53 protein-coding genes and 1 tRNA gene (2 of these 54 only partly in view) are annotated in these 56547 nt (G+C 66.0%); 30 read left to right on the top strand and 24 right to left on the bottom strand.

Features of this window, described 5'->3' with window-relative positions; translation table 11 throughout:
• From sufD to AUR65_RS00575, 5 genes are all read left to right on the top strand, one after another.
• Positions 1 to 1201: the 3' portion of a Fe-S cluster assembly protein SufD gene (gene sufD, locus AUR65_RS00555; protein ID WP_058565871.1), read on the top strand. Its footprint begins 8 nt before the window's first position; 1201 of the gene's 1209 nt are visible here — the last part of the coding sequence; its start codon lies off the left edge, out of view; it ends in the stop codon at positions 1199 to 1201.
• Between the two features lie 145 nt (positions 1202 to 1346).
• On the top strand, positions 1347 to 1838 hold the full coding sequence (locus AUR65_RS00560) for a rubrerythrin (protein WP_058565872.1): 492 nt from the start codon (positions 1347 to 1349) through the stop codon (positions 1836 to 1838).
• Between the two features lie 4 nt (positions 1839 to 1842).
• Positions 1843 to 2295 carry a metal-dependent transcriptional regulator gene (locus AUR65_RS00565; RefSeq protein ID WP_004044074.1) on the top strand — a complete coding sequence of 151 codons (453 nt, stop codon included), beginning with the start codon at positions 1843 to 1845 and terminating at the stop codon, positions 2293 to 2295.
• A gap of 65 nt (positions 2296 to 2360) precedes the next feature.
• Positions 2361 to 2464 (top strand) — tRNA-Gln (locus AUR65_RS00570).
• Positions 2465 to 2619: 155 nt separating this feature from the next.
• Positions 2620 to 3378: an FkbM family methyltransferase gene (locus tag AUR65_RS00575; protein WP_058565873.1), complete on the top strand. Its 759-nt coding sequence runs from the start codon at positions 2620 to 2622 to the stop codon at positions 3376 to 3378.
• A gap of 27 nt (positions 3379 to 3405) precedes the next feature.
• Here the strand turns inward: AUR65_RS00575 and AUR65_RS00580 are convergent, their stop codons facing one another.
• Positions 3406 to 4125, bottom strand: a complete 720-nt coding sequence (locus AUR65_RS00580) for an alanyl-tRNA editing protein (RefSeq protein ID WP_058565874.1) — start codon at positions 4123 to 4125, stop codon at positions 3406 to 3408.
• 195 nt (positions 4126 to 4320) lie between these two features.
• Between AUR65_RS00580 and AUR65_RS00585 the strand changes: the two genes are divergently transcribed.
• Positions 4321 to 5010, top strand: coding sequence for an HD domain-containing protein (locus tag AUR65_RS00585; protein WP_058565875.1), 690 nt, complete (start codon positions 4321 to 4323; stop codon positions 5008 to 5010).
• A 132-nt stretch (positions 5011 to 5142) separates the two neighbouring features.
• Here the strand turns inward: AUR65_RS00585 and AUR65_RS00590 are convergent, their stop codons facing one another.
• From AUR65_RS00590 to proS, 3 genes are all read right to left on the bottom strand, one after another.
• Positions 5143 to 6132, bottom strand: coding sequence for an NAD-dependent epimerase/dehydratase family protein (locus AUR65_RS00590; RefSeq protein WP_058565876.1), 990 nt, complete (start codon positions 6130 to 6132; stop codon positions 5143 to 5145).
• 87 nt (positions 6133 to 6219) lie between these two features.
• The gene (gltB, locus tag AUR65_RS00595) at positions 6220 to 10755 is read right to left on the bottom strand and encodes a glutamate synthase large subunit (protein ID WP_058565877.1); all 4536 of its coding nucleotides are present in this window, start codon (positions 10753 to 10755) and stop codon (positions 6220 to 6222) included.
• 160 nt (positions 10756 to 10915) lie between these two features.
• Complete coding sequence (gene proS, locus AUR65_RS00600; RefSeq protein ID WP_058565878.1) at positions 10916 to 12382, bottom strand: proline--tRNA ligase; 1467 nt, start codon at positions 12380 to 12382, stop codon at positions 10916 to 10918.
• A gap of 163 nt (positions 12383 to 12545) precedes the next feature.
• Between proS and AUR65_RS00605 the strand changes: the two genes are divergently transcribed.
• Positions 12546 to 13037, top strand: coding sequence for an HTH domain-containing protein (locus tag AUR65_RS00605; protein WP_058565879.1), 492 nt, complete (start codon positions 12546 to 12548; stop codon positions 13035 to 13037).
• Between the two features lie 39 nt (positions 13038 to 13076).
• Here the strand turns inward: AUR65_RS00605 and AUR65_RS00610 are convergent, their stop codons facing one another.
• Positions 13077 to 13556 carry a hypothetical protein gene (locus tag AUR65_RS00610; protein WP_058565880.1) on the bottom strand — a complete coding sequence of 160 codons (480 nt, stop codon included), beginning with the start codon at positions 13554 to 13556 and terminating at the stop codon, positions 13077 to 13079.
• Between the two features lie 248 nt (positions 13557 to 13804).
• On the opposite strand from AUR65_RS00610, the gene AUR65_RS00615 reads away from it, so the two are divergent.
• The 3 genes from AUR65_RS00615 (at position 13805) to AUR65_RS00625 (ending at position 16791) form a co-directional block, all read left to right on the top strand.
• Positions 13805 to 15727, top strand: a complete 1923-nt coding sequence (locus tag AUR65_RS00615; RefSeq protein ID WP_058565881.1) for a beta-CASP ribonuclease aCPSF1 — start codon at positions 13805 to 13807, stop codon at positions 15725 to 15727.
• A 112-nt stretch (positions 15728 to 15839) separates the two neighbouring features.
• On the top strand, positions 15840 to 16223 hold the full coding sequence (locus AUR65_RS00620) for a methylglyoxal synthase (RefSeq protein WP_004972550.1): 384 nt from the start codon (positions 15840 to 15842) through the stop codon (positions 16221 to 16223).
• Positions 16224 to 16359: 136 nt separating this feature from the next.
• Complete coding sequence (locus AUR65_RS00625; protein WP_058565882.1) at positions 16360 to 16791, top strand: DUF7332 family protein; 432 nt, start codon at positions 16360 to 16362, stop codon at positions 16789 to 16791.
• Here the strand turns inward: AUR65_RS00625 and AUR65_RS00630 are convergent, their stop codons facing one another.
• Positions 16792 to 17598, bottom strand: a complete 807-nt coding sequence (locus AUR65_RS00630) for an endonuclease III domain-containing protein (protein WP_058565883.1) — start codon at positions 17596 to 17598, stop codon at positions 16792 to 16794.
• Between the two features lie 69 nt (positions 17599 to 17667).
• Entirely contained in the window at positions 17668 to 18093 is a 426-nt protein-coding gene (locus tag AUR65_RS00635; protein WP_058565884.1) for a DUF371 domain-containing protein, read from the bottom strand.
• 299 nt (positions 18094 to 18392) lie between these two features.
• On the opposite strand from AUR65_RS00635, the gene AUR65_RS00640 reads away from it, so the two are divergent.
• From AUR65_RS00640 to AUR65_RS00650, 3 genes are all read left to right on the top strand, one after another.
• On the top strand, positions 18393 to 19316 hold the full coding sequence (locus AUR65_RS00640) for a coiled-coil protein (RefSeq protein ID WP_004972546.1): 924 nt from the start codon (positions 18393 to 18395) through the stop codon (positions 19314 to 19316).
• Positions 19317 to 19406: 90 nt separating this feature from the next.
• Positions 19407 to 20408: a signal peptide peptidase SppA gene (gene sppA, locus AUR65_RS00645; protein ID WP_058565885.1), complete on the top strand. Its 1002-nt coding sequence runs from the start codon at positions 19407 to 19409 to the stop codon at positions 20406 to 20408.
• 43 nt (positions 20409 to 20451) lie between these two features.
• Positions 20452 to 21588 carry a DUF373 family protein gene (locus AUR65_RS00650; protein WP_058565886.1) on the top strand — a complete coding sequence of 379 codons (1137 nt, stop codon included), beginning with the start codon at positions 20452 to 20454 and terminating at the stop codon, positions 21586 to 21588.
• A gap of 37 nt (positions 21589 to 21625) precedes the next feature.
• Here the strand turns inward: AUR65_RS00650 and AUR65_RS00655 are convergent, their stop codons facing one another.
• Both AUR65_RS00655 and AUR65_RS00660 read right to left on the bottom strand, forming a co-directional pair.
• On the bottom strand, positions 21626 to 21817 hold the full coding sequence (locus AUR65_RS00655) for a DUF7333 family protein (protein ID WP_004971131.1): 192 nt from the start codon (positions 21815 to 21817) through the stop codon (positions 21626 to 21628).
• Between the two features lie 89 nt (positions 21818 to 21906).
• Positions 21907 to 22689 carry an aldo/keto reductase gene (locus tag AUR65_RS00660; RefSeq protein WP_058565887.1) on the bottom strand — a complete coding sequence of 261 codons (783 nt, stop codon included), beginning with the start codon at positions 22687 to 22689 and terminating at the stop codon, positions 21907 to 21909.
• A gap of 236 nt (positions 22690 to 22925) precedes the next feature.
• Here AUR65_RS00660 and AUR65_RS00665 point away from each other — a divergent pair, with 236 nt between their 5' ends.
• Together AUR65_RS00665 and AUR65_RS00670 are read left to right on the top strand one after the other, a co-directional pair.
• Positions 22926 to 23123 carry a hypothetical protein gene (locus tag AUR65_RS00665; RefSeq protein ID WP_013035477.1) on the top strand — a complete coding sequence of 66 codons (198 nt, stop codon included), beginning with the start codon at positions 22926 to 22928 and terminating at the stop codon, positions 23121 to 23123.
• A 102-nt stretch (positions 23124 to 23225) separates the two neighbouring features.
• Complete coding sequence (locus AUR65_RS00670) at positions 23226 to 23936, top strand: DUF6517 family protein (RefSeq protein ID WP_058565888.1); 711 nt, start codon at positions 23226 to 23228, stop codon at positions 23934 to 23936.
• 36 nt (positions 23937 to 23972) lie between these two features.
• On the opposite strand, the gene AUR65_RS00675 is transcribed toward AUR65_RS00670, so the two are convergent.
• Together AUR65_RS00675 and AUR65_RS00680 are read right to left on the bottom strand one after the other, a co-directional pair.
• Positions 23973 to 24836, bottom strand: coding sequence for a 2-oxoacid:ferredoxin oxidoreductase subunit beta (locus AUR65_RS00675; protein WP_058565889.1), 864 nt, complete (start codon positions 24834 to 24836; stop codon positions 23973 to 23975).
• On the bottom strand, positions 24833 to 26593 hold the full coding sequence (locus AUR65_RS00680) for a 2-oxoacid:acceptor oxidoreductase subunit alpha (RefSeq protein ID WP_008573371.1): 1761 nt from the start codon (positions 26591 to 26593) through the stop codon (positions 24833 to 24835). The genes AUR65_RS00675 and AUR65_RS00680 overlap by 4 nt, the downstream gene beginning before the upstream one ends.
• A 306-nt stretch (positions 26594 to 26899) precedes the next feature.
• On the opposite strand from AUR65_RS00680, the gene AUR65_RS00685 reads away from it, so the two are divergent.
• Entirely contained in the window at positions 26900 to 27544 is a 645-nt protein-coding gene (locus AUR65_RS00685) for an FAD-dependent oxidoreductase (RefSeq protein ID WP_058565890.1), read from the top strand.
• Between the two features lie 60 nt (positions 27545 to 27604).
• Here AUR65_RS00685 and AUR65_RS00690 read toward each other — a convergent pair whose 3' ends face one another.
• From AUR65_RS00690 to AUR65_RS00700, 3 genes are read right to left on the bottom strand one after another with little or no spacing between them, the layout of a single operon-like run.
• Complete coding sequence (locus tag AUR65_RS00690; protein WP_058565891.1) at positions 27605 to 28426, bottom strand: ABC transporter permease; 822 nt, start codon at positions 28424 to 28426, stop codon at positions 27605 to 27607.
• Entirely contained in the window at positions 28423 to 29229 is an 807-nt protein-coding gene (locus AUR65_RS00695) for an ABC transporter ATP-binding protein (RefSeq protein WP_058565892.1), read from the bottom strand. The genes AUR65_RS00690 and AUR65_RS00695 overlap by 4 nt, the downstream gene beginning before the upstream one ends.
• Positions 29222 to 31147 (bottom strand): NosD domain-containing protein, encoded by a 1926-nt coding sequence (locus AUR65_RS00700; RefSeq protein WP_058565893.1) that lies wholly within the window; start codon positions 31145 to 31147, stop codon positions 29222 to 29224. The genes AUR65_RS00695 and AUR65_RS00700 overlap by 8 nt, the downstream gene beginning before the upstream one ends.
• 222 nt (positions 31148 to 31369) lie before the next feature.
• Between AUR65_RS00700 and AUR65_RS00705 the strand changes: the two genes are divergently transcribed.
• Together AUR65_RS00705 and acs are read left to right on the top strand one after the other, a co-directional pair.
• Complete coding sequence (locus AUR65_RS00705) at positions 31370 to 33070, top strand: acyl-CoA mutase large subunit family protein (RefSeq protein ID WP_058565894.1); 1701 nt, start codon at positions 31370 to 31372, stop codon at positions 33068 to 33070.
• A 186-nt stretch (positions 33071 to 33256) separates the two neighbouring features.
• Entirely contained in the window at positions 33257 to 35245 is a 1989-nt protein-coding gene (acs, locus tag AUR65_RS00710) for an acetate--CoA ligase (protein WP_058565895.1), read from the top strand.
• A gap of 35 nt (positions 35246 to 35280) precedes the next feature.
• Here acs and AUR65_RS00715 read toward each other — a convergent pair whose 3' ends face one another.
• Positions 35281 to 35526 carry a hypothetical protein gene (locus tag AUR65_RS00715; protein WP_058565896.1) on the bottom strand — a complete coding sequence of 82 codons (246 nt, stop codon included), beginning with the start codon at positions 35524 to 35526 and terminating at the stop codon, positions 35281 to 35283.
• A 176-nt stretch (positions 35527 to 35702) separates the two neighbouring features.
• Between AUR65_RS00715 and AUR65_RS00720 the strand changes: the two genes are divergently transcribed.
• Entirely contained in the window at positions 35703 to 37325 is a 1623-nt protein-coding gene (locus AUR65_RS00720; RefSeq protein ID WP_058565897.1) for a long-chain-fatty-acid--CoA ligase, read from the top strand.
• Positions 37326 to 37409: 84 nt separating this feature from the next.
• On the opposite strand, the gene AUR65_RS00725 is transcribed toward AUR65_RS00720, so the two are convergent.
• Complete coding sequence (locus tag AUR65_RS00725) at positions 37410 to 37973, bottom strand: hypothetical protein (RefSeq protein ID WP_058565898.1); 564 nt, start codon at positions 37971 to 37973, stop codon at positions 37410 to 37412.
• Positions 37974 to 38539: 566 nt separating this feature from the next.
• Here AUR65_RS00725 and AUR65_RS00730 point away from each other — a divergent pair.
• From AUR65_RS00730 to AUR65_RS00755, 6 genes are all read left to right on the top strand, one after another.
• Entirely contained in the window at positions 38540 to 39838 is a 1299-nt protein-coding gene (locus AUR65_RS00730) for a substrate-binding protein (protein ID WP_233194305.1), read from the top strand.
• Between the two features lie 123 nt (positions 39839 to 39961).
• Entirely contained in the window at positions 39962 to 40930 is a 969-nt protein-coding gene (locus tag AUR65_RS00735) for a branched-chain amino acid ABC transporter permease (protein WP_058565899.1), read from the top strand.
• Entirely contained in the window at positions 40927 to 42102 is a 1176-nt protein-coding gene (locus AUR65_RS00740; RefSeq protein ID WP_058565900.1) for a branched-chain amino acid ABC transporter permease, read from the top strand. Before AUR65_RS00735 ends, AUR65_RS00740 begins: the two co-directional genes overlap by 4 nt.
• Positions 42102 to 42860, top strand: a complete 759-nt coding sequence (locus AUR65_RS00745) for an ABC transporter ATP-binding protein (protein WP_058565901.1) — start codon at positions 42102 to 42104, stop codon at positions 42858 to 42860. Before AUR65_RS00740 ends, AUR65_RS00745 begins: the two co-directional genes overlap by 1 nt.
• On the top strand, positions 42857 to 43600 hold the full coding sequence (locus AUR65_RS00750) for an ABC transporter ATP-binding protein (protein WP_058565902.1): 744 nt from the start codon (positions 42857 to 42859) through the stop codon (positions 43598 to 43600). The genes AUR65_RS00745 and AUR65_RS00750 overlap by 4 nt, the downstream gene beginning before the upstream one ends.
• A gap of 2 nt (positions 43601 to 43602) precedes the next feature.
• Entirely contained in the window at positions 43603 to 44283 is a 681-nt protein-coding gene (locus tag AUR65_RS00755) for a thioredoxin family protein (protein WP_058565903.1), read from the top strand.
• Here AUR65_RS00755 and AUR65_RS00760 read toward each other — a convergent pair.
• The 6 genes from AUR65_RS00760 to AUR65_RS00785 form a co-directional block, all read right to left on the bottom strand.
• Positions 44280 to 44684 carry a universal stress protein gene (locus tag AUR65_RS00760; RefSeq protein WP_058565904.1) on the bottom strand — a complete coding sequence of 135 codons (405 nt, stop codon included), beginning with the start codon at positions 44682 to 44684 and terminating at the stop codon, positions 44280 to 44282. The two genes, AUR65_RS00755 and AUR65_RS00760, sit on opposite strands and share 4 nt — an antisense overlap.
• A 54-nt stretch (positions 44685 to 44738) precedes the next feature.
• Complete coding sequence (locus tag AUR65_RS00765) at positions 44739 to 44993, bottom strand: DUF7520 family protein (RefSeq protein WP_058565905.1); 255 nt, start codon at positions 44991 to 44993, stop codon at positions 44739 to 44741.
• 417 nt (positions 44994 to 45410) lie between these two features.
• Positions 45411 to 47174, bottom strand: coding sequence for a cbb3-type cytochrome c oxidase subunit I (locus AUR65_RS00770; RefSeq protein WP_058565906.1), 1764 nt, complete (start codon positions 47172 to 47174; stop codon positions 45411 to 45413).
• Between the two features lie 98 nt (positions 47175 to 47272).
• The gene (locus AUR65_RS00775) at positions 47273 to 47632 is read right to left on the bottom strand and encodes a DUF6684 family protein (RefSeq protein ID WP_058565907.1); all 360 of its coding nucleotides are present in this window, start codon (positions 47630 to 47632) and stop codon (positions 47273 to 47275) included.
• Positions 47633 to 47735: 103 nt separating this feature from the next.
• Entirely contained in the window at positions 47736 to 48101 is a 366-nt protein-coding gene (locus AUR65_RS00780; protein ID WP_058565908.1) for a DUF7541 family protein, read from the bottom strand.
• Between the two features lie 45 nt (positions 48102 to 48146).
• Positions 48147 to 48350, bottom strand: coding sequence for a VNG_1110C family protein (locus AUR65_RS00785; protein ID WP_058565909.1), 204 nt, complete (start codon positions 48348 to 48350; stop codon positions 48147 to 48149).
• A gap of 157 nt (positions 48351 to 48507) precedes the next feature.
• Here AUR65_RS00785 and AUR65_RS00790 point away from each other — a divergent pair, with 157 nt between their 5' ends.
• Together AUR65_RS00790 and AUR65_RS00795 are read left to right on the top strand one after the other, a co-directional pair.
• Positions 48508 to 49617 (top strand): OBG GTPase family GTP-binding protein, encoded by a 1110-nt coding sequence (locus AUR65_RS00790; protein ID WP_004064256.1) that lies wholly within the window; start codon positions 48508 to 48510, stop codon positions 49615 to 49617.
• Complete coding sequence (locus AUR65_RS00795; protein ID WP_058565910.1) at positions 49614 to 50102, top strand: TIGR04206 family protein; 489 nt, start codon at positions 49614 to 49616, stop codon at positions 50100 to 50102. The genes AUR65_RS00790 and AUR65_RS00795 overlap by 4 nt, the downstream gene beginning before the upstream one ends.
• Before the next feature lie 59 nt (positions 50103 to 50161).
• On the opposite strand, the gene AUR65_RS00800 is transcribed toward AUR65_RS00795, so the two are convergent.
• Positions 50162 to 51604, bottom strand: coding sequence for an MATE family efflux transporter (locus AUR65_RS00800; protein ID WP_058565911.1), 1443 nt, complete (start codon positions 51602 to 51604; stop codon positions 50162 to 50164).
• A 135-nt stretch (positions 51605 to 51739) separates the two neighbouring features.
• Here AUR65_RS00800 and AUR65_RS00805 point away from each other — a divergent pair, with 135 nt between their 5' ends.
• The 3 genes from AUR65_RS00805 to artA all read left to right on the top strand — a co-directional run bounded on the left by AUR65_RS00805 (position 51740) and on the right by artA (position 56396).
• The gene (locus tag AUR65_RS00805) at positions 51740 to 52519 is read left to right on the top strand and encodes a VOC family protein (RefSeq protein WP_058565912.1); all 780 of its coding nucleotides are present in this window, start codon (positions 51740 to 51742) and stop codon (positions 52517 to 52519) included.
• A 226-nt stretch (positions 52520 to 52745) separates the two neighbouring features.
• Positions 52746 to 55310 carry an ArtA-dependent S-layer glycoprotein gene (locus tag AUR65_RS00810; RefSeq protein ID WP_058565913.1) on the top strand — a complete coding sequence of 855 codons (2565 nt, stop codon included), beginning with the start codon at positions 52746 to 52748 and terminating at the stop codon, positions 55308 to 55310.
• A 165-nt stretch (positions 55311 to 55475) separates the two neighbouring features.
• Complete coding sequence (gene artA / locus AUR65_RS00815; protein WP_058565914.1) at positions 55476 to 56396, top strand: archaeosortase A; 921 nt, start codon at positions 55476 to 55478, stop codon at positions 56394 to 56396.
• Between the two features lie 56 nt (positions 56397 to 56452).
• Here the strand turns inward: artA and dph5 are convergent, their stop codons facing one another.
• Positions 56453 to 56547: the 3' end of a diphthine synthase gene (dph5, locus tag AUR65_RS00820; RefSeq protein ID WP_058565915.1), read on the bottom strand. The gene runs 712 nt beyond the window's last position; 95 of the gene's 807 nt are visible here — the last part of the coding sequence; the start codon falls outside the window, past its right edge; the stop codon is at positions 56453 to 56455.

Below are 56547 nucleotides of genomic sequence, written 5' to 3' on the forward strand. Positions count from 1 at the left end.
GCAACTTCCCGCAAACCTGTCCGCAGAGACGGTACGAGAGATTTCGGACGCACGGGACGAGCCGGAGTGGCTCCTCGAGGCCCGCCTCGAAGCCCTCGAAGCACTCGACGAGCTCGAACTGCCGGACGTCATCCAGACGCCCGGTCGCCGCTGGACGAACCTCGAAGCGCTCGACTTCGAGTCGCTCGTCGACCCGCTGAACCAGGCCGACGAGACGACCCGCGAGTCGCCCGAGGGCGTCGTCGTCCTCCCCTTCACGGAGGCGCTCTCCGAGTACGGCGACCTCATCGAGGAGCGCTTCGGCTCCGTCGTCGACCCCGAGTCGAACTACCTCACCGCCCTCTCGGCGGCGCTGTTCACGACGGGCACGTTCATCTACGTCCCCGAGGGCGTCGACGCCGAGGACGTGAAGATTCGCGCCGAGATGAACTCTCGGTCGCTGTTCAGCCACACGCTCGTGGTCACCGAGGAGTCCTCGTCGGTCACCATCCTCGAGGCCATCGAGTCCGGTGACAGCGTCGACGACGCGCGGTACTTCTCGAACCTCGTCGAAATCGACGCGGGCGAGAACTCGTACGTCCAGTACGGCTCCCTGCAGAACCTCGACGAGGAGACGTACACGTACTCGCTCAAGCGCGCCGACGCCGACACCTACTCGACCGTCAACTGGATCGAGGGGAACCTCGGCTCGCGGCTCACCCGCAGCGACGTCGAGACCGAACTCAACGGCGAGGCGTCGGAGACGAAAATCGTCGGCGCGTTCTTCGGTCACGACGACCAGCACCTCGACGTGAACGCCCGCGTCTGGCACAAAGCCGAGAACACGACGGCCGACCTCGTGACCCGCGGCGTCCTCGACGACGAGGCACGCTCGGTGTACGAGGGTGTCCAGGACGTCGGCCGCGACGCGTGGAGCACGAACTCCTACCAGCGCGAGAACACGCTGATGCTCTCGGACCAGTCCGAGGCAGACGCGTCGCCGAAGCTCATCATCAACAACCACGACACCGAGGCGTCGCACGCCGCCTCCGTCGGGCAGGTCGACGCCGAGGACCTCTTCTACATGGTCTCTCGGTCCATCCCGGAAGAACAGGCCCGTAACATGCTCGTGGAGGGCTTCTTCGTGCCCGTCCTCGAAGAGATTGCAGTCGACGAGTTCCGCGACGACCTCGAGGAACTCATCGCGGCCCGCCTGCGGTAGTCCGACCGCTCCGCGGCGCGGCTTCGCCCGCCGTTTTTTCGCAGTCTCGCCGACCCGCGAGGGAACCGCTTAAGTCAGTTACTCTCGGAGAAGTGTGTATGTACGCCGCGGGACCGTGTCTTCGAACGTTGAGGGGGACGAGCCCATGAGCGTCGGGTACCAGGTCAGTTCGGACCACCAACTCGCCCGACTCCTCCAGATCGGTATCGTCCTCGAAGAGGTCGTGGAGGCGCGCGCCTACCACCACCACGAGGAACTCGACGAAGACGCGCTCGACGAGGAGATTCGAGCCCTGCTTTCGCACGCCGCCGAGGAGTCCGCGGACCACCGCGAACGCCTCGAAGCCGTCATCGACAGACTGGAGGTCGACAGCGTCCCCTTCGAGGAGATCGAGGCGCTCGTCGAGGCTCAGTACGGCCAGACGAAACCCGAGGACTTCGACGGCGTTCTCTACGATCAACTCTGTAACGAGGAGACCGCCTACAAGTTCTACGACGACGTCATCGAGGCTATCGAGGCGAGCGACGCACAGTTCTCTATCGACCGCGAAGAACTCGTCGCGACGCTGTCGGCGATTCGCGATGAGGAAGCCGAGGGCGTAGAAGAAGTGACGCGAATCATGGAAGAACGCGAGTGAAACGATGAACACGGCAGACCAATACGTCAAGGCGATTTACCTGCTGCAGGAGATGGAGAACGGCCCGGCGGCCACCGGCGCGCTCGCGGACATGATGGAGGTGAGCCCCGCGAGTGCGAACGAGATGATCGGCAAACTCGAATCCCGCGGCCTCGCCGAACACGAGAAGTACAAGGGCGTCACGCTCACGGACGATGGCATCGTCCGCGCCCGCGACGCGCTCCAGACCTACTGCATCATCGAGCGCTTCCTCTCGAACGTCCTCGACGTCGAGGAGTTCCGCGCGGAGGCCCGCGAACTCGAACCCGTCATCGACGGGATGATCGCGGAGCGACTGGACACCATCATCGACCGTAACTCCGAGTGTCCCGACTGTTTCGACCCCGAGACGGACGCCTGCGAATATCTCGACGTCTGCGGCGCAGAACCCGAGACGGAGACGGAAGCCGCCGATTAATCGCCGACACCGCCCGACCGGAACCGAAGCGTTTTCATTTACCAGCGGACAACCGACGAGTGCGCAGTCCCGTGGTGTAGTGGCCAATCATAGCGGCCTTTGGATTGGCACGGTTCAATGCGTGCCGAGAAGACAGCCGCTGACGGCGGTTCGAATCCGCCCGGGACTACTCAAACTTCTCCGACAAACGACCCGAAGAGCGCGTGGTGTAGCCACAATTCGACGCTCGAAGCGTCGGTCAGACGACACGCCGAGTCGCGTCCCCGCCGAGCGTTTTTTAGTACCGGACAATGACAGTATACTAACGTGTCTTTGCTGCACCCGGTGTCGGCCGCTCGTCACCTCGCGTACTCCCTCCACTACGCGCTCGTTCGGGCGAACTACGAGCGACGACTCGTCGCCACGAAGAAACACGTCGGGCGGACGAGTTTCAGGAGCTACGAACTGTACAATCGCCACGGCAACGACGTGCTCCTACAGGCGCTGTTGCTCGGTCTCGACGACGGCGACGTGGTGGTCGACGTGGGCGCGAACACGGGGACTTACTCCCTCGCGGTCGCAGCCAGCGAACCCTCCGCGCGGGTGGTCGCCGTCGAACCGCACCCCGGGGTCGTCGACCAGTTGCGGGCGAACGTCGAGGTCAACGACTTCGACAACCGGGTGGACCTGCTCGACTGCGGCCTCGGTGACGCCGACGAATCCCGGGAGTTCCACCTGTCGAGCTACGACGAACTGGGCTCGTTCTCGCGGGACCACGCGAGCGCGTGGGAGGCGCGGGTCGTCGACACGGCGTCGGTGTCGATGCGGCGGCTGGACTCGCTCGTCGATTCCGGGACGGTCCCACCGCCGGACCACCTGAAGGTAGACGTCGAGGGGTTCGGCCTGAACGTGCTCCGGGGGGCGGAGGCGGTCCTCCGCGAACACCGGCCGACGGTGTATTTCGAACTGCACGACGCTCGCGGGAGCCACGACGAGGCGGCGGCGAAGGCCCTGCTCCGGGATTCGGGCTACGAGCTAGTCCCGGTCCGCGAGGGTTGGGTGTGCGAGCCGCGGGCGCGGACGGAAGCGCCCCAGTCGGCGTAGTCGCGGGCGGTCAGCCTGGGCCAACAGCTATTCGAGGACGAAGTTCACGCGCTCGTGAGCCGAGCCTTGGGTCGTTCGGCCGGTGACGGAGACTGCGCCGATGTCGCCCGTCGCCGAGACGTGCGTCCCCGCGCAGGCGGTCCGGTCGAAGGGGTCGTCCGCGTCGCCGATTTCGACGATTCGGACCTCTCGAATCGAGTCCGGAAGCAGGTGCAGTCGAGTACGCTCGGGGTCGAGCGTCGCCTCGGCCTTCTCGCGGTCGAGGCTGTACCACCGGACGGGGAGGTCGGACGCGACGAGGCCGTTCAGGCGCGTCTCGATGGTCTGGAGGTCGTCGCCGTCGAAGCGGTCGTAGGCGCAGTCGAGGTGCGCGTGGTCGGCGTACAGTTGGTTGCCGGTCGTCTCGGCGTCGAATTCGTCGAGGAGGACCGCAGAGAGGAGATGTTGGGCCGTGTGGTAGCGGCTGTGGGCGCGCCGCCGCACCGCGTCGACGCGTCCCGTGACGGTCGTTCCCGGTTCGGGCGCGTCGCCCGCGACGACGTGTTCGATTCGGTCGCGCTTCCGTACGTCCGTTACTGCTAACCGCTCACCCTCGACCGAAAGCGTCCCCGTGTCGTGCGGTTGGCCGCCACCGGTGGGGTAGAAGTAGGTCCGGTCGAGGACGACGCGGTCGCTTCCGCGGACCGTCTCGACGGTCGCCTCGAACTTGTGTGTCGCCGCGTCGTCGAGGTATCGTGCGTCGGTCACGGCGGAGACGACGCGGCCGGGCGAGTTAACTCTCTCCGATGTGGCACCGAGTCACATCGCCGGCCACGAGACCCGGTCTGTTGGCCCGAGAGTCCGCTTCCGGCGACTCAGGGTGGTCGTAACGCCTAAGAGTGGAACGACCCTCATTCCGTGTAATGAGAATACGCACGTGCCAACACCTACGGAGGTTCTGCCGTGGGCGTTGAAATCAAAGAGTCGGCCGTCTCTGACGCGGAGTTCGAGGATATGAAGCGCTTCGTCTCGGACTATCTCTCTGCGAGCGTCGAAAACGAAGACGACGGCGGGCGGATGCGCTGGTACCCGTGGCACTCCGCGGAGTACCGGTTCAACCACATCCTCAACGTCGTCGACCTCGCGACGCGCATCGCCGACCGCGAGGGCGCGGACGTGGACGTCGTCCGCGTCGCCGCCCTCTTTCACGACATCTCGAAGCTCGAAGCCGACCAGGAGGTCCACGCCGAGGAGGGCGCTCGCGTCGCTCGCGAGTTCCTCAGCACCCACGGCGACTACCCCGAGTCCTTCCTCGAACAGGTGTGTCAGGTCGTCTCCGACCACTCGTATCAGGGGCCGCTGACGGACGTGTCGCTGGAGACGCGCTGTCTCATCGAGGCCGACATCCTCGACAAAATCGGGGCGAACGGCACCGCGCTGATGCTCCTGCGGATGGGCTACGAGGCGCGGACGCACATGGACGCCGCCGAGATGGTCGAACGCGTCTTCGAACGCGGCCGCGACGCCTCCGAGCGTCTCGAAACCGACACCGCCCAGAGCTTCGCCCACCAGCGGCTCAAGCGCGTCAAGTGGTTCCGCGAGTGGCTCGAAGACGAGGTCCCCGAGATGGACCACGACGGCCAGTTCAACTGAGCGACGGCACGGTCGTCGTCTTCGTTTTTCGAAGAAAACGACTCAGCGAAGCGCTCTGCTTCTCCAGCGACGACGCTGTCGGCGCATCGGACAAACGCAAACGTCAGTCCGCTGAGGCGGAGCGTCGAGGCCTCAGAGCGTGTCGAGAATCGAGAGCACGCGTTCTTCGGCGTCGCGGCCGGGGTCGTGTTCGGAGCCGTCGCGGTCGCTGTCGCGGTGGTCGGCGACCGACCGGCGCATCGCCTCCTCGACGGGGGTCGACTCCCAGCCGAGACGGGCGAGTTTGTCCGTCGCGAGGACGTGGGGATAGTCGCGGTAGAGGATGAAGTCGTCCATCGAGAGGTCGGTCGCGGCGAGTTCGCGCTCGCCCGCGTGGACGACTTCGACGTCGGTGCCCGCGGCGTCGGCGATGACCTCGACCATCTCTTCGAGCGTCACGAGCCGTCGGTCGCCGACGTTGTAGGCCTCGCCGGCCTCGCCCTCCTCGGCGACGACGCGCATCGCGCTCGCCACGTCCTCGACGTAGGCGCGGTGCCAGACGTTCGTCCCGTCGCCGGGGACGACGACGCGGTCGTAGTTCAGCACGCGGTCTATCCAGTAGTCGAGGCGCTCGGTGTAGTCCTCCGGGCCGTAGACGATGCAGGGGCGGACCGACATCGCGTTGATGCCCCGCGAGGCCGCCTCGAAGACGACCCGGTCGCCCTCGGCCTTCCGCGGGCCGTAGCTCGCGCCCGAGTTGTCCGCCGCCTGCTCGTCGGTGCAGTCGCAAAGCGGCGTCTCGCCCTCGCGCTTCGGGATGACCTCGCTTCCGTAGGCCGCGCCGCTGGAGATGTAGACGTAGGCGTCCACGTCGGCGAAGATATCGACCGCCGAGGCGACCTCTGCGGGCTTGTACGCCACGCAGTCGAACACCGCGTCGGGGTCGACGGTCAGTTTCGCGGTCCGGAGCGCCTCGTCGTCGGTTCGGTCGCCCTGCACGTGCTGGACGCGCGGGTCGTCCTCGAAGGGGTTGTCGTGGTTGCCGCGGTTGAAGATGGTCACGGCGTAGCCGCTGTCGAGGAGTTCCGAGACGAGGTGGCGGCCGATGAATCGCGTGCCGCCGATGACGAGTGCGTTGTCCATGTCTCGGTCGAGGGCGCGCGCGGTGAAAAACGTGGGAGAATCGGTGGCGGGTGCCGGGAACCCGCTTACGGTCCGAGAGCGCCGGCCTCAGTCGTCGCTCGTCGTCGCTGCGCCGACCTTGTCGGCACCGGCGTCGACGATTGCGCCCGCCTTCGCGGGGAGTTCGTTCCGAACGTCCTCGCGGCCGTCTTCGGCGATGACCTCGGCGTACGCGTCGGGCATCACCTTCACGAAGTCGCCGAGGACCGACTGCCAGTCGTCGAGCAGTTCGGCCGCGCGGTCGGAGTCGGTGTACGTGAGGTGGTTCTCGACGAGTCGGGTGATCATCGCCTCGTCCTTGTCGCCGAGGTGGTCTTCGAGCGTCACCATCTCGGTGTTCGCCTTCGCGGCGAACTCGTCGTCGGGGTCGTAGACGTAGGCCACGCCGCCGGACATGCCCGCGGCGAAGTTGCGGCCCGTCTCGCCGAGGACGGCGACGACGCCGCCGGTCATGTACTCACAGCCGTGGTCGCCGACGCCTTCGACGACCGCCTTCACGCCGGAGTTGCGGACGCCGAAGCGCTCGCCGGCGAGGCCGTTGACGTAACACTCGCCCTGCGTCGCGCCGTAGAGGGCGACGTTGCCGATGAGGATGTTCTCCGCGGCCTCGTAGTTGGCCTCGGCGGGCGTGTTGACGATGACGCGGCCGCCGGAGAGGCCCTTGCCGACGTAGTCGTTCGCGGCCCCGGTGAGACGCATCGTGACGCCGCGGGCGAGGAAGCCGCCGAACGTCTGGCCGGCGATGCCGTCGAACTCGCAGCGGATGGTGTCGTCCGGCAGGCCCTCGCCGCCGTGGGCGTTGGAGATGCGGTTCGAGAGCATCGCGCCGACCGCGCGGTCGACGTTCGAGAGGTCGCGGCGGATGACGACCGGTTCGCGGCTCTCGATGGCCTCCGCGGCCTCGTCGATGAGCTTGTGGTCGACGTGCGTCCCGATGTCCGCGTGGACCTGGTCTTCGGTCTTGCGGCGCGCGCCCGTCTCGGGTTCGGCCAGCACCGACGAGAGGTCGAGGTGCTTGGCCTTCTCGTGGTCCGTCTCGACCTGCCGGAGCAGGGAGGGACGGCCGATCATCTCGTCGAGCGAGGTGAAGCCGAGGTCGGCCATAATCTCGCGGAGTTCCTGCGCGATGAACGTCATGTAGTTGATGACGTGGTCGGGCTCGCCGGGGAAGCGGCGGCGCAGGTTCTCGTCCTGCGTGGCGACGCCGACCGGACAGGTGTTCTCGTGGCACTGGCGGGCCATCACACAGCCCGAGGTGACGAGCGACGCGGTCCCGAAGATGTACTCCTCGCCGCCGAGGAGGGCGGCGATGGCGACGTCACGGCCGGTCTTCATGCCGCCGTCGACGGAGACGCGGATGCGGGAGCGAAGCCCGGTCGCGCGGAGCATCTGGTTGGCCTCGGCGAGACCGAGTTCCCACGGGAGGCCCGCGTTCTTGATGGAGGTCTTCGGCGACGCGCCGGTGCCGCCGTCGTGGCCGGAGATGTGGACCACGTCGGCTTTCGCCTTCGAGACGCCGGCGGCGATGGTGCCGATGCCGGCCTCGGAGACGAGCTTGACGTTGATGTCGGCGTCGGGGTTGGCCGACTTCAGGTCGAAGATGAGCTGCTTGAGGTCCTCGATGGAGTAGATGTCGTGCAGCGGCGGCGGCGAGATGAGGCCGACGCCCGGCGTCGCGTAGCGGACGTGGGCGATCATCTCGTTTACCTTCTTGCCGGGGAGGTGGCCGCCCTCGCCGGGCTTCGAGCCCTGCGCCATCTTGATCTGAATCTCGTCGGCCGACGAGAGGTAGTGGGAGGTGACGCCGAAGCGGCCGGAGGCGACCTGCTTGACGTTACACTCCTTTTCGGTGCCGAAGCGCTCCGGCGGTTCGCCGCCCTCGCCGGAGTTGGACTTGCCGCCGATGCGGTTCATCGCGATGGAGTTGTTCTCGTGGGCCTCCGGGGAGAGGCTGCCGAGCGACATCGCGGCCGTCGAGAAGCGCTTGACGATGTCCTCGACGGGTTCGACCTCGTCGATGTCCACGGGCTCGCGGTCGGAGTCGAACTCGAGGAGACCGCGGAGCGCCTTCAGCTGTTCCGACTGGTCGTTGACCAGTTCGGCGAACTCCTGGTACTTCTCGTAGTCGCCGGCGCGGACGGACTGCTGGAGCGTGCCGACGGTCTGGGGGTTCCAGCCGTGGTGGATGCCGGCCGAGCGATTCTCGTACTCGCCCTGCCGTTCGAGCTTCGGGTCCGCGCCGAAGGCGGCGGCGTGGCGGGTCAGCAGGTCCTCTTCGATGACGTCGAGGCCGATACCCTCGGTGCGGATTTCGGTGCCCTCGAAGTACTCGGCGACGAAGTCGGAGTCGAGACCGACGGCTTCGAAAATCTGCGCGCCGCGGTAGCTCTCGACCGTCGAGATGCCCATCTTCGCCATCGTCTTGAGCAGGCCGTCTTCGAGCGCGTGAACGTACGCGTCGATGGCCTCGCCCTCGTCGGCCCCGTCGGGGCCGGCGACGACGTCCTCGATGGTCTGGTAGGCGAGGTAGGGGTTCACCGCGCCCGCGCCGTAGCCGACGAGCGTGGCGAGGTGGTGGACCTCGCGGGGGTCGCCGGACTCGACGACGAGGCCGGCGTGGTTCCGGAGGCCGTTGCGGACGAGGCTGTGGTGGACCGCGCCCGTCGCGAGCAGGCTCGGGATAGCGACCCGGTCCGGGCCGATGTCGCGGTCGGAGAGGACGACGATGTCCGCGCCGTCTTCGATGACCGCCTTGGCCTCGTCGCGGACGGCCTCGATGGCCTCGCGGAGGTCGCCGCCCTGCTCGTAGGTGATGTCGACGACGGCGCTCCGCATGTCGTCGTCGAGGTCCTTGATGGCCGCCGTCTCGGCGTCCGTGAGGACGGGCGAGTCGAGGACGAGCTGGCGCGCGTGGTCGGCCGACTCGTCGAGCAGGTTCTGCTGGAAGCCGAGCCGCGACTCCAGGCTCGTCACGAGCTTCTCGCGGATGTAGTCGATAGGCGGGTTCGAGACCTGCGCGAACAGCTGTTTGAAGTAGGTGAAAAGCGGGCGGTTGAGGTCCGACAGCACCGAAAGCGGCGTGTCGTCGCCCATCGAGCCGACGGGGTCCTTGCCGTCGCGGGCCATCGGCTCTATCATGTGGTTGAGCTGGTCGTGCGTGTAGCCGAACGCCGCCTGCGTCGCGCGGAGCGACTCGACCTGTCCGCGCGAGGTGGAGTCCACGTCGCCGGCGATGTCGTCGAGGTGGCGCTGTTGTTGGTCGACCCACTCGCCGTACTTGTCGTCGGTGAGGGAGTCGAACACCTCGGCGTCGGGGATGACGCGACCCTCGTCGGGGTCGGCCATGAAAATCTCGCCGGGCTGGAGGCGACCGCGGGACTCGATTTCCGCGGGGTCGGTGTCGAGCGCGCCGACCTCGCTGGCGACGATGAGGCGGCCGTCGGTCGTCACCTCGTAGCGGCACGGCCGGAGGCCGTTGCGGTCGAGGACGGCGGCGATGCGGTCGCCGTCGGTCGCCGCGACGAGCGCGGGACCGTCCCACGGCTCGACCAGCGAGGCGTGGAAGTCGTACCAGTCGCGGCGCGCCTGGTCCATCGCGTCGTCGTTGCGGTACGCCTCGGGGATGAGCATCCGCAGGACGTGCGGGAGCTCGCGGCCGCCCTTGAGGAGCAGTTCGACCGCGTTGTCGACGCTCGCGGTGTCGGACTGGTCGGCCTTCGTGATGGGCCTGAGCGTCTCGATGTCGTCGCCGAACGCCTCGTGCTGGAGGTCCGTCTCGCGGGCGCGCATCCAGTTGACGTTACCGCGGATGGTGTTTATCTCGCCGTTGTGGATGACCTGGCGGTACGGGTGGGCGAGGTGCCACGCGCCCAGCGTGTTGGTTGAGAACCGCGCGTGAACGAGCGCGAGTTCGGTCACCATCCGCTCGTCGCCGAGGTCGGGGAAGTAGTTCGGGAGCTGTTCGGCCGTGAGCAGCCCCTTGTAGACGATGGTCTTGCGGTCGAGCGAGCAGACGTAGAATCGTCCCGCACCCTCGATAGCGAGGGTATCGACCGCCTTCTCGGCGGCTCGACGCGCGACGTACAGCGCCCGGTCGAACTCGTCTTCGGACATCTCGTCGGTCGGCTCGACGAACAGTTGCCAGACGTCGGGCTCCGATTCGAGCGCGGTCGCGCCGAGGTCGGTGTTGTCGGTCGGCACGTCGCGCCAGTCGAACACGGACAGCCCGTGGTCGGCCAGCGAGTCCTCGACAACCGCCGAAACGCGCTCGCGAACCTCGTCGTCGGTCGGCATGAACACCGAACCGGCCGCGTAGAGGTCCGGAAGCTCCCCGTCGAGGACGGATTCGAAGAACTCGTCGGGTCGTTGGAACAGGATACCCGCCCCGTCTCCGGTGTTTTCCTCAGCGCCCGTGGTGCCGCGGTGCTCGAGGTTCTCCAGGAGTTCGAGGCTGTCTGCGACGACTCGGTGCGAGGCGCCGTTTTCAAGGTCTACGACGGCCCCAACGCCGCAGTTCGACCGCTCGTCGGTCGGGTCGGCTAACCCGTCCTGAGCGAAGGGTGCGTCTATGTGTGGCTTGGTCATACGCCAATGATACAGCTACCACCATAAGCAACTTTTCCTGAAACCATAAGGGTGTTACAATATCATATAAGGATGTATCCATACATAGTATGTCGACTAATGATGATTCGACGCGCGACGAAAAATATGAACAACCGTGTAAAACGGCGCGACGGCCGGTTCAGTAGGACTTCGCGAAGTACGCCGTCTCCTCGGCGTCGTCGCCGCAGACCGCGCAGTCCTCGCCGTCGTGAATCTCCGCGTCCTCGTCGTTCAGGGGAACCATGACGATTTCGGCGGCGATTTGGTCTTTAATCTCGTCCTCGCAGGCCTCGTCACCGCACCACGGCGCTTTCACGTAGCCGCCGTGCTGGCCGATGGTGCCGAGAATCTCGTTGCGGGCGGACGCCTCGCGGACGTTCTCCTCGAGGTTCTCCTCCGCGGCGGCGTAGAGCTTCGCGTAGACCTCGTCGAACTGCGCTTGGACGGCCTCGGCGATGTTCTCGCGGTCGAGTTCGACCGACTCGCCGTCGGGGCGGTGAACGGCCGTGACGACGTCGTCGTCGACCTCGTTCGGGCCGATTTCGAAGCGGACGGGGACGCCCTTGAGCTCCCACTCGTTGAACTTGAAGCCGGGGTTGCGCTCGTCGCGGGCGTCGAGTTCGACGCGGACGCCGGCGTCTTCGAGGTCTTCGGCGATGTCTTCGGCGTACTCGAGGACCTTCTCCTGCGTGTCGGCCTGCCAGATGGGGACGATGACGACCTGTTCGGGCGCGATGGTCGGGGGCAGGACGAGCCCCTGGTCGTCCGAGTGCGTCATGATGAGCGCGCCGAGCGAGCGCCACGACAGCCCCCACGAAGTCGTGTGGGCGGGCTCTTCGTCCTCGTCTTCGGTCGTGTAGGTGAGGTCGAACGCCTCGGCGAAGGAGGTGCCGAGGTAGTGGGAGGTGCCGGCCTGCACGGACTTGCCGTCGGGCATGAGCGCCTCGACGGTCGTCGTCGTGTCCGCGCCGGGGAACTTGTCGTGTTCCGGCTTCGCGCCGCGGAGCACGGGGATGGCGAGCACGTCCTCGTAGAGCGACTGGTACTGCGACAGGCGGGTCATCGTCTCGTCCCACGCGCCGTCGCGGGTCTCGTGGGCCGTGTGGCCCTCCTGCCAGAGGAACTCCTTGGTGCGGAAGAACGGCTTCGTCTCAGTCGCCTCCCAGCGCACGACGGAGGCCCACTGGTTCACGCGGAGCGGGAGGTCGCGGTGACTGCGGACCCACTGGGCCATGTAGGGCGCGATGATGGACTCGGAGGTCGGGCGGACGGCGAGGCGCTCTTCGAGTTCCTCGTGGCCGCCGTGGGTGACCCACGCGACCTCGGGGTCGAAGCCCTCGACGATGTCCTTCTCGCGTTCGAGGTAGCTCTCGGGGATAAACAGCGGGAAGTACGCGTTCTGGACGCCCGTCTTCTTGAACTCGCCGTCGAGGTAGTTCTGGATGGACTCCCACAGCGCGTAGCCGCGCGGGCGAGTCACGATGAAGCCGCTCATGCCCTCCGGGCCGTAGTTCGCGAGGCCCGCCTTCTGGACGACCTCGGCGTACCACTCGCCGGTGTTGTACTGCTTCGACTCGGTGATACCGAGTTCCTGCTCGTCGCTCATTGCCCATCGGTAGCCGTAGCGAACCCTTAAACGCCCCGAAGGTGCCGGCGTGCCGGCACGCCGTGCGGACCGTCTCCGGCCGACGACGTTCGGCGGGTCCGGCGGACGCATAGATACATATCGTCGGCTGCCCTACCTGTGCGTGGTGGTTGGCGTGTTAGCAATGGACACAATTGTGAGCGGCGAGCGGCCGACTTCTCGGGAGGAGACGGTCCGAATCGAACTGTGGGTTCCGAGCGGGCGGCGCGCGGAGTTCACACCGGTCATCGAGCGACTGGACGACGCTGTCGAGCGCGGCCTCGTCTCGGAGTACACGGTCGAGACGTGGGACCGGTTCGTGGACCTCTCTGGGAAGTTGAGCCCGCGCGAGCGCCGCGCCCGCGACCGACTCGCGTCGTACGCGCGGTGGGCGGCGGCGCGCGGCGACCGACTGACGGGGTTGGGCGACCCCGGAGTGCGCGGCGTCGGACGGATGGGCCCGGAGCGGCTGACGCGGCGGACCCCGCGGGCGGTCATGGCGGAGTACGAGAACGGCATTCTCGAGCACGTGACCGCGTGCGAGGAGTGCGTCGGCGCGTTCCGCGGACGGCTCCGCGAACTCGGTTCGGCGACCGAGTCCGAGCGGTCGTCGGAGCGCGTCCGAATCGAGTGGTAAAACACGACTCGACCTTTTTCACGCGACACCGCCCGGTGGTCAGCGCCGGCTGTCGAACGGGGAATCCCCTTCGCGCCACGACCACCCCGGCAGTCGCGTCTGAAAGCCCGCGGCGAGCGCGGCGTCGAGGTCGTCGCGGCCGGCGGGACCGTCGGTGTGGACGGCCACGTCCGCGAAGTGGAACGTCGCCTGCGCGAGGAGTCGGAGCGGCTCGCCGCCGGCGATGGTCGCCGCAAGTTCGCGGCCGAGCACCTCGTCCACGACGAACCCCGGATAGTCGTCCTGCACGTCTAACTGCTTGAGGATGCGCACGTACGCCGCGACGTTGACGCCGACCTCCCCGTCGGCGAACACCGCGTCAACTGCGTCGAGGTAGGTCGCCTCGTCGACCTCGCCGACGCGGGTGTCGAACTGCTCGCCGAGTCGCCGTCGCGTCTCGTTGATGAGCGGGACGACCACGTCCGCGCGGTCTCGGACCCAGTCGTGCTCCGCCGAGACAGCCGCCGGTGTGAGTTCCATGGTCGTCGGTCGACCCCGAGACGCTTCGGCTTTGCGAAGGGTTTTATACTGGCGACATGGTACTGTCGGGTAAGCGGGTTTTCCCTGCCTCTTCCCGCAGTCGAGATACCACCGTATTCAGTTCACTATGCTCTCTCCGCAGTTGGCCGAGACTGGCACTCGTACACGTGGACCGTCTCGTGTCGACGCTCCTGAGGTAGGGGTTCCCGAGACCTGCCGGCGCAGGACCGGACGGGTCGCTCGTAACTATGAGCTCCGTAGATAAACAACTCGAGAATTTGAAGGCAGAGATTACGAACGAACTCCCCCGCGACATCTCGGTTTCCGACGTCAAGTACGAGGGTCCCGAACTCGTCGTCTACACGCGCGACCCGAAGAAGTTCGCTCAGAACGGCGACCTTATCCGGAAACTCGCGAGTAAGCTCCGAAAGCGAATCACGGTTCGCCCGGACCCGGACGTGCTGTCCGACCCCCGAGAGGCCGAACCCAAGATTCTGAGCGTCATCCCCGAAGAGGCCGGCGTCACCGACCTCGACTTTCATATCGACACCGGGGAAGTCGTCATCGAGGCCGAGAAACCGGGCATGGTCATCGGCCGCCACGGCTCGACGCTCCGCGAAATCACACAGAAAGTCGGCTGGACGCCCGAAGTCGTCCGCACCCCGCCCATCGAGTCCTCGACGGTCTCGAACGTCCGCAACTTCCTGAAGCAGGAACGCGAGGACCGCCGCCGCATTCTCGAACGGACCGGTCGGCAGATTCACCGCGAACAGCTCTCGGACGACGAGTGGGTCCGCATCACGACCCTCGGCTGCTGCCGCGAGGTCGGCCGCGCGTCTTTCATCGTCTCGACGCCCGAGACCCGAATCCTCGTCGACTGCGGCGACAAGCCCGGCTCCGACGACGTGCCGTATCTGCAGGTCCCCGAGGCGCTCGGGTCGGGCGCGAACTCGCTCGACGCCGTCGTCCTCACCCACGCTCACCTCGACCACTCGGCGCTCATCCCGCTTCTGTTCAAGTACGGCTACGACGGACCCATCTACACGACTGAGCCGACCCGCGACCTCATGGGTCTGCTCACGCTCGACTACCTCGACGTCGCCTCGAAGGAAGGCCGCACCCCGCCGTACGAGTCCGAGATGGTCCGCGAGGCCATCAAGCACACCATCCCGCTGGAGTACGGCGACGTGACCGACATCGCGCCCGACGTGAAGCTCACCTTCCACAACGCGGGCCACATCCTCGGCTCCGCCGTCTCGCACTTCCACATCGGCGACGGCCTCTACAACGTCGCGTTCTCCGGCGACATCCACTACGAGGACACCCGCCTGTTCAACGGCGCAGTCAACGACTTCCCGCGCGTCGAGACGCTCGTCCTCGAATCGACCTACGGCGGTCGCAACGACTACCAGACCGACCAGCAGGACTCCGAAAAGCGCCTCATCGAGGTCATCAACGAGACGTACGACCGCGGCGGCAAGGTCGTCATCCCGGCGTTCGCCGTCGGTCGCTCCCAGGAGATTATGCTCGTCCTCGAAGAGGCGATGCGCTCGGGCAAGATTCCGAGGATGCCCGTCCACCTCGACGGGATGATCTGGGAGGCGACGGCCATCCACACGACCTACCCCGAGTACCTCCGCGACGACCTCCGCGACCGCATCTTCCACGAGGACGAAAACCCGTTCCTCGCCGAGGAGTTCAACCACATCGACGGCGGCGAAGAGGAGCGCCAGGACGTCGCCGACGGCGACCAAGCCATCATTCTCTCGACCTCCGGGATGGTCACCGGCGGCCCCATCATGTCGTGGCTCCGCCACGTCGGCCCCGACCCGAAGTCCCGACTGGTCTTCGTCGGTTACCAGGCGCAGGGGACGCTCGGTCGCCGCATCCAGAACGGCTGGGACGAGATTCCGGTCAACGGCCGCGACGGCATGGGCCGGTCGGACACGCTGAAGCTCAAGATGGACGTCGAGACGGTCGACGGCTTCTCCGGTCACGCCGACCGGCAGGGCCTCGAGAACTTCGTCAAGACGATGAACCCGCGCCCGGAGAAGGTGCTGTGCGTCCACGGTGACGAGCGCTCCGTGCAGGACCTCTCGTCGGCGCTCTACCACGACTACAACATGCGGACGTTCGCGCCGAAGAACCTCGAGACGTTCCGCTTCAAGTAACGACTCGCAGTCACGGCGACCCTCACCGGCGCGCCAACCGCCGCCGCGCGACGATTTCTCACGGACGGCGTCCGGGCGAAGATTAATCACGACGCTCGAACGAGTGTTTGCCATGCGTCTCGCACTTATTGCGCACGACGAGAAGAAGCCGGACCTCATCTCGTTCGCCGAGGAGCGGCAGGCCGACCTCGAACGCTTCGAACTCATGGCGACGGGGACGACGGGTCAGCGACTCATCGACGCCACGGGCCTCGACATCGAGCGCAAGCAGTCCGGGCCGCTCGGCGGCGACATGCAGATCGGCGCGGAGATCGCCAGCGAGACCTGCGACGGCGTCATCTTCCTCCGCGACCCGCTGACCGCCCAGCCCCACGAACCGGACATCACCGCCCTGCTCCGCATCTGTGACGTTCACCAGACGCCGCTGGCGACAAACCTCGCCAGCGCGGACGCCGTCCTCGACGAACTCATCCGACAGCTCGACGGCGAGGAGTAACCGCTGGGACCAGACCGCGTTGGGACCGAACCGTGCCGGGACCCGCGCGCTCACTCCCTCGTGTCGCTTCGAGATACGGTATCACCCCTGAGAATCGCGGCGTATCCTTAATTAGCAGCGCGCCGGAGGCGACGGTATGAACGCCGCGACCCGCGCGTCCCTGACGCTCGCCGTGATTCTCACCGTCGCGACCGCCCCGGTCGCCGCCGCGACCGGCCCGACATCGCCGTGTTTCCCCGGCGAGGGCCACCAGTTCGACATCGGCGGCGAGGGCGCGGCCATCGACCTCGTCGTCTTCCTCTCGATGTTCGAGAACCTCGGCGGCGAGGGCGGCTTCGGGATGGAAGCCGGCGGCTCCGTCGGCAACGACTCCATCGTCCAACTCCGGGCGGGGGTCGCCTTCGACGGCGTCGGCCCCGCATCGGCGTTCCTCTCGAACCCCTTCTCGCGGTTCAGCGTCGTCTACGACTACTCGATGAACCTCCCGATGTTCGCCGACTCGGGCGTCGAATCGAACTACGAGGACGACGGCTCGCCGGTGAGCGGGCTCGAAACGAAGTCCTGTTAGTCAGTCGTCCGCGGCCGCGGGGTCGGTGACCGACTGCGCCGCCGCGTCGACGCCGACCATGTCGCACACGTCGGCCATCGGGCACGCCTCGGGGCCGTCGAGACACGCGGGCTTTCGCGCCTTGCAGAACTCGCGGCCGAACTGAATCATCGCGGTGTGGCCGAAGCCGCATTTCTCGTCGGGGATGTCGCGTTCGAGCGCCGCCCGAACGCCTTCGTGGTCGGCGTCTGCGGGCGCGAGACCGATTCGCCGAGCGATGCGGTGGACGTGCGTATCGACGGGGAAGACGCCGCCGCGCCCGCCCGCGAAAAGGAGGACGCAGTCGGCGGTCTTCGGGCCGACGCCCTTCATCTCCAAGAGGCGGTCGCGGACCGTCGCGGGCGCTTCCTCGCGGACGTAGCGGTCGAAGTCGGCCTCGCTCCCGAAGTCGGCCAGCACGTCCTCCGCGACGCCTTGGATGAGCTTCGACTTCTGGTTGTAGAGCCCGCCGGAGCGGATGGCGTCGACGATGCCCTCGCGGTCGGCCGCCGCCAGCGACTCGGCGAGGTCGCCGCCGCCGTACTGCGCCATGAGTTCGTCGTGGGCCGGCTGGCTCGCCTTGTCGCTCGTGTTCTGGCTCAGGATGGTTCGGACGAGACACTCGAAGCCGCCCTGCCCGCCGTAGGCCTTCCGCCAGTAGCGCTCGCCGAGGCGGTCCACGACGACCTCGGCGCGCGTCGCGGTCTCGGGGTCGGCGGGGTCGAACGCCGACTCTCGGCCGCCGCCGCTCGCGCCGCCGCTGATGTTCTCGGAGGGTTCTTCGGCCATGGCCGGAGGTTACGACCGCGCGGTAAAAAGCGCATTCCGTCGGTCGACCGGCTCGCCGCCCGCGCGGGACTACTCGACTTCGATGGTGACCGTCAGTTCCGCGCCGTCGGCGAGCGCCGAGACGAGGTCGCGGTCGAAGCCCGCAGCGGCGTGGGCCGCGCCGACCGCGCCCGTCCGGTCGTCCACGTAGTCGCTCGTGCGGAAGACGACGCTGCGGTCGCCCTCGAAGGTGAGGTCCGGGTGTCCGCGTGCGCGAACGGTCTGCTCGTGGGCGTCGTCGCCCGCGTCCACGCGGACGTGCACGTCGATAGTCGCGTCGTGGGACTGGCAGGCCTCGACGAACGCCGGGTCGAAGTCGGCGGGCGTGCGGTCGGCCTCGACGCCGATGATACAGTCGCCCGCGGGGGTGAGCCAGTCGTCTGTCGTCACCTCGAACGTGCTCGCGTGTTCGGCGCGCACGTGTTCGTGGCCGCGTGCGCGGATGACCTCTCTCATGACGTGGCATCCGACCCGACTCGGTTTAGCCCCCTCGATTCGCATCCCATTTATATACGACCATGGCAACGACTAACATAGCGAATACGGTCGATACGAGCGGTGTGGTAACTGTTTTCACCCGAATTTCCACCGAAGTATTTATTAACTGGTCGCCTGTATGTGTATGTACCTGAGCGCCTCCGGCGTTCCGGCGGCATCGCACGCAGAATGATCGGGAATTCTTATCCACGGTCGGTCGCACTCCCACGAGCAGCCGCCACGCACGGAGTGGTGATGGTATCGAGGATTGATTACGCATGGTAACGAAGCAGGAAGTACTTAGCGAGTTCGACGTGCAGGAACTCGACGAGGCACGAAACATCGATCTCCCAGACGAAAAGCTCGAGAGCGGCTCGAAAGGCGAACTCATCAAACTCGCCGGTCAACTCCGTGACCGCCGCAATGAACTAAACCAGATGGCTTCTGAGCGCGCATCCAAGCGCGACGACCTCAACGCGATGACTCGCGAGAAGGTCGACGAAGCCCAGAAGCACCGCGAGAAGCGCGACGAAATGAACTCGCAGGTGCAGGAACACAAGCAGAGCCGCAACGAGCTCAACGCGAAGGCCAACGAGCTCTTCGACGAGGTCGACGAGATGAAAAGCGACCTCGAGCTCGACGACGGCAAGGACATCGACGAGCTCAAAGAGGAGATCGAGCAACTCGAGTTCCGCCAGCAGACCGAAGTCCTCTCGACAGAAGACGAGCGCGAGCTCATCGAGAAGATCGAGAACAAGCGCGAAGAACTTCGCCAAAAAAAGGACAAGGTCGAAGAGAGCGGTGACCTCGAAGAACTCATCGAAGAGGCAGAAGAGGTCCGCTCCGAGGCGTCCCAGCACCACCAGAAGGTGACCGAGCTGGCCGACGACGCCCAGGAACACCACAACCAGATGATCGAGGCCTACCGCGAGGCCGACGACATCCGCGACAAGGCCGACGAGATGCACGAGCTCTTCGTCGAAGCCCAGGAAGCGGCCGACCGTCACCACGAGGACTTCGTCCGCGTCCAGAAGCGCCTCCGCGAGCTGGACAAGAAGGAAGAGCGCCAGCGCAAGGACTCCCGCGCCGAGGAGCGCGAAGCCGCCAAGGCCGAGGCCGAGGAAATCTACCAGAAGTTCAAGGAAGGCGAGACCCTCGAGACCGAGGACCTGATGAAGCTCCAGAAGTCCGGTCTGCTCTAAACTTCGGTCACTTTCTCTCTCTTCGTCGCGCTTGCGACGTATCATTTTTATCCCGTTCGAAGCCCCAGCGACAGCCATGAGTGATTCACCGTGACCGACAGCTTCACGCGCGTCTCCCGGTTGGCTATCGTGGTCGTCTTCGCCGTCGTCGCGGCGGCGGTCGGCTGGATTCTGTTCTACCGCGTCCCCGACACCCTCGCGGACCTCGCGGGACTCCTCTTGGTCATCGGGACCGTCGTCGCCGCGCTCCGCGTCGGCGGCAGGCTCGCCGCCTCGGCGTTCCCCGACTACGACGTGGCCGAAGTCGCCGTCGAGGGGCCGATTTCCCGCAACGGCGGCGGTGGCCCGGTTCCGGGTCGTGGTAGTGGGACGCCCGCCGACGACATCGTCGAACAGATCGACGCCGCGGCCGACGACGAGAACGTCGACGCGCTCCTCGTCAAACTGAACACGCCCGGCGGCGAGGTCCTGCCGAGCGACGACATCCGCCGGGCCGCCGCCGACTTCGACGGGCCGACGGTCGCCTACGCCACGGACACCTGCGCGTCGGGCGGCTACTGGATCGCCAGCGGCTGTGACGAACTGTGGTCCCACGACGTGAGCGTCGTCGGCTCCATCGGCGTCATCGGCTCGTCGGTCAACGCCTCGGAGCTGGCCGACAAGGTCGGCCTCTCCTACGAGCGGTTCGCCGCGGGGAAGTACAAGGACGCGGGGATGGCCCTCAAAGAGCCGACCGAGGACGAACGCGAGTACCTCCAGGGCCTCATCGACGACTACTACGACGACTTCGTCGAGCGCGTCGCCGAGGGCCGCGACATGGACCCGCAGGTCGTCCGCGACACGGAAGCCCGCGTCTATCTCGGCGAGGAGGCCCACGAACTCGGGCTGGTCGACTCGCTGGGCACCCGCGACGACGTGGAAGCCCGGCTCGCCGAACTCCTCGGCCGCGACGAGGTCTCGGTGCGAGAGTTCACCCCCGAGGTCGGTCTCACCGACCGGCTCCGCGGCGGCGTCGAGGGGGCGGCGTACGCCTTCGGCGCGGGGGTCGCCTCGTCGGTCGAACCGGACGACGGCTTCTCGTTTCGGTTCTGACGACTGGGAGGCTTTTTAGCCCGCGCCCCCGTTCGTCTTCCACGTGACAACGCTCGTCCTCTGTGTCGACCGGGCGAACGACATCGGCCGCAAGACCGGGCTCTCGACGCCCGTCGTCGGCTGGGAAGCGGTCCGGTCGCTCGTCACCGACGTGGGGCTCGCCGACCCCGAGGATTCGAGCGTCAACTGCCTTCTCGCGGCGTTGCAGACGACGCGCGAACTCAGAGACGAGCGCGAGGATGCCGAAATCGCGGTCGTCTCGGGCACGAGCGACAGCGCCGTCGGGGCAGACCGCGCCGTCGCGCGACAGCTCGACGACCTCGTCGAGCGGTACGACGTCGAGTCCGCGGTGGTCGTCATCGACAGCGCGGAAGACGAGCGACTCGTCCCCGTCGTCGAGAGCAGGCTCCGGGTCGACGCGGTCGACCGCGTGGTCGTCCGGCAGGCCCACGACATCGAGTCCACGTACTACCTGCTCAAGCAGTTCCTCGGGGACGAGGAGCTTCGCTCGACGATACTCGTCCCGCTCGGCGTCGGCCTGCTTCTCGTCCCGCTGCTTCTCGTCCAGTTCACGCCCGCAGTCGCGATGGCGGGTCTCGCCGCCCTGATGGGTGCGGTGCTCCTCTACAAGGGGCTGGCCATCGACGAGTTCCTCTCGGACGCCCCGGACCAGATTCGCGACGCGCTCTACTCCGGGCAGGTGTCGGTCGTCACCTACGCGGTCGCCGCGGGGCTGGCAATCGTCGGGCTGTTCCTCGGCGCGCTCGCTATCCGGTCGCCCGGCGTCGGCGGGGGCGAGGAGGTGCTCGTCCCGTCGCTCCTGTTCGCCTACCACAGCGTCCCGTGGCTGGCGCTCGCCGCGCTGACCGCCAGCGCGGGGCGTCTCTTAGACGAACTCATCGGGAGCGAGCGCGTCTCCACGTCGTACATGAATCTCCCGTTCGGCGTCGTCGCCATCGGGCTCGTCGTCCGCGGCTTCGCCGGCTTCCTCCTCGAACGACAGGGCGAGTTGGCGAACCTCGAACTGCTCGGGCGGCTCGTGCTCACGCCGGTCCAGCGGCTGGCGATGTTCATCGTCGCCGGCATCGTCGTCAGCGTCGTGGGCGTCCGCATCTCGGCGAGCGTCTCGGACGAGACGCTGGAGGACGTGGTGGACAAGCCGCGAGAAAACGAGGGCTGAGGCCTTCCGTTCCGCTTTTTCGCTTCGTTCTACGCCGTCAGTTCGACGCTCGGTACTCGCCGTGTTTGACGCCGATGGCGAGGCAGACGGCCCCGAAGACGAGCATGGCCGGCGTCACCATCATCAGGACCGTACTCGTGGCCATCACGCCCATCCCGACGAGGGCCGCGGTTCCGACGACGACGAGCGCGACGAGCAACGCGACTGTCTTGGGGAGGTCGAACTCCATGAGATTCTGTCGGGACTCGTTCGACAAATCCGTTGCGGCTCCGCCCCGCGAATCGAGAGGCGAACCGGAAAAAACGCGGGTTCAGTCGCTTACCAGGGCGCGAAGCCGGGGTCGACGCGGCGGTCTTCGACGTCGATGGCGTCGATGGCGGCCACGTCCTCGTCGTCGAGTTCGACCGCGAGCGACTCCCAGTTGTCGCGGATGTGGCCCTCGCTCGTCGCCTTCGGAATCGCGGTGACGCCCTTCTCGCGGAGCCACGCCAGAGACACCTGCGCCTCGCTCGCGTCGTGTTTCTCTGCGATGTCGGACAGCACGTCGACCTCGAAGACCTTCCCGCGGGCGAGCGGCGAGTACGCGACGACTTCGATGTCCTCCTCGGCGCAGACCTCGCGGAGTTCCTCCTGCTGGAGGAGCGGGTGCATCTCGATTTGGTTGGCGAAGACGCCGGAGTCGGACAGTTCGACGGCCTCGCGGACCTGTTCGGGCTCGAAGTTGGAGATGCCGACGCGCTCGGTCAGCCCCCGGTCGACGAGTTCGTCGAAGGCCGCGAGCGTCTCTTCGGCGTCGTACTCGCGGGACGGCCAGTGGACGTACAGGAGATCGACGTAGTCAACGCCGAGCTTTTCGAGGCTCTCTTCGGTGCTCTCGATGACGTCGTCGTAAGAGAGCTCGTCGATCCACACCTTCGTCGCGAGGAACACCTCGTCGCGGTCGACGTCGGCGGCGGCGATTCCCGCGCCGACCTCCGCCTCGTTCCCGTACGCTTGGGCGGTGTCGATGTGGCGGTAGCCCATCTCCAGCGCCGTCTGCACCGCGTTGCGACACTCGTCGGCGTTCGTGTTCTGCCACGTCCCGAGTCCGAGCATCGGCATCCCGTTCGCTCGTGGTGCGTCGTCTGCTGAAGTGGGGTTCTCCGTCATGGGTGAGTGGTGGGCCGCGAGTTGAAAAGACGTTCCGGAAGGGCGGGCGAATTTCCGGCTTTCGAGGCCTGAGAAAGTGTCACACGGTGTCTCAGGTGTTCGCTCTCTGCTGTCGCCCGACGCCGCTCGACGTTTGGCGGCGGATAGTTTATGTGCTATGTGGTAGCATATCTGACTGGTGGTCAGGAATGTCGTCCGCATCAGAGCCGTTGACAGAAGAGAACACGAACGCGTTCGCGCACCGCATCGCGGGTGACTCCCTCGTCTACGAGTGCCCGAACTGCGAGTTCGGCGAGGTGTTGGTGACGGAACTCATCGAGTCCGACGACGCGCGGTGTCTCGATTGCGGGACGCGCTACCGGCTCAACATCGAGACGGTGGCGTAGCGAGCGCGTCGGCGGGACCCGGCGACGGTCCGACTCGGTCGGTCACTCAGCGCTTTTTCGCGGCGGCGAGACTGTCATGGTCTCTGCGCGCCTCTAGAGTGCATGCCTCAACTACGCACAGCCCTCGCGCTCGCGCTCGTCGTCGCCCTCGCCGGTTGCCTCGGCGGGCTCGGCGGTTCGACCACGTTCGCGGCCCAGCCCGCGACGATTCCCGCGTCGGCCTACGAGGCACACGGCTACGTCCACGGCAACAGCACCGTCGTCCCGCTTTCGTACGACGTGGGCGTCGGGCCCGCCTCTCGCTCCGTCGGCGCGGAGGTCTGGGTGTCCGGGTACTCGAAGACGACCGACGACGACGATATCACGGCCCTCGTGGTCGTTTCGTCGCCGAACGCCGAGGTCGCCGGGCAGTCGGTCAACCCGCTTTCGAACCTCGGCAACCGCGAACTCGTCGCGGCCGGTCTCGACGTGCTGGCCGACGCGCAGGCGCTCGGCAACGTCCCCGAGGTCAACGGCGTCCGCGAGGTCGGCACGCGGAACGTGACGATGCTCGGCTCGGAGACGGAACTCGTCACCTACGCGGGCACGGTCGAGGTCGAAGCCGGCGAGACCGCCGTCGACGGCGAGACGGTCGCCTACGAGGGCGGGACGGTCGAGGTGAGACTCCACCTCGCGACGGTCGAACACGACGGGGACGTGGTGGTCGTCCTCGCGGTCCACGGGGCCGACGTGGACGAGACCGAGGCGGTCGCGGCGCTCGCGGGCGCTGTCGAGCATCCGGGGACGGTCGAAAGAACGGTCGAAGTTCGGTGAGCGGTCGGCGCGGCGTCGAACGCGAGTTCGGCGGTGTTAGTAGAACTCGCGGACGAGGTCCATCGCGTCGTCGGGCGCGCCCGACGGGATGTCAGACATGTCCTGGTCGACGCCGAACTTCTCCTCGTAGGAGACGGAGCTTTCGTCTTTGTAGATGACGCCCTCGTACTCCTTCGACGAGTCGAGAATCTTCTCTTTGGCCGCGTCGTAGTCGGTCGGGTCGTGGTCGGTGTCGGCGAGGTCCACGAGGTTGTCGCGGAAGTAGTCGTAGGTGTCCACGTCGTTGAACGTGACACAGGGACTGAACACGTTCACGAAGCCGAAGCCGTCGTGTTCGATGGCTTCCTGAACGATTTCCGCGTGGCGCTTGTGGTCCGTCGCGAACGACTGCGCGATGAACGTGCCGCCGGCCGCGAGCGACAGCGCGAGCGGGTTGACCGGGGGCTGCTGCGGACCCTCGGGGGTCGTCGAGGTCTCGAAGTCCTCTCGCGAGGTCGGCGAGGCCTGCCCCTTCGTGAGACCGTAGATGCGGTTGTCCATGACGGTGTACGCCATGTCCACGTTGCGGCGGACGGCGTGGATGAAGTGGCCCGCACCGATGGAGTAGCCGTCACCGTCGCCGCCGGCGGCGACGACGGTCAGGTCGGGGTTCGCCAGCTTGACGCCGGCGGCGACCGGGAGCGAGCGCCCGTGGACGCCGTGGATGGCGTACGAGTGCATGTACGTCCCGATTTTGCCGGAACAGCCGATACCGGCGACCATGAACGTGTTGTCGGGGTCGGTGCCGGAGTTGGCGAGGGCTTTCATGATGCCGTTCATCGTCCCGAAGTCCCCACAGCCGGGACACCAGGTCGGTTGTTTGTCTGACTTGAAGTCGGTGAAACGGACGTTTGAGCTCATGCTGAGACCTCCTCTGCGTCGAGGGTGGCTTTGATTTCGTCTGCGAGTTCGTCCGCCTTGAAGCGGACGCCGTCGTATTTGTTAATGCGCTTGACACGGGTCAATGTGTCGTGCTCGACGACGTTGGCGAACTGCCCCGTCGCGTTACACTCGACGACGATGACCTCGTCGGCCGCCTCGATTTCCTCGGTGAGGTCCGGACGCGGGAACATGTACGGGACCGACAGGAAGCGCACGTCGATGCCGTCCTCTTCGAGGAAGTCGAGCGCCTCGACGAGCGCGCCCTCGTTGGAGCCCCACGAGAGGATGAGCGTGTCCGAGTCGGCGTCACCGAACTCGCGCGGCGAGAAGTCCTCGGTCTCCTTTGCGGTCTCGACCTTCCGGTCGCGCTTGTCGACCTGCTCGACGCGCATCGACCGGTCTTCGGTCCGCCGACCGAGTTCGTCGTGTTCGAGACCCGTCGACATGTGCGCGCCCTGTTCCGTACCGGGGAACGCGCGCGGGCTGACGCCGTCGTCGGTGAGCGCGTGCGGCTGGAAGCGACCTTCCTCGTCGAGCCACTCGTCGATGGAGTCGTCGTCGACGACCTTGCCGCGGTCGATTTCGACTTCGTCCATGTCGAACGTCTCGGGGGAGAACGTCTGTTCCGTGACCGCCATCGCGAGGTCGGCCGCGACGTACACCGGAACCTGGTACTTCTCGGCGAAGTTGAACGCTTCGACGGTCTTCCAGAAGCACTCGTCGATGCTCGTCGGCGCGACGACGAAGCGCGGAATCTCGCCGTGGCCGCCGTACAGCATCATGTTGAGGTCGCCCTGTTCCTGCTTGGTCGGCATCCCAGTCGAGGGACCCGAGCGCATCACGTCGACGATGACGAGCGGCGTCTCGGAGGTCGCGACGAGACCGAACGTCTCGGTCATCAGGTCGATACCCGGCCCGGACGTCGCGGTCATCGACCGCGCGCCGGCGCGTGCCGCACCGAGCGCGAGGTTGATGGCTGCGAGTTCGTCTTCCGCTTGCACGACGTGACCGCCGTAGCGTTCGATGCGGCCGGTGAGGTACTCCATCACGTCAGTCGCGGGCGTGATGGGGTAGCCGGCGTAGAAGCGACAGCCGGCGGCGATGGCGCCCATGCCGATGGCCTGGTCGCCGTTGATGAGCACGTAGTCCTCGTCGGTCGTCTCGAGGTCGTAGTCGAACTCGTGGTCGTACTCGTCGTGGACGTATTCGAGGCCCGCGCGAGCCGCCTTCTTGTTGTTCTCGACGATGGCCTCGCCCTTCCCGCCGAAGCGCTTCTGCAGCGCGCTGTCGAGGTTCTCGATGGGGAAGTCGGCGACGGCGCACGCCGCGCCGAGCGCGACGACGTTGCGCATGATAGCGCCGCCCGCCTCCTCGGCGAGCGCCTTGAGGGGGATGTCCAGCCCGACCATTCCCTCGGGGATTTCGACGTCCGCCATGGTGGAGCGGTCGCCGTCGTAGATGATGACGGAGCCCTCGTGCAGTTCGTCGAGGTTCTCGTCGATTGTTCGTTGTGTGAGCGCGATGAGCACGTCGAGTCGGTCGACGACGCTCTGCACGGGGTCGATGGCAGTCCGAACCTTGTACGCGGTGTATCCGCCCCGGATTCGCGAAGCGAAATCCTTAGAGGTGAACACGTGGCGTCCAGCCCGGGAGAGTGCCTGAGCGAAAATCTTCCCCGTGGAGTCTATGCCATCGCCAGCCTCGCCGCCGATGGCCCAGTTGAAGTCCGCAGGCATGCTGGGTGAAATCTACCCATAGCCGGGTCAAAAGCCTTCTGAAAATTGGTGTTAAACGATGGTACTGATAATAAATGAGAATTTGATAGATATGTTCTATAGCTCCCTAAAACGAACGAAGTACCCAACCAATATGCGAATTGAGGGGTTAGAATAGTTCAAACGTTCAGTTGTGGTGTGTTTTGCCCTCTCGTGGCAATTATCTCCGGTTCACACTATGTGCACACTCGGCACGGTTCACCCCGGTCTCCGGCGCGCGCGACCGGGAAGGCAAGGCCCTTGTGAGCCTGCGACCAACCCGGTCGCATGGACGCAATCGTCACTGTCGCCGCGGCCCGCGACGTCGGCCCCGGAACGGTCGCCATCGAGTTCGAGACGCCCGACGGCTTCGAAGCGGAGCCGGGCCAGTTCGTCAAGCTCTCCGCCGAGGTCGACGGCGAGTCGTACGCGCGGTTCTACACGCTCTCGTCGCCCGGCGTCGGCGACACCTTCGAGGTGACCGTCGGCATCGACCCCGAGGAAGCAGGGCCGTTCAGCCAGCACCTCGACTCGCTCGCGGCCGGCGACGACGTCGAGATTTCCGGGCCGTTCGGACAGAGCTACTACGACGGCGAGTCGCGCGTGGTCGTCCTCGCGGGCGGCCCCGGCGTCGGCCCCGCGGTCGGCATCGCCGAGGCCGCGGTCGCCGACGGCAACGAGGCCGCCGTGGTCTATCTCGACGACGCGCCCGCGCACGAAGACCGGCTCTCCGCGCTCCGCGACGACGGCGCGAGCGTCGTCGTCACCGGCGACGAATCCGACCTCGCAGACGCCGTCTCCGACGCCCTCACCGGCGACGAGGGCGAACAGGTCTTCGTCTACGGCTTCGCCGACTTCGTCGCCAGCGCGACTGACGCCGTCGAGGCCGCCGGCGGCGACGCCGACGCTGCGAAGGTCGAGAACTTCGGGTAACCGCTTCGAGCGCCCCGTTCGCCCCGTTCGCCCCGTTCGCCCGCCTAACACCGGACACCACTATTCTACCGGTCGCCACGCCGTCAGCACCGCGACCGCGAGCGCGACGACGACCCAGCCGACGAGCCCCGCGAGCGCCGCGGTCGGCGACCCTCCCCCGCCGGTCTCGACGGCGACGCCGAGGACGAGCGACCGAAACGCGCCGTTCGGACTCACCGCGAGCGCGAGCGGGACCGCGTCGATACCAAGGGTCTCCGAGGCCAGTCCGGCGACGGCGGCGGCGTCGACGCCGACGACGAAGGCGACGAGCAGGCCGACGGCGAGCGCGATTGCCTGTCGGGCGGTCCGCGCGGCGGCCGAGACGGCGAGCGCGACGGCCGCGACCGCGAGGGCGAACAGGACCGCGAGGACCGAAAAGCGGAGGAACGCGACCGGCGAGTCGGCGGCCTCGTTCAGCGCGAGGAACGTCGGGTCCGGCGGCGAGAGCACCGGGACGGTCGCCCCCGCGGCGAGGAGCGACCCGAAGACGACGAACACGAGCGCGAGTCCCCGGCCGAGGTAGACGCCGCCGACGTAGGCCGGTCGGGACACGTCGAAGGTGCGGAGCACGTCGAGTTCGCCCGATTTGCGGTCCGAGAGCACCGCCCGATAACAGAGCGCGACGGCGAGAAGCGGGACGAGCGCCTCCACGAACGGGACTAAATCCAGCACCAGCGGGACGTAGCCACCGCGCGCGCCGGAGCCCGCGGCCGCGACCGCGACGACCGTCAGCCCGAAGACGACCGAGAGCGCGACGACCGCGGGGGTCCTGACGACCGTCCGAAGTTCGCGCGCCGCGATGGCGAACACGTCGCCGAAGCCGTCGAGGTCGCTGCCGCTCATCTGCCCGTCACCTCCTCGGTCGCCACGAGGTCGCCGAAGGCGGTCTGGAGGTCGGTCGCGCCGACCGACTCGACCACCGCCCGCGGGTCGCCGTCGGCGACGAACCGCCCGCCGTCGAGGACGACTACCCGGTCGGCGGTCCGCTCCACGGGGCCGAGGTTGTGCGACGAGAGGACGACCGCGACGCCCGCGTCGGCGAGGGCGGAGACGATGCCGAACAGCCGTTCGACCATGCCGGGGTCGAGGCCGCTGGCAGGCTCGTCGAGGACGACCACGGCCGGGTCGCCGACGAGCGCCCGCCCGAGGCCGAGTAGGCGCGTCATCCCGCCGGAGAGCGCGTCAACCCGGCGGTCAGCGGCGTCGGCGAGGCCGACGCGCTCCAGCACGCCGGCCACGTCCACGTCCTCGTCCACGAACTGCGCGTAGAATTCGAGCGTGTCGGCCGCGGTGAACCCGGCGCGGAAGCCGGGTTGCTGGGGGAGATAGCCCACGCGGGCGCGCCCGCTCTCGGAGCCGACGGCGACGGTCCCCTCGTCGGGCGCGCGGACCCGCGCGAGAAACCGTAAGAGCGTGGACTTCCCCGAGCCGTTGGGGCCGACGAGCGCGACGATTTCGCCGGGCGCGACCGACAGCGAGACGCCGTCGAGGACGCGTACGTCGCCGAAGGCGTGGCTGAGGTCGGTCGCGGCGATAGCTGGTCCGTTCGAGGCGGGAACGGCGGCTTCGCCCGTCGATTCGTCGGAATCCGTCTCGGCGGTCGTCGCGGGTTCGGGGTTCGGCATCGTGGTGGGTTCGTCAGTCATCAGTCTCCTCCGTCGCGTTCAGGGCGGCGAGCGTCTCCGGTCGAACTGGCTCGGTCCGGGGCGCGGCGTCGACCACGCCGGACCCGCGGAGGCCGGACACCGCGTCGCGGGCGCGACGGAGCGCGCGCACCGCGGGCGACTCCGAGAGCGCGAGCGCGCCGGGTTCGCGGCCGAGTTCGGCGTCGACCACCCCGGAGGGCTGGTACGCCCGGTCGTAGACGCCGTCGCGATTCGCGTCTTCGAGCGGCAGGTCGCCCCAGTAGTTGCCCTCGCCGCCGACGGTCCACGTTCGCATCGGGCCGAGCGACGACTCGACGCGCACGTCGTTGCCGACGATGTCGTTTCGGACGACGACGTTCGTCGGGAACGTCGAACTCCCGCGGACGCCGACGCCGTTTCCGGCGACGACGTTTCCGACGTACACCTGCCGGTCGCCGCTCACGTCCATCCCGTAGTCGTTGCCGGCGAAGACGTTGTCAGCGACGTAGGTGTCGCTCCCGGCGGGCATGAACCCGAAGTCGGACTCGCGCACGTCGTTTCCGACCACGAGATTGCCGACGGGCCGCGTCATGAGGACGACGCCGATGCGGTCCCCGCGGACGACGTTGTCGGCGACGAGCGCGTCCGAGGTGTACATCTGGTGGACGCCGTAGCGGCCGTCTTCCATGTGGTTGTCGCGGATGACGCTCCCGTCGGCGCGGTGGGTGTAGACGCCGTCGCGGCCGCCGAGGAACGTCGAGTCCTGTACGACCGACCGCTCGCCGATGAGGACGACCCCCATGAAGCCGTCGGAGGGCTCGTCGGCCCCGCGGACCGTCACGCCGTCGATGACGCCGTCGGCGCTCTCGCGGGCGATGATACCGCTCGCGGGCGTATCGATTTCGACGCCGCGGACCGCCGACTCGTTCGCGCCGTCGAGGACGATACCGGCGTCGCCGCGGCCGTAGGCGAGTTCGACGCGGGTGTCCCAGTCGACGGACTCGTTGCTGGCGCGGACCCGGCGAGTCCCCACCTCGCCGACGCCGGAGACGGAGAGGTTCCCGACCGCGCTCTGGTCGGCGCGGAGGTGGACGACGCTCCCGTTTCCGTCGCCGACGAGTCGCGTGTCGCTTCCCGCACCGAGGAGCGTCACCGAGCGGTTCAGTTCGACAGCGTCGACCGAGTAGGTGCCCGCGGGGACGTAGACGGTCGTGTTCGCGGGGGCCGACGCGACGGCGGCTTCGACGGTCGGCGCGTCCTCGCCGACGACGGTCGAGACGGGCCTGTCGAACAGCGCATCACTCGCAACGGTGGTCTGGTTCGCCCACTCGTGGTGGGCGGCGACCGACGACTCGAAGGCGGCGAGGCGGGACGAAAGCGGGTCGCCGGCGCGGTCGCGGAGCGTCGCCCAATCGACGACCTCGCCGCCGTGGGCGTCCGCGAACGAGCGGGCCGCGTCGGCGTCGGAAAACGGGACGGCAATCGGGCCGGAGGGGACTCGCGCGCCGGAGTCCACGACGAACGACGCCTCGGACGCCTTCGTCCAGCCGGGGTTGCGGTTGTGTTCGGTTCGGAGGTAGCCGTCGTCGTCGAGGGTAGGCGAGACGGTCGCGTAGTCGGTGACGAACACCGCGAGCGGGTCGCCGAACTGGCGGGCGCTCTCGGCGGTGGACACGTCCGCAGCGGCCGTGGTCACGCCGTAGTAGCCGATGATGTAGCGGTACCGAGAGAAGTGGACCTGCGCGAGCGGGACCTCGAACCCCTCGACTTCGGCCGTGCGAACGTCGACGGAGGTCCCGCCGGTCTTGACCGTGTCGTCGAAGGGAACCGGCGAGACGGACCCGGAGGCGGGGACGACGAAGGAGACGCTGGCGAGGACGAAGACGAGCGCCGTCGCGGCGGCGACCCAGCGGGTCGTCTCGGGCGTGACGAGCGCCATCGGTCAGCGCCCGACTCCGACGGATGCGGGGACGACGGCGGACTGAGCCGCCGCGTCGGGATGCCCCGTGTCTGTCGCGCGGTCGTGCATGGCGAGGGCTAGGTGGGCCGGGGATGATATGCGCGATGGTCTGTGCGTCGAAGCCTCGCGGCCGGGGTCGAACCGACCGAGTGGCCGACTTCGACCCGAATCCTTAATCATCGTCCATACTGATTCACGTGCATGTACGACGAGGAGGATTTGGCGTCCATTCGCGAGGCGCGCGACGAGTGGGAATCGGAGACCCGCGACCCCTTCTTGGAGAAGGGCGGCGAGCGCAAAGACCGGTTCGCCACCGTCTCTAACCACGAGGTAGACGACCTCTACACGCCCGACGACGTGGCCGACCTCGACTACGAGTCGGACCTCGGCTTCCCCGGCGAGTCCCCGTACACGCGCGGGGTGTACCCCACGATGTACCGCGGGCGGACGTGGACCATGCGGCAGTTCGCCGGCTTCGGCACGGCGAGCGAGACCAACGAGCGCTTCCACTACCTCATCGAGAACGGCCAGACCGGGCTCTCGACGGCGTTCGACATGCCCTCGCTCATGGGCAAGGACTCCGACGACCCGCTTTCGGACGGCGAGGTCGGAAAGGAGGGCGTCGCGGTCGACACCCTCCGCGACATGGAGGTGCTGTTCGACGGCATCGACATCGGCGAGGTGACGACCTCCTTCACCATCAACCCCTCCGCGCCGGTCGTCTTCGCCATGTACGTCGCGCTCGCGGACAACCGCGGCGTCTCCCGCGACCGAATCGGCGGCACCTTCCAGAACGACATGCTCAAGGAGTTCATCGCGCAGAAGGAGTGGGTCATCCCGCCGGAACCGTCGCTCAAACTCGTCACCGACACGGTCGAGTTCGCCGCCGAGGAGACCCCGCGCATCCGGCCTATCTCGGTGTCGGGCTACCACATCCGCGAGGCCGGGTCGACGGCGGTACAGGAACTCGCCTTTACCCTCGCCGACGGTTTCGCCTACGTCGAAGACGCGGTGGACCGCGGCCTCGACGTGGACGAGTTCGCCCCCCAGCTGTCGTTTTTCTTCAACTCCCACAACTCCATCTTCGAGGAGGTGGCGAAGTTCCGCGCCGCCCGCCGCATCTACCACGACGTGATGTCGGAGTGGTACGACGCCGACGACGAGCGCTCGAAGCAGTTGAAGTTCCACACCCAGACCGCGGGACAGTCGCTGACGGCCCAACAGCCGCTCAACAACGTCGTCCGCGTGACGATTCAGGCGCTCGCGGGCGTCCTCGGCGGCACGCAGTCGCTCCACACGAACAGTTTCGACGAGGCGCTGGCGCTCCCCTCGGAGGAGGCCGTCACCGTCGCGCTCCGCACCCAGCAGATAATCGCCGAGGAGTCGGGCGCGGCCGACGTCATCGACCCTCTCGGCGGGAGCTTCTTCGTGGAGACGCTGACCGACGAAATCGAGGCCGAGGCGATGGCCTACATCGAGGAGATTCGGGAGATGGGCGACGGCTCCGTCCGCGACGGCGTCCTCGCCGGTATCGACGAGGGCTACTACCACCGCGAGATAGGCGAGGCGTCCTACGAGTACCAGTCTCGGGTCGAAGACGGCGAGGAGGTCGTCGTCGGCGTCAACAAGTACGACACCGACGACGACACCCGGCCCGACCTGCTCCACGTCGAAGACGAGGTGCAGGACCGACAGCTCGCGCGTCTCGAATCCGTCAAGGAAGACCGCGACGACGACGCGATCGAGGCCGCCCTCGACGACCTCCGCGAGACGGTCCGAAACGGCGGGAACGTCATGCCGGTGCTCGTCGACGCCGTCAAGGAGTACGTCACGATGGGCGAAATCATGGACGTGTTCGCCGAGGAGTACGGCACCTACCGCGAGACCATCGGCGTGATGTGAGTGGTCGCCGACGCGGTGACTCCGCCCGAAACGTCGGGGCTGACATGAAGTTTCGCTGACTGGTGTGTGCGACGGTGACACGCGTAACCGACCGACGTCACCGCGACTACCCGCGACGAGAGTCCCCGATCGGACTGCTTGACTACATAGATTTATCATGGAGGATTGGTGTAGTTAGCACGTACTATGGCAGACGGTGACACCGAACTGGAGGCACGGCTGGTCGAGCAAGAGGAGTTCGAACCCTCCGAGGAGTTCGTCGCGCAAGCGAACGTCTCCGACCCGGCCGTCTACGACGAGTTCGAGGAGAACTGGCCCGAGTGTTGGGAGCGGGCCGCCGAGATGCTCGACTGGGACGAAGAGTACGACGAGGTGCTGGACGACTCGAACCCGCCGTTCTATAAGTGGTTCACGGGTGGCAAACTCAACGTCTCGTACAACTGCGTGGACCGCCACGTCGAAAACGGGGACAAGAACCGCGTCGCCATCAAGTGGGAGGGTGAACACGGCGAGACGCGGACGTACACCTATCAGGACCTGTATCGCGAGGTGAACGAGTTCGCGGCGGCGCTGCGCGACCTCGGCGTCGAGGAGGACGACGTGGTCACGCTCTACATGCCGATGATTCCCGAACTGCCAATCGCCATGCTCGCGTGCGCCCGCATCGGCGCGCCGCACTCGGTCGTCTTCGGCGGCTTCTCCGCCGACGCGCTGGCGACGCGGATGAACTCCGCCGACTCCCGGTTCCTCGTCACCTGCGACGGTTACTACCGCCGCGGCGACCCCCTCGACCACCTCGACAAGGCCAACGAGGGCCTCGACGGCGTCGACCACGGCGTCGATGCCACGGTCGTCGTCGACCGCCTCGGCGACGACGGCTTCGGCCACGACCTGAAGGGTAACCAGCACGACTGGGACGACCTCCTCGACGAGCACGCGGGCGAGCGCATCGACCCCGTCGAGCGCGACGCCGAGGACATGCTGTTCCTGATGTACACCTCGGGTACGACGGGCCAGCCGAAGGGCGTCAAACACACCACCGGCGGCTACCTCGCGTACGCCGCGTGGACCTCTCACGCCGTCCTCGACATCGAGAAGGAAGACACCTACTGGTGTTCGGCCGACATCGGCTGGATTACGGGCCACTCCTACATCGTCTACGGCCCGATGGCGCTCGGGACGACGACGGTGATGTACGAGGGGACGCCCGACTTCCCGAACCGCGACCGCCTGTGGGATATCATCGAGAAGTACGCGGTCGATATCTTCTACACGGCCCCGACGGCGATTCGCGCGTTCATGAAGTGGGGTAGCCGATTCCCCGAACAGCACGACCTGTCGAGCCTCCGCCTGCTCGGCACCGTGGGCGAACCAATCAACCCGCGCGCGTGGAAGTGGTACTACAAGCACATCGGCAACGAGGAGTGTCCGGTCGTGGACACGTGGTGGCAGACCGAGACCGGCGGCATGATGATAACGACCTTACCGGGAATCAAGAAGATGAAACCCGGGTCCGCCGGGCCGCCGCTGCCGGGTATCGACGCCCAAATCGTCGACACGAGCGGGAAACGGGTCGACGCCGGACGGGCGGGCTACCTCACGGTGAACAAGCCGTGGCCCGGCATGCTCCGGACGCTCTACAAGAACGACGAGCGCTTCATCCAGGAGTACTGGCAGGAGTACTCCGACGTGGACAGTAACGACCCCGACGACTGGGTCTACTTCCCCGAGGACGGCGCGAAAATCGACGGCGACGACTACATCACCATCCTCGGACGGGTGGACGACGTCATCAACGTCTCCGGTCACCGCCTCGGGACGATGGAAATCGAGTCTGCCATCGTCGGCGTCGAGGGCGTCGCTGAGGCCGCCGTCGTCGGCGGGAACCACGAGGTGAAAGGCGAGGCCGTCTACGCCTACGTCATCACCGAGGAGGGACAGGACGAAGACGACGACATGCGAGCGCGCATCATCGAGGGCGTCGAGGACGCAATCGGCCCAATCGCTCGCCCCGAGATGGTCGTGTTCACGCCGGAACTGCCGAAGACGCGGTCTGGCAAGATTATGCGTCGGCTCCTCGAAGAAATCGCGAACGGCGAGGAACTCGGCGACACGACGACGCTTCGGAACCCCGAAATCGTCGAGTCGATTCAGCGGCAGGTCGAAAACGAGTAACTCCCGCTTCCGCCGCCGTCGGCCCGCTTCCGCTTTTATCGCGGATTCTCTTCCATCCACGCCGACAGCGACTGCTCGTCGCGGAAGTAGCGTCGCTCGCGGACGCCGTCTCGTTCGACCACGGCGAGGAGGTGCTTCTCGGAGAGCCGAATCTGCTCGCCGCTGTAGGTACACGGTTCGATTCGCTCGTCGCCCGGCCGCCACAGCCGATGGGGGACGACGCGGACGATGGTCTCGTCCCGCCCCGTCGGCGAGCGTCCGGTGTAGTCTGAAAGCGCCATACGCGCGGTACGAACTCCACGAATATGGTATTTTCCTGCATAGTTTGTGTAGTAATATAGTCTCTCGCGGCCCGAGTCGTGGGATATTGTCTCTCGGTGTGCGAATTGTTCTCAACGATGCGCGCCGCGGTATCAGCCCGCACATTTATTTTGAACGTTAGTGAAGGATACGGCGTATGAAGAAACCACTCCTGGTGACGGAGTTCCTCGACCGCGCGCGGCGGTACTACGGGGACGAGGAGGCGGTCGTGGCGACGACGGGTGAGCGCTTTACCTACGACGAACTCGGCGAGCGCGCCGACGGTTTCTCGGCGGCGCTCCAGTCCCGGGGCGTCGAGAAGGGCGACCGGGTCGCGGTGCTCGACCCCAACACGCACTACCACCTCGAAGCCGCCTACGGGTCGATGCAGTTGGGGGCCGTCCACATGCCGCTGAACTACCGGCTCGTCCCGGCCGACTTCGAGTACATGCTGAACGACGCGGACGTGACCGCCATCTACGCCGACTACGCCTTCGCCGAGAAGATAGACGAGGTCCGCGACGAGATTCCGACGGAGATTTTCGTCACGAACGACCCCGAGAGGGCCGCCGAATCGACCGACGGGGAGTGGCTCGACTTCGACGAACTGGTCGCGGAATCGACCGACTACGAGCGCCCCGAGATGGACGAAGACGACATCATCACTATCAACTACACGTCGGGGACGACCGGCGACCCGAAGGGCGTCTGCCGCACCCATCGCGCCGAGACGATTCACGCCTATCTCATCTCGATGCACCAGGACATCGCGGACGACGACGTGTATCTCTGGACGCTTCCGATGTTCCACGTCAACGGCTGGGGTCACATCTACGCGATTACCGGCCACGGCGCGAAACACGTCTGCACCCGCGGGGTGGAGGCGAAAGCCGTGTTGGACGCCATCCGCGACGAGGACGTGTCGTATCTCTGCGCCGCGCCGACGGTGCTGAACATCCTGATGAAACACTACCGCGAGGAGGGCGGCGTCGAGACGACAGGTGCGAGCCCCGTCCGGGCGGCGACCGCCGGTGCGGCCCCGCCGGAGGCGACGATTCGGACCGTCGAAGACAAGTTCGGCTGGCGGCTCATGCACGTCTACGGGGCCACCGAGACCGGCCCGCTCATCACGACCTCGGAGGCCGGACGCTACCTGAGTGACGGCGACGACCGCTTCGGCGTGAAGAAGAAACAGGGCATCGGCTACCTCGGCACCGACGTTCGCGTCGTCGACGAGGACGGAACCGACGTGCCGAGAGACGACCAAACCATCGGCGAAATCGTCGTCGCGGGCAACCAGGTGATGGAGAAGTACTGGAACAAACCCGAGGAGACTGAGGAGGCTTTCTCGGCGCGGTTGGAGGGCTACTACCACATGGGCGACCTCGCGGTCGTCGACGAGAACGGCTTCATCAGCATCCAGGACCGCAAGAAGGACATCATCATCTCCGGCGGCGAGAACATCTCCAGCATCGAACTGGAAGACACGCTGTTCGACCACGGCGAGGTCGCCGACGTGGCGGTCATCCCCGTTCCGTCCGATGAATGGGGCGAGTCGCCGAAGGCGTTCGTCGTGCCGACGAGCGGCGACCCCGACGCGCCGGGGGTCACCGCCGAGGCGCTCATCGAGTTCTGTCGGGAGCGCATCGCGACGTACAAGGTGCCGAAGGAAATCGAGTTCGTCGCCGAACTCCCGAAGACGGCGACCGGGAAGATTCAGAAGTACGAACTGCGCGAGCGGGAGTGGGAAGACGAAGGGCGGATGGTCGGGGAAGGATAGGAACGACCGCGTTAAGCCCGCGTTTCTGCGGGTAGCAGGGACTTAACCGCGGCTGAGGGGTCTCGTTTGGAGGGCGTGCGCGGTTCAGCGGTCGTCGCAGCCGCAGTCGAGGCCGAGTGAGGCCGGGTTGTTGTTGAACGCGTCGAGGGTGTCTTTGAGCTTCTCGCCGTCGACCATCTCGCGGTCGACTTTGACGTACCATCTCGTCTGCTTTCTACCGTTCTGCCATGATGAAGTGTGTCTGAGCCACTTACCGGCCATATTCTTGACTTGCTCGATGGTGTAGCCCTCGTAGTAGCCATACTTGATTTCCGCGCTGGTGCACCCCGATTCGAGCGTCCGAAGGTTGAGGACGGTGGCAATGTAGTGCTTCAGCATTATCTTCGCCTTGTCTCCCTTCGGCGGGTCGAGTAGAATCCCCCGCCAGTATTCGTTCGATCTCTCTTTACCCGCGATTGTCAGGTTTTCGTCGGGCCATGTTTCTGGGTGGTTCGCCCAGTAGCCGGGCGTCTTGGGACAATCGATAGTCGCGGCCACGGAGCCGGAAACCGCGGGGATACCGATACCGATGCCGAGCGCCGACATCGCACCGAGTCGGAGTACGGAGCGCCTTGTCGGTTTGAATCCGTCGTTCGTGTCGTCTGTCATAGTGGCTGCCACGTGTGTGGCTGAATCGTTATTTGCGCTTTGTCTGGTTAGTTATAAATCGGACATTCAGAAAGCGGGGAACTTAACGATGATTGTCGCCCGGTGGAATCCGCGTTGAAACTGCCGAATCCGGGGATATATATCTAGTATTCTGATAGTTGTGAACCGACTGTTCGACCCGCTCACGCGGCCGCCGACGTGGGGGAGAGCGGGGCGTCACGCTTCGCGACGAGACGAAGCGCGCGGCCGGCTCGTCGGCGGCGACGTCCGAACAGGTCGAACGGACGCGGCGGGCCAGTCCGACCCCGGCGTGTATTTTGTGTCGGTGACACGTCCCGCCACGCGGGGGACTCGTTTCGAGCGTCGGTTGGAACTCGTTCCCGACGAGAACCTTATATTATGGTGTAGACAGCGTATTTACATAATGATTGATAATACAGATAATAGGGAATCTATACATAACTATTATTAACGATGTATCCACCGATTTGTCTATGGCACGGGATAACAAGTCTCTAAATCGACGAGACGTGCTGAAGGCGACTGGTGCTGTTGGGACCGCTGGCTTGGCAGGGCTGGCGGGGTGCACCGGCGGCGGCGACGACAGCGGCGGCGGAGGTGGTGGCGGCGGAGACGACGAGTATCCGGCGCTGGGCAACTATCCCATCGAGGGCGACACGGCCACGTTCGGATTCAACGTCCCGCAGTCGGGGCCGTACGCCTCGGAGGGTGAAGACGAGCTTCGTGCCTACGAACTCGCGGTGAAGCACCTCAACGAGGGCGGCGGCTGGGTCGACTCGCAGTTCGACGACCTCTCCGGGGACGGCGTCCTCGGCTATACCATCGACCACGTGGACGGCGACACGGCCACGGACGCGGACCAAGCGCGGCAGTCCGCGTCGGGGATGATTCAGCGGGACGACGCCATCATGATTTCGGGCGGGTCGTCCTCGGCGGTCGCCATCGCGGTGCAGGGGCTGTGTCAAAACGAGAAGGTCATGTTCATGTGCTGTCTGACGCACTCGAACGACACCACCGGGACCGACTGCGTCCGCTATTCCTTCCGAGAGATGTTCAACGCGTACATGACCGGACAGGCGCTCGCACCGGTCGTCCGCGACGCCTACGGCGAGGACCTGCAGTTCTACCAGCTCTACGCCGACTACAGTTGGGGCCAGACCCAGCAGGCGTCGATGGAGCAGTTCATGACCGACGTCGCCGGCTGGGAACAGGTGGAGTCCGTCGCGACCCCGCTCGGGACCTCCGACTACTCGACGTACCTCTCGGGGGCGCAGAGTTCGGGCGCGGACGTGCTCATCTTGAACCACTACGGCCTCGACGGCGCGAACTCCATGCAGCAGGCCATCGACGCCGGCATCGACGAGGAGATGGAAATCATCGTTCCGCTGTACAACCGCCCGATGGCGGAGGCGGCCGGCGGCGCGATAGAGGGCATCTACGGCACCGTCGCGTGGGACTCCCAGATAGACAACACGCCGTCGCAGGAGTTCACGCAGGCGTTCCGAGACGAGTACGACCGGACGCCCTCGGGCCCCGCTCAGTTGGCGTACGCCCAGACGCTCCAGTACGCCGCCGCCGTCGAGCGCGCGGGGACGTTCTACCCGCCGGAGGTCATCAGACAGCTCGAAGACTACGAGTACGACAACATCGGCATGGGCGCGGAGACGATGCGCGGGTGCGACCACCAGGCACAGCGCGACGTGCCGGTCGTGCAGGGCCTTCCCGCCTCCGAGCAGAGCGAGGGGACGTACTTCAACATCGTCAACATCACCAGCCGCGACGACCTCGGCTACGCGTGCGACGCCGGGCCAGCGGCCGAGTGTGAACTCGGGTCCTACGAGTAGACACTCGTCCCACCGTTATCTTAATGAAAGTTAATCGCAGACAACCACGCACACGTAAATGAGTAAGATTAGCATACCCATGGTAGTTCACGCGCCGAACGCCCGGCCCAGAGGTGACGAGCGATGAGCCTCCTGTCGGACGTACTCGTCATCCTGCTCAACGGCCTCCAGCAGGGGGCAATCTACGTCCTCTTGGCGGTCGGTCTCTCCATCATCCTCGGCACGCTCAAGTTCGTCAACTTCGCGCACGGTGCGCTGTATCTCATCGGCACGTACGCGGGGCTGTTCGTCGCGCTGAACGTCCCGCTCTCGAACGGGAAGCTCGCCGAGTGGGGCTTTTCGAGTTTCGGGCTCGACATCGGCTTCTTCGCCGCCCTGATTTTCGTCCCGCTTTTCGTCTTCGGGGTCGGCCTGTTGATGGAGCGGTACCTCGCGCGGGCGTTCTACGACCGCCCCGACACCGACCAGATTCTCGTCACGTTCGGCCTCGCAATCGTCGTTCAGGAACTGTTCCGCGTCCTGTTCGGCAGCAACAGCCTGCCGTTCGAACAGCCCGAGCGAATCCTCTCGTTCGGCTCGTTCGCCGGCCTGCCCGTCTCCGGCCCGGTCGCCCTTCCCATCGTCGGCAACTTCCCGCAGTGGCGGCTCTGGGTCATCGGCATCACGGCCGTCCTCGTGGCGCTGGTGTACCTGCTCGTCGAGTACACCGACTTCGGCCTCGTCGTCCGCGCCGGCACCCGTGACGCCGAGATGGTCCGACTCCTCGGCATCAAAATCACCCGCCCGTACATCGTCGTCTTCGGCATCGGCGCGGCGCTCGCCGGGGTGGCGGGCGTCGTCGGCGGCCCCCTGAACGTCGTCAACCCGACCATCGGGACGAACATCCTCGTCCCGGCGTTCCTGACGGTCGTCATCGGCGGGGTCGGCAGCATCGCCGGCGCTGTCGTCGGCGGCATCGTCTTCGGTCTCACGACCGCCGCGCTCGTCGCCTTCGCGCCCGCGTGGTCGCAGGTCGGGCTGTACGCCATCGCGGCCATCGTCCTCCTGACGCGGCCGCAGGGCCTGCTCGGTGACGAGGAGGTGACGCCATGAGCGAGAAGGACGCCAACCCGAGCGCGAAGGACGCGCTCGTCGGCGGTAGTCTGTTCGGTCGCTGGGAGAAACTCCGCGGCCGCGAGGGGACGGTCGTCGGTATCACGGCCATCCTCGTCGCGGTGTTCCCGTACCTCTTCGCCCGCGCGCCGGTCGTCTCGGGAATCCTCCAGGGGTACCAGAGCCTCGCGACGCTCATCCTCATCTGGGGCATCTTCGCTATCGGCTTCGACCTGCTGCTCGGCTACACCGGACTGCTCTCGTTCGGCCACGCGGCCTTCTGGGGCGGTGCGGCGTACGCCGCGGGCATCGTCGCCAAGAACGTCAGCGGCGACCCCATCGTGATGGTCGTCTCGGGGACGCTGTTCGCCGTGCTCCTCGCGTGGGTGCTCGGCTTCCTGTCGCTTCGCCGCGGCGGCATCTACTTCTCCATCCTGACGCTGGCGTTCGCTCAGATGTTCTACTACATGGCCGCGTCGCCGCTGGCGTTCCTGACCAACGGCGAAAACGGCCTGACCGGCGTCGAGGTCGGCAGTTTCCTCGGCGTCATCCACCTCGAATCCGACATCCCGTCCGTCGGCGGGATGCTCCTCGGAACCTGGCTGTACGCCTTCGTCGGCGTCTTCTTCGTCGGCGCGGTCGCGGTCGCCTACCGCATCCTCAACTCCCCGTACGGGATGGTGTTCCGCGCCATCCGCGAGAACGAACAGCGCGCCGAGTTCGTCGGCCTCAACGTCTGGCGCTACAAGCTCATGGCGTTCATCATCTCGGGCGCGTTCGCCGGCATCGCCGGGAGCCTCTTTACCATCCACGGGGCGTACGTCCCCCTCCAGTCGCTGTTCTGGACGGAGTCGGGCGACATCGTCGTCATGACCGTCCTCGGCGGCGCGGGCTCGATGTTCGGGCCGGTCCTCGGCGTGGGGCTCTACCTCTACATCGAGAACATCGTCAGCACCATCCAGGCGCTGACGATTCCCTTCACGGACATCGTGCTCATCAGGGACTTCGGGTTCTACTGGCACCTGCTGTTGGGGCTCGTCTTCGTCGTGGTCGTCTGGGTCGTCCCCGACGGCCTGTGGGGTATCCTGAACCGACTCCGCGAACTCGCGGTCGAATTCGGCTCGAAGGCCGCGGAGCGACTCCGTTCGCGCTCCAAGGGAGGTGGTCGCTGATGACGCTCCTCGAAACGGAGAACCTCGTCAAGGAGTTCGGCGGCCTCGTCGCGACCGACGACGTGAACCTCACCGTCGAGGAGGACGAACGCGTCTCCATCATCGGACCGAACGGCGCGGGGAAGTCCACGCTCATCAACCTCATCACGCGGCGACTCGACCCGACGAGCGGCGACATCCGCTTCAAAGGCGAGTCCATCGTCGGCCTCGAACCGCATCAGGTGGTCCAACGCGGCGTCTCGAAGTCGTTCCAGACCGCCTCCATCTTCCCCGACCTCACCGTCCGGGAGAACGCCGAAATCGCGGCGCTGGCGTCTGAACGCGGCGCGTTCGGGTTCGAGTTCCTGAAACACCGCGACAGTCTCAGCGACGTCCACGGCGTCGCCCGCGACACGCTCGACTCGGTCGGCCTGTTGGACCGCGCGGACACCGTCGCCACCGACCTGCCCTACGGCGACAAGCGCCGCCTCGAAATCGGTATCGCACTCGCGAGCGACCCCGACCTGCTCCTCATGGACGAACCGACCGCCGGCATGTCTCCGGAAGAGACGAAGTCGACGGTCGAACTCATCGAGCAGGTCAAACGCGACCACGGCCTCACGTTCGTCCTCGTCGAACACGACATGGAAATCGTCTTCAGCATCTCAGACCGCATCGTCGTCCTCAGCCGCGGCGGCATCATCGCCGAGGGGACCCCCGACGAGATTCGGGGCAACGAAGCCGTCCAAGAGGCGTACCTCGGAGGTGTCGAGCTATGAGCCTCCTCGAAATCGACGCCATCGACGCCTACTACGGCGAGAGCCACATCATCCGCAACCTCTCGATGAGCGTCGAGGAGGGCGAGATATGCGCGCTCCTCGGCCGCAACGGCGCGGGCAAGACCACCACGCTTCGCTGTATCGCCGGCGCGACGCCGCCGGACGTGCGGGAGGGCAACATCCGGTTCAAGGACGACGACATCACCGGCGTCCCCGCCGAAGACGTCTCGGTCCGGGGCATCTCGCTGGTGCCCGAGGAGCGACGCATCTTCCCGAACCTCTCGGTCGCCGAGAACCTCCACCTCGCGGAGGTCGTCAACAACAAGTCGAACACGTGGGGCCGGTCGCTGTCGTTCGGCCACAAGGGGATGTCGACCGAGGAGGTCTACGACCAGTTCCCCCGACTGGACGAGCGGCGAGACCAGCGCGCGGGGACGCTTTCGGGCGGCGAACAGCAGATGCTCGCCATCGCGCGCGCCCTGAAGCAGAACACGGACCTGTTGCTCCTCGACGAGCCCTACGAGGGGCTCGCGCCGAAGATTATCGAGGACGTGGAGGACGCGGTCGAACGCATCAGCGAGGCGGGCACGACCATCCTCCTCGTCGAGCAGAACGCCGCGGCGGCCATCAAACTCGCCGACCGCGCGTACGTCATCGACCAAGGGGGCATCGTCTTCGACGGGACCGCGGAGGAACTCCGCGATGACGCCGAGACCCGCGAGCGGTATCTGGGGGTCTGACGATGGCCGCGACCGATATCGACGCCGACCCCGAGACGGCGCTCGAAACGCTCATCGAAGCCGGCGCGGTCGACGAAGCGCCGGACGGGACGCTTTCGACCACGGAGGAGTTCGAGAAGACGCTTGCCGTCTACCACGACATCTACGGCGCGGTCTCGACCGAGGAGTTCCACCAGACCGTCTCGGACCTCTTCGGCGTCGCACCCGAAAACGTCGAGGCGCGACTCGACGAGTTCGGCGTCACCAGAGCCGACGTGGTCGCGTATCTTGCGGCCAAGTCGTTCCTCGACGTGCCGGTCGAACAGGACTCGCTGTTGGTCATGGCGGGCCTGCTCGTCGAGATGACCTCGTCGTCGCCGGTGCCGAGCGCGCTCGACGAACTCGACGACGACTCCTTCGAATCGTACCTCGACGCGCATCCGGACGCCGTCGTCCTCGTGTGGCGACGCTTCTGTGACCCCTGCGACGCGATGAAAGACGACCTCGACGCCATCCTCGACCGCGTCCCAGACGGGGTCGCGGCCGCGGGCGTCGACGGCGAGGCGGCCGACGAGTTCTGTCGGCGCTTCGAGGTCGACGCGGCGCCGACGCTCCTGTGTGTCCGCGATGGAGAACTGCGAGAACGAGCGTCCGGCCGCCAGACCCCAGATGAGGTCGCGGCCGTCCTCGACCGAGTCTACTAGCTTTTCCGCTTCGTCGACCCCGTCACCATGACGGGGCGGTCGGAGTTCAGAATCACCGTCTGCGTGACGCTTCCGAACAGCGCCTTGCCCGCGGGCGAGCGCTTCCGCCCGGCGGTGACGATGAGGTCCGCGTCCTCCTCGTCGGCGAACTCGATGATGACCTCCGCGGGGTCGCCCGACGACTCGTTGACGTCGTAGTCGATACCGCGGTCTTCGAGGAACTCGCCGGCCTCCCGGACCGAGTGAATCTGCGTCGCCGACGCCCCGCTGGGGTTGTCGGTGAAACTGTGGACGAGCGTGACCTCCTTCTCGTCGGGTTCGCCGGGGAGTTTCGCGACCTCTTCGACGCACGCGAGCGCGTGTTCCGCGTCGTCATCGACACCGATTACCACGTGATACATACTACCACGTCCCAGTCGCCGGTCTTAGTATTTGTGCTGAACGTTCGTGCTAAATTAGGTCGCGTCGTCGAGTCCGGCCGAGACGTAGACGACGAGCGCGAGCGGGACGCCGAGGACGAGCGCGATGGTCAGCGCGCCGTAGGCCGCGAAGCCGACGGGCGTGGGTGGAAACGGCACCAGAAAGAGGAACCGAGGCGCGCTGAGGCCCGAGACGAACGTGCCCGTGAGGTAGCCCGCGACCCCGGCGACGGCGACGAGGGCGGCGTACAATCCGAGGACGAAGCGGTGACCGCCGACGTTCGAACTCACGGCTCACGTTGGGGGGCGGACGCTGTTAGGGGTTTCCGTTCGCCGCGTCGGCGTCGCCCGCGTCCGCGTACCGATGCACCTTTTGCCGCACGCGCTAAGGGTGAGCTATGTCGGATACCGATATCCTCGGACTCGTGCTCGGGGCCATCGCGATACTGATGTTCGCGACGGGCGTCCTCCTCGTCGTCTGAGGTCCCGCCGCTTTTCCGCGTCGCCGCCGCCGAGAGCGACCGCTTCTCTCAAGTCGTGACCACCGTCGCCCGCGAGCGGCGGCGCTGACGGGTTCGTGAACGTCGCGAGCGAGCGGAACCGGCAGTTACGGCGAGCGCGGACGCACGGACAGTCGGCGTCGGGCGCGTTCGCTCTCGAAAAACAGCGTCCGAAAAATGAAGCCGAGACGCCGGCGAGCGGCGTCGATTACGCGTCGTCAGCGGATTCCGCGTCCGCGTCTGTGTCGTCGACCGTCTGCCCGCCGTCGGTGGCGAGTTCGGTCTCGTCTTCGCCGCCGTCGGTGACGGCCGTCTCCAGTTTGCGCTCGAACCAAGTCCACTCGGCGGTGACCAGGTCGTCGTCGGCGAGGTCCCACGGGTCGCCGTCCTGGACTTCGCGGCCTTCGAGCCACGACTGGACGAAGTTCCAGACGAAGATGATCTGGCCGACGAGCAGGATGAGCGCGCCGACCGTGGCGACCTGGTGGAGCGTCGCGAACTGCGGTAGGTAGGTCGCGTAGCGACGCGGCATGCCACCGTAGCCGAGCAGAATCATCGCGAAGAACGTCAGGTTCGTCCCGACCATCGAGAGCCAGAAGTGCCACTTACCGAGCGTGACCTGGTACATCCGGCCGGTGTAGATGGGGAACCAGTAGTAGAGCCCGGCGAAGCCGGCGAAGGCGATGGCACCCATGACGATGTAGTGGAAGTGTCCGACGACGTAGTAGGTGTCGTGGAGCACGAGGTCCACCGGAATCGACGCGAGGAAGACACCCGTCACGCCGCCGATGATGAAGTTCGAGACGAAGCCGATACAGAACAGCATCGGCGTCGTGAGGCGAATCTTCCCGTTCCACATCGTCGTGATCCAGTTGAACGTCTTGACCGCGCTCGGTATCGCGATGGCCAGCGAGACGGCCATGAACGAGGCGCGAAGCCGGGGGTCGATACCCGTCGCGAACATGTGGTGCGCCCAGACGCCGAACGAGAGGACGCCGATGGCGAGCGTGGAGTAGACGACGAACTTGAACCCGAAGAGCCGACGGCCCGCGAAGCGCGGGAGCACGAGGCTCACGATGCCCATCGGGGGCAACACGAGGATGTACACTTCGGGGTGGCCGAAGAACCAAAACAGGTGCTGCCAGAGAATCGCGCCGCCGTCGACCGAGAAGAACATCGTGCCGAAGTTCCGGTCGAGAAGCAGCATCACGATGGCGCTGCCGAGAAGCGGGAACGCGAAGAGGATGAGACCCGACTGGGTCAGAATCGTCCACGAGAAGATGTCGAGGTTCGCCCACGAGACCTTCTCGTTACGCTCCGTGAAGATGGTCGCGATGAAGTTGATCGCACCCATCGTGGCCGAGACACCCGAGAGGTGCAGGCCGAGGAGCATCAGGTCGACGCCGGCGTTCATCTGGTTGCCGGAGCCGACACCGGCGGAAAGCGGCGTGTACATCGTCCAGGCCGTCTGCGCCGGGATGACGTCCGGGATGGGGAAGAACCCGGCCCAGATGAGCAGCGCCGCCGGCGGCAGGAGCCAGAACGCGATGGCGTTGATACGCGGGAACGCCATGTCGTCCGCGCCGATGAGAAGCGGGATAAAGTAGTTCGAGAACGCGGCGATGATGGGCGTCCCGAACAGGAACAGCATCGTAATCCCGTGGCTTGTGAGCAACGAGTTGTAGAACGTGTTCGAGATAAGCGTCATCGACGGGTCCGCCAGTTCAATCCGCATCAGGACGACCATGAGACCCCCCACGGCGAACGCGACGAGCGCGTATGCGCCGTAGAGCATCCCGATGTCCTTGTGGTCGACCGTCGTCAACCAACGGATGACCCCGGATGGTTTCTCCTCCGAGACGTACTGCTCTGCGGTACCACCGACCGTGCCTCCGCCCGCGAGCGGAGTGTACGACCGCCAGTCTTCGACCCGCGCGAGCCACGCGGCGACGGCGATGAGGAAGACCCCCATAAGCACCGTCAGTGCTAACTGTCCGTTAACCTCCATGGAAGTGCCTGAGTAGTGCAGGGTAATGAAAGATTCGGGACTGCCCTGCGATTCGAGGTGCTTTAAGCCGTCTCGTCCGCGGCTTCGACGGCGTCGTCATCCGGCGATTCTTCGAGTTCGGCCGCTTCCTCGCTCTCTTCTTCGTGAATCGGCTTCGCACCGGGAACCGTCGCCTGCCCCGGCGCGTAGACGGTGCCTTCCTTCTCGGAGCCGGCGATGGCCTTCCCCGAGAGGTAGGTGAGGGCAGCGAGGAGCACGAACGGCGCGATGAGGAGCGTGTACTGGAGCCCCGAGGTGAGCGATTCGAACCCAAACGGATTGACGAAGGTGAAGGCCACCACGAAAAACAGGATGATGGCCAGCGGAACCATGTTGACCGTGAGGTCGAGGATGGTGTCCTTGTCGAACGTCTTGGTTGCCATATCGAGACACTCGGGGACGCCGTTCAAATAGATTGTTGGTTTCTCGTTCGGTCGGAGGGGGTGGAGACGGCCGCGGGGTCTCCCGTGGGGTCGCCCGCGGCGGTCAGAAGGTCTGTCGCTGTTCGCGGACGAACAGTTCGAAGACGACGCCGCCGACCACCAGTAGAATCGCGGCGGCGATGACCGCGTAGCCCCGGGTCACGAGGGCGATGTCGGTGAACGCGAGTCCCGCGCCGAACGCGAAGAAGATGACCGCGAGCGCGGTGACCGCGCGAATCGTCGAGGCGACGTAGCCGGACTCCTTGAGGATGCCGACGACGCTCCCGCCGAACAGGAGCAGCCCGCCGACGGCGAGTGGAAACAGGCCGAACAACAGGCCCAACTCGGAGATGGGTATCCCGAGCGCGATGAACACGGGCCACGGACTGGCCGTGCGGTACTGGTCGGAGAGTCCCGGCGCTTCGTCCATACCCGCCCGTTGGACTGTGTGGTAACAAGCCCTTCGGAACCGAGACTAGCGGAGAGAGATACCCTGTCGCGCGAGGAAGTCGCTGACCGCACGAATCTCGACGGGGCTCCCGATGATTCGGCACGTGTCTCCGGCCTTTCGGTGGACGGAGACGACGAACTCCGCTTCGATGTCGTCGCGCACGCTCTCCAGCAGGTCGCACGGGAGCACGATTTGCGTGCTGTCGCGAAGCGTCCGGGGGTCGGGCATCGGTGTTCATCGGGCGGTCGAAGGGGTCGTGTATAATCGTGCCGATACTTGTCTCTCCGCGTACGCGCGACCACCACGATAGCCGACGCGTCGGCGCGGCGGAATCTGCCGCGCGGAAGGAAAGGGTTTTTCGACGGACGCGGCGGAACTGTTGACGATGGGACTGGAGGAGGAGATCGAAGATATCCGCGAGGAGATATCTAACACGCCGTACAACAAGTCGACCGAGGCGCACATCGGTCGGCTGAAGGCGAAGCTCGCGGAGCTGAAAGAGAAACTCGAAAACCAGAGTTCGGCCGGTGGCGGCCAAGGGTACGCCGTCGAGAAGACGGGCGACGCGACGGTCGCGCTCGTCGGCTTCCCCAGCGTCGGCAAATCGACGCTCATCAACGCGCTCACCAACGCCGACAGCGAGACGGGCGAGTACGAGTTCACGACGCTCAACGTGAACCCGGGGATGCTGAAATACAAGGGCGCGAACATCCAGATACTCGACGTGCCGGGCCTCATCGAAGGGGCCGCTGGCGGCCGCGGCGGCGGTAAGGAGGTCCTCTCGGTCGTCCGCACCGCCGACCTCGTCGTGTTCATGCTCTCGGTGTTCGAGATAGAGCGCTACGAGCGGCTCCAACAGGAACTCTACAACAACAAGATTCGGCTCGACACGTCGCCGCCGAACCTCTCTATCAACAAGAAGGGCAAAGGCGGCATCAACGTGACCAAAAGCGACAGCGTCGACCTCGAAGAGGAGACCATCAAGGGCATCCTCCGCGAGCACGGCTTCGTCAACGCCGAGGTGACGCTCCGCGGCGAGACGACCATCGACGAACTCGTCGACGGCATCATGAAAAACCGCGTCTACCTGCCGTCTATCGTCGCCGTCAACAAGGCCGACCTCATCGACAAGGACTACCTCCCGACGGTCGAGGAAAACCTCCGCGAGGTCGGCCTCGACCCCGACGAGGTCACGTTCATCAGCGCCGAGGCCGAGAAGGGCCTCGACGCGCTCAAAGAGGAAATCTGGGACGCTCTCGGGCTCATCCGCATCTACATGGACAAACCCGGCCGCGGCGTCGACTACGACGAACCGCTCGTCCTCCGCGAGGGCGACACCATCGACGACGCCATCCACGAACTCGGTGCCAAACTCGACGAGCGGTTCCGGTTCGCCCGCGTCTCCGGCCCGAGCGCCAAACACGACGACCAGCAGGTCGGCCGCGACCACGTTCTCGCCGACGAGGACGTGCTCCGCATCATCGCCCAGCGGTGACGACCGACCCGGCGGCCCGGTCGGCTTCGCGGTCGCCCGCGCGCCGCCTCCACCTACTCCTCGTCTTCGTCCTCGGTCTCGTTCCGTGGTCCGTCCAGACGTTCACGACCGGGAGCGCCACGTTCCTGTTTCCGTGGGGACTCGTCGGCCCTTCGACCGGGAGCGTGACGACCATCACCGACTTCTTCCTGCGCTTTACGATGGGCCTCCCGGACTACATCCTCGTGTGGCCGGTCGGCGTCGCCTGTTACCTCGTCGCGCTCGGAAGCGCGCTCTCGGGCGCGTTGTTCGGCCGCGAGGACGTTCGACTCACCGCGGCCGGTCTCCTCCTCGCCGGCGTGACCCAGTTGGAGGTCGCCCGCGGCTTTTCTGTCCAACCCGGTCGAACCGCGTGGCCGGTCGGGACGGTCCTGCTGTGGGCCGTGGCGGGGTTCTTGTATTGGTCACGCGCGAGCGGGCGCGACGCCGACGGCTCCTCGCGCTGAGAGTAATCAGGATTCCCGCCGCCGCCGACGAACCAGCCCGAACCGATGCGTTCCTCTTCTCAGTCGTCCGCGGCCGTCTTCGGACGGTAGTTCCGACTGACCGCCTTCCACGTCCCGGTCTTGAACCGGTAGTAGTTCAGCGCCGCCGGAATCGTCGTCTCGGCGAGGAACGCCAGGTAGAGCCCGGTGAGGCCGAGCGAGGTGACAGAGCCGATGTAGGTGAGCGGAATCGACCCGAGGAACATCCCGACGAACTGGCTGCCGAACGTCCAGCGGGTGTCGCCGCTGGCGTCGAGCGGGCCCGCGGAGCCGCCGGAGACGCCCTGTAAGACGACGGCGAGACAGGCGACGTAGACGAGGTCGACGGCGATGGGGACCGCCGGGTCCGCCGGGTTATCCACGAACCCGAGGACGATCGGGCGGGCGAATATCGCCACGAGCGCCGCCGAGACGAGGTACGTGGCGACGGCGAACCGAATGACTTCGTTGCCGTAGGCCTCGGCGGTCTGTTCGTCGTCCTTGCCGAGCGCCTGCCCGACGAGGCTCGACGACGCCAGCCCGAAGCCCCAGCCGGGGGTGTTCATCAGGCCCCAGATGCGGCGGGCGATGACGAACGCCGCGACCACGTCCGGACCGAAACTGTCGAGGATGGCCAGCATCGGGAACTCGGCGACGGTCCAGACGAGCCCGCGACCCATCACGGGCAGTCCGATTTTCACGAGGTCGACGAGCGTCCCGGGGTCGACGAACGAGCCGAAGGGGTCGATGGTGACGGGGAACGCGCCGACGCCGGGGAGCGACCCCCGCGACAGGCCGACCGCGAACGCGCCGGCGACGACGACGTTCGAGAGGACGGTCCCGAGCGCCGCGCCCTCGACGCCGAGGTCGAGGCCGAAGATGAGCACCGCGTTGAGGACGATGTTGATGACCGCACCGCTCGCACGGAGTGTCATCGCGGTGTAGGCGTCGTCGCTGCCGACGAGGACGCGGCTCCCGATGAGGTTCAGGCCGGCGAAGGGGACGCCGAGCCCGACGATTCGGAGGTATGCCGCTCCGAGTTCGATGGCATCTTGGTTGCTGCTCAGCACGGAGATGAGTTCGGTGGGGAACAGCCAGAAGACGGCCGTGACCGGGAGCGTGGCGATGACGGTCAAGAGCGCGCTCGAACGGACCGCGAGCCCCAATTCGTCTATCGCGTCCGCGCCGAAGCGCTGGGAGACGAGCGCGATGGTCCCGCCTGCGATACCGCCGCCGAGCGCGAAGGCGAGTCCCCAGTACGGCCCGGCGAACCCGACGCCGGTGATGGCGACGGTCCCCGAGGCGATACCCACCATCGCCACGTCGACGGCGTTCTTGGACATCCGGGCGATGCCGGTGACGACGCGGGGCCACGAGAGGTCGGCGATGCGGACGGCGCGCTCGCGGTCGAGGAGACCGATTCGAGCGAGCGCCAGCCCGATGCCGAGGATGAGGAGGCGAACGGGGTTGGGGACCGGGGACACTGCTGAATCGTAACTTCGGGGGGTACTTATGTACCACGTAACGGGCCGAAAACTCCCGTAGACGGCGTGTGACAACCATCCACGGTGGGTTCCGCGTTCGGTACGTTTTTCGCCAGCGCGACACATCACTGGGGTATGTCCGGAACCCTCGACCACGTGATGATTCGCGTCGAAGACCTCGAGGAGTCGCTCGACTGGTACACGACCCATCTCGGCTACGAAGAGAAGGGTCGCTGGGAGGCCGACACGTTCACCAACGTCTACCTCGGCCCCGAGGACCTCCACGAGGAGGGCGCGGTCCTCGAACTCACCTACAACCACGGCGACAACACCTACGAGATGGGCGACGCGTGGGGCCACATCGCGGTCCGCGTCCCCGAGGACGAACTCGAATCGTCCTACCAGCAGCTCATGGACGAGGGCGTCGAGGACTACCGCGACCCCGAGTCCTGCGGCGGCCGCTACGCGTTCGTCAAGGACCCCGACGGCCACGAGGTCGAAATCGTCAAGCGCGACCACGGCGCGAAGTGGAGCCTCGACCACACGATGATTCGCGTCGAGGACGCCGACGAGGCGCTCGGCTTCTGGACCCGGAAGTTCGGCTACGAACACACCGGTCGCTGGGAGTCCGACACCTTCGCGAACTACTTCATGAAGCCCGAGGGCGCAGCCGAAGAGGCGATGGCCGTCGAACTCACCTACAACTACGACGGTCGGAGCTACGAGATGGGCGACGCGTGGGGCCATCTCGCGGTCAGCGCCGACGACCTCCACGAGTACTGGGAGACGCTCATGGAGCGCGAGGCCGAAGACTACCGCGACCCCGAGTCCTGCGACGACATGTTCGCGTTCACGAAGGACCCCGACGGCCACGAAATCGAGGTCATCCCGGCCGACTTCGAGTCACCCGAATAACACGTATTCGTTCTAACACGTCCTCGTTCCTGTTTATTTACTGAACAATACGCGCGTTGCGACGCTCTCTTCGGAGAGATATTCCACAAAGTATTTATCCAATCTCCGGAGAGTCGCTTTCGTACCCCTACCCAAGGTGAAAACCAGCGAGTAATCCCTCGCCCGACCTACCCACGGGCGTACGGGGCAGAAAGCTGTTTCGCCACTTATAGACCCATCTATAACAATGACAGCAAACAAACAAGTTCGCGCGGTTCTGCTCGCTGCGCTGATGGTTTTCTCGGTCTTCGCCGGGTCCATCGCGTTCACGGGCACTGCTGCTGCGGCGGCTACGTCGGCTACGGTATCTTCTGATACTGTCGACAAAGGCCCGTCTGCATCCGTCGATGTTACCGTTAACTCTGGCGGAGCGAACGATGTTCACGTATGGCTCGACCTGAACGACGACGGCTATTACAACGCCTCGGAACCGAACACCACGGAAACCGCAGGCTCCCCGGCAACCCTCTCGCTCTCGATTCCGGAGAGCGTCTCCACCGGTGAGTACAACGTCTCTGCCGCCGAGAGCGCTAGCCTGACCGCCGGTACCACCCAGCAGGAGGCTTACGACACGCTCGATGTCGTTGCCGCTGACCCCGCTGGCTTCAACTCGGCGACCCACTACGATGACGGCACGCCGAAGGTCGAAGTCGCCTTCGACGAGGACGTCACCGTCAACGAGATGAACGTCACGGACGGCGAGACGAACCTCTCGCAGTCCCTCTCCGTCTCCAACGGTCAGGTCATCGTCACGCTCAGCCAGGTCTACACGGACGACCTCGAAGTCACGTACAACGTGTCTGACTCGTCCGGTAACACGGCCTCGGCGACCGAGGACGTGACCTTCGCGCCCGTCTACGTCGCGAACAACTCCAACAACACGGCCTACAAGGGCTCGAACGTTGCAGTTGTCGCCGGCACGACCGACACCTCCGTCGAGGTCGAGGGCGTTGACGACGACAACAACTACCAGTTCTCTGGTTCCACCGGTGACAACAGTCAGGTCTTCATCTTCGACACCGAAGATCAGGCCCTCGACACCTACGAGTTCACCATCGGCGGTGTGCAGCAGGCTCAGGTCGACGTTCGCGACCTCGGCTTCGAGCTCACCGTTGACGACCTCAACGTCACGACCAAGGACGGTCTCGAAGGCTCCGTCTCGGCCAACGCGGGCGACCGCACCGTCGACGTCGTCGCACTTGACGACGACGGCGACGAGGTCGAGGACACCGAGACCACCGTCACGCTCGACGGCCAGGGTGAAGCAGACTTCAACCTGAGCTCGGTCGACGCTGGCGAGTACACGATTGAGGCGACCGACGCCTTCACGGGCGTCACGCTCGAGTCCGACACGGTCACCGTCTCGAAGGCCAAGGACTCCTCGGGTGACTTCGCGTCGTCCGTCATCAACGAACAGGTCGGCGACATCGCCGAAATCACCGTCACGCTCGACGGTACTGACGAAGCAGAGATTCAGGTCGGCGCTAACGACCTCGGTTACAGCGCGAACGTCTCCGTCGAAGACGGTAACGACGACGGTGAGGTCACGCTGCTGTTCAACACGTACGCACCGAACAAGACGTCCTCGTTCGACGTTGACGACAGCGACGACGACCTCGTCGTCGACGACATCACCACGGAAATCGACGGTGAGCCCCTCGACGCCGGCGACTACGACCTCGAAATCGCCACCGGTGGCGAAGCCGACAACGTCGCGACGCTCGTCATCGAAGAGCGCAGCACCGAAAGTGTCTCCACCTGGACGGCACCGACGAGCGCTGACCTCACCGAGACCGAAGACGTCTACGACGCGATCGAGAACGAGAATCTGACGCAGAGCGACTCGCTGGCTAACGGCGACGTCGTCGTCACGCAGATCTCCGCGACGGGCCTCGAAGGCGCGTTCGACGCGTCGAACTTCGACGCCCTCTCGGGTACGCAGTTCAACCTCACGATCGAGCAGACGAACCCCGGCCCGAACCGCGAGGCGAAGGTCCTGGGCATCAACAGCTCGAGCGCCACGATCATCGCTGACGGTGACAACGACACGTACTTCATCGTCTACGACCTCGACGACGTCTCTGCCTCGCGCACGGACTCCTACGACAACACCTCGACGCTCTACACCGTTGAGGACGACGACGCGTTCAACGCGACGTTCACCGTCCTCGAAGACGGTGACCTCGCCGAGGACGATGAGGAGACCTCCGACGAGTTCGAAGTCGTCGAACCCGAACTCAGCCTCGACGAGGACGAGTTCGCGGTCTCCAACGCCGCCGAGCAGTCCATCTCGGGCACGGCCAGCGTCGCCCCCGGTACGGAGCTCACCATCCGCGTGACCTCCGACGGCGACACCCAGCCGCGCTTCCTGAAGACTGCCTCCGCGTACGTGCAGGCTGACGGCACGTTCGCCGCGGCGTTCGACTTCTCGGAGCAGAACATCAACGACACGTTCGAAGTAGAGGCCTCCGTCGACTCCGGCACGGCCGAAGACGCGACCGCTGACGGTATCGTCGGCGAAGCCACGGAGACGACCACGGCCGCGGAAACGACCACGACCGAGGAATCCACGGAAACGGCAACCGAGACCGAAGAGCCGACCGAGGAGCCCACGGAAACGGCAACCGCGACCGAAGAGCCGACTGAGGAGCCGACCGAGGAGACCACCGAGTCCAGCACGCCTGGCTTCGGTGTCGTTGTCGCCCTCGTCGCCCTCGTCGCCGCGGCACTCCTCGCCGTCCGCCGCGACTAACTTCGACTGATACCACCGGGCTTCGTCCCGGTCCCCTCAACACTTCTTTATTGATCGACTCCACAGCGGCGGCGCTGTGCTGTGCGTTCGGGCCGCCGGACCGGTCGGACGAGCTCGATACCCGGAACGACAAGGGATTTATTCGGTCCTCCGCATCCATTACGTATGCCCGGTCTCCTCTCCGACATCCTCGCGTGGGTGGTCATCGGAACCTTCGTCGCCGGCGCGGTCGTCAACGGGCGGAACCGCGACCTCGGGCGGCGGGTGATGTCCGCAGCGTGGGTGTTGTTCGCGCTCTTCTGGCTCCAACTCATCCCTCACTTCACGCTCGTCCACAGGAGCTACATCGAGGGGATTTTGACTATCGTGGCCGTCCCGGCGTCGCTGTACGCCGGCTGGCTCCTCTACAACGGCCGCGACACGCTGTTCGTCCTCTCGCGCGCCGTCGCCGCCATGGGCGTCGTCTACCTTCCGTTCGAGACGATTCCCGCGTTCACGCTCTTCGGGGCGACCGTCCCCGCACCCCGCGGCATTCTCATGGAGTCCGTCGCGGCGCAGACGCGCTTCCTCATCGAATCGCTCGGCTACACGCCGCAGATGATTGTCGGCGACGAGGGCTACCTGAACACGTTCCTGTGGATGCAGGGCTCTCACCGAATCGAGATCTCGGTCGTTCTCGCCTGCACCGGCCTCGGGAGCATCGCCATCTTCGCCGGCCTCATCGCCGCCGTCGACGCGCCGATGCGCCGGAAGCTCCGCGGACTCGCCATCGCCGTCCCCATCATCTACGCGCTGAACCTGCTTCGGACGACGTTCATCACCATCTCGGTCGGCAAGCAGTACTTCCACCTGTTCGTCGACGAGATTCTGTTCCTCTTCGGGTCGTCCGACCCGTATATGGTGTCGTTTTTCATCTCCGACCGCATCATCAGCCAGGGGCTCGCGGTCGTCGCGCTCGTGGGAATCACCTATCTCGTCGTCCACGAAGTGCCGGAACTCCTCACGGTCATCGAGGACGTGCTCTACATGGTGACCGGCGAAGAGTACGACCTCAGAAGCGAGTTAGGGCTCGACGGGCGAGCGTAGTCGGCTCCTGTTCTCTCTGTTTCCCGTCTCGCGTCGCGTTAGTGTTCGTCGAACAGTTAGTGTTCGTCGAACAGTTCCTCAGGCGCGCCGCCGAGCGCCGAGAGCGCGTCGGCTTCGACGTGGTGGACCTCGCCGGGAATGATGAGCATGT

It is taken from the genome of Haloferax marisrubri (assembly GCF_001469875.2).
Taxonomy (GTDB): Archaea; Halobacteriota; Halobacteria; order Halobacteriales; family Haloferacaceae; genus Haloferax; species Haloferax marisrubri.

Coding starts and splice junctions, on each gene's coding strand:
- AUR65_RS00560 (WP_058565872.1), top strand. CDS start 1,347: ATGAGCGTCGGGTACCAGGTCAGTTCGGACCACCAACTCGCCCGACTC.
- AUR65_RS00565 (WP_004044074.1), top strand. CDS start 1,843: ATGAACACGGCAGACCAATACGTCAAGGCGATTTACCTGCTGCAGGAG.
- AUR65_RS00590 (WP_058565876.1), bottom strand. CDS start 6,132: ATGGACAACGCACTCGTCATCGGCGGCACGCGATTCATCGGCCGCCAC.
- gltB (WP_058565877.1), bottom strand. CDS start 10,755: ATGACCAAGCCACACATAGACGCACCCTTCGCTCAGGACGGGTTAGCC.
- proS (WP_058565878.1), bottom strand. CDS start 12,382: ATGAGCGACGAGCAGGAACTCGGTATCACCGAGTCGAAGCAGTACAAC.
- AUR65_RS00605 (WP_058565879.1), top strand. CDS start 12,546: ATGGACACAATTGTGAGCGGCGAGCGGCCGACTTCTCGGGAGGAGACG.
- AUR65_RS00610 (WP_058565880.1), bottom strand. CDS start 13,556: ATGGAACTCACACCGGCGGCTGTCTCGGCGGAGCACGACTGGGTCCGA.
- AUR65_RS00615 (WP_058565881.1), top strand. CDS start 13,805: ATGAGCTCCGTAGATAAACAACTCGAGAATTTGAAGGCAGAGATTACG.
- AUR65_RS00620 (WP_004972550.1), top strand. CDS start 15,840: ATGCGTCTCGCACTTATTGCGCACGACGAGAAGAAGCCGGACCTCATC.
- AUR65_RS00625 (WP_058565882.1), top strand. CDS start 16,360: ATGAACGCCGCGACCCGCGCGTCCCTGACGCTCGCCGTGATTCTCACC.
- AUR65_RS00630 (WP_058565883.1), bottom strand. CDS start 17,598: ATGGCCGAAGAACCCTCCGAGAACATCAGCGGCGGCGCGAGCGGCGGC.
- AUR65_RS00635 (WP_058565884.1), bottom strand. CDS start 18,093: ATGAGAGAGGTCATCCGCGCACGCGGCCACGAACACGTGCGCGCCGAA.
- AUR65_RS00640 (WP_004972546.1), top strand. CDS start 18,393: ATGGTAACGAAGCAGGAAGTACTTAGCGAGTTCGACGTGCAGGAACTC.
- AUR65_RS00655 (WP_004971131.1), bottom strand. CDS start 21,817: ATGGAGTTCGACCTCCCCAAGACAGTCGCGTTGCTCGTCGCGCTCGTC.
- AUR65_RS00660 (WP_058565887.1), bottom strand. CDS start 22,689: ATGCCGATGCTCGGACTCGGGACGTGGCAGAACACGAACGCCGACGAG.
- AUR65_RS00665 (WP_013035477.1), top strand. CDS start 22,926: ATGTCGTCCGCATCAGAGCCGTTGACAGAAGAGAACACGAACGCGTTC.
- AUR65_RS00670 (WP_058565888.1), top strand. CDS start 23,226: ATGCCTCAACTACGCACAGCCCTCGCGCTCGCGCTCGTCGTCGCCCTC.
- AUR65_RS00675 (WP_058565889.1), bottom strand. CDS start 24,836: ATGAGCTCAAACGTCCGTTTCACCGACTTCAAGTCAGACAAACAACCG.
- AUR65_RS00680 (WP_008573371.1), bottom strand. CDS start 26,593: ATGCCTGCGGACTTCAACTGGGCCATCGGCGGCGAGGCTGGCGATGGC.
- AUR65_RS00685 (WP_058565890.1), top strand. CDS start 26,900: ATGGACGCAATCGTCACTGTCGCCGCGGCCCGCGACGTCGGCCCCGGA.
- AUR65_RS00690 (WP_058565891.1), bottom strand. CDS start 28,426: ATGAGCGGCAGCGACCTCGACGGCTTCGGCGACGTGTTCGCCATCGCG.
- AUR65_RS00695 (WP_058565892.1), bottom strand. CDS start 29,229: ATGACTGACGAACCCACCACGATGCCGAACCCCGAACCCGCGACGACC.
- AUR65_RS00700 (WP_058565893.1), bottom strand. CDS start 31,147: ATGGCGCTCGTCACGCCCGAGACGACCCGCTGGGTCGCCGCCGCGACG.
- AUR65_RS00705 (WP_058565894.1), top strand. CDS start 31,370: ATGTACGACGAGGAGGATTTGGCGTCCATTCGCGAGGCGCGCGACGAG.
- acs (WP_058565895.1), top strand. CDS start 33,257: ATGGCAGACGGTGACACCGAACTGGAGGCACGGCTGGTCGAGCAAGAG.
- AUR65_RS00715 (WP_058565896.1), bottom strand. CDS start 35,526: ATGGCGCTTTCAGACTACACCGGACGCTCGCCGACGGGGCGGGACGAG.
- AUR65_RS00720 (WP_058565897.1), top strand. CDS start 35,703: ATGAAGAAACCACTCCTGGTGACGGAGTTCCTCGACCGCGCGCGGCGG.
- AUR65_RS00725 (WP_058565898.1), bottom strand. CDS start 37,973: ATGACAGACGACACGAACGACGGATTCAAACCGACAAGGCGCTCCGTA.
- AUR65_RS00735 (WP_058565899.1), top strand. CDS start 39,962: ATGAGCCTCCTGTCGGACGTACTCGTCATCCTGCTCAACGGCCTCCAG.
- AUR65_RS00740 (WP_058565900.1), top strand. CDS start 40,927: ATGAGCGAGAAGGACGCCAACCCGAGCGCGAAGGACGCGCTCGTCGGC.
- AUR65_RS00745 (WP_058565901.1), top strand. CDS start 42,102: ATGACGCTCCTCGAAACGGAGAACCTCGTCAAGGAGTTCGGCGGCCTC.
- AUR65_RS00750 (WP_058565902.1), top strand. CDS start 42,857: ATGAGCCTCCTCGAAATCGACGCCATCGACGCCTACTACGGCGAGAGC.
- AUR65_RS00755 (WP_058565903.1), top strand. CDS start 43,603: ATGGCCGCGACCGATATCGACGCCGACCCCGAGACGGCGCTCGAAACG.
- AUR65_RS00760 (WP_058565904.1), bottom strand. CDS start 44,684: ATGTATCACGTGGTAATCGGTGTCGATGACGACGCGGAACACGCGCTC.
- AUR65_RS00770 (WP_058565906.1), bottom strand. CDS start 47,174: ATGGGGGTCTTCCTCATCGCCGTCGCCGCGTGGCTCGCGCGGGTCGAA.
- AUR65_RS00775 (WP_058565907.1), bottom strand. CDS start 47,632: ATGGCAACCAAGACGTTCGACAAGGACACCATCCTCGACCTCACGGTC.
- AUR65_RS00780 (WP_058565908.1), bottom strand. CDS start 48,101: ATGGACGAAGCGCCGGGACTCTCCGACCAGTACCGCACGGCCAGTCCG.
- AUR65_RS00785 (WP_058565909.1), bottom strand. CDS start 48,350: ATGCCCGACCCCCGGACGCTTCGCGACAGCACGCAAATCGTGCTCCCG.
- AUR65_RS00790 (WP_004064256.1), top strand. CDS start 48,508: ATGGGACTGGAGGAGGAGATCGAAGATATCCGCGAGGAGATATCTAAC.
- AUR65_RS00805 (WP_058565912.1), top strand. CDS start 51,740: ATGTCCGGAACCCTCGACCACGTGATGATTCGCGTCGAAGACCTCGAG.
- AUR65_RS00810 (WP_058565913.1), top strand. CDS start 52,746: ATGACAGCAAACAAACAAGTTCGCGCGGTTCTGCTCGCTGCGCTGATG.
- artA (WP_058565914.1), top strand. CDS start 55,476: ATGCCCGGTCTCCTCTCCGACATCCTCGCGTGGGTGGTCATCGGAACC.